Origin of the sequence: Helicobacter baculiformis (assembly GCF_900197685.1) — a bacterium.
In the GTDB taxonomy this organism is placed as follows: Bacteria; Campylobacterota; Campylobacteria; order Campylobacterales; family Helicobacteraceae; genus Helicobacter; species Helicobacter baculiformis.
In genome coordinates this window covers 1-55,140 of the sequence record NZ_FZMF01000028.1, presented here as the reverse complement: position 1 = coordinate 55,140, position 55,140 = coordinate 1, and the positions used below count along the sequence as shown (strand labels likewise).

Below are 55,140 nucleotides of genomic sequence, written 5' to 3'. Positions count from 1 at the left end.
ATATTATCTTAATATTATCTGGCAACAAGGGGTGGACCATGAGCTTCAAAACCAAGATTTCCCTCACATTTGCGGTGTTATTGTTAATCAGTTTTAGCATTACGGCAGGGATTATCAGCTACAGGCTTTATAACCGACTAACCATATCAGCTCAAAATAATCTTAAAGAGACTGCCTCTATGCTCTCATATTCGCTCAAAGGTTGGGACGATTCGATCAAAACTGCTTTGGTTAAAACCGCTAAACAGCTAGAAAGAATGGATTTGAACGATGTGGCTACAGTACGCAAGATTTTAAGTTATGTGCAATATGGCATGGATTCTACAGATATCCATGTGGGGTTTGAAGATGGGAGCATCATTAAGCTCGTGGGCAAGATTCCAGAAGGCTATGACCCGCGTAAGCGCGATTGGTATCAACAAGCTAAAACCAGTCGCAAACTCGTTATAAGCCATCCTTATATTGATCTTTTTACCAAACGCCTCGTGGTTTCTTGCAGCATTGCGCTTTGGCAAAAAGGGGTTTTAAAAGGTGTACTGGGTTCAGATATTCCTCTTAATTATGTACAAGATAGCGCTAAAGAATATTCTTCAAAGGGTATACGAATTCATTTTTTAGATCAAGATGGATTTATTTTAGGTTCAAGCAATTTAGAACAAGGAAAGCGTTTTGCAGGCGTATTTCCTGAGAAAAAAGCCATCTCTACACAGATTCTCTCTGCACATGATGGATTGATTGAAAGCAATGTTGATGGCATGGCTAAGTATTATGTATGGACCACAGTACCGGGCTTTTCTTGGAAAATTTTAGCCGTGAGCGACAAGGGATTTGTCTTAAAAGACTTAGATATTGTGCAACACACTTTATTGATCACTTCTGTTGTGTCTTTGGTTATTTCTGTCATCTTCATTTTAATTATCGTCAATATTCTCTTCAAACCTTTAAAGCACCTTACTCAACTTATCCAAGCTCTCGTTTCTAGAGAGGGCGATCTCACTGAACGCCTTGTAGTTCATGGGCGCGATGAAATTGCCACCATTTCTAAGAGTATTAATGCCTTTTTAGAAAAGACACATGGGGTGATTGCGACCATTAAGAGCAATAGCACGCAAAACGCCCAAATCGCCCGCACTTTGCAGGAGAGTTCAAATACGGTTTCTAAAAATGCTCAGGAAGAGCAAAAGCGTATCCAAGTCGTGGTGCGCAATGGGGAAAGCGTGATCGCCAATATTTTAAGTGGGGCGGACAACGCCGCAGTCAATAGTGATAATTTGGTCAACACAAGCCATACTTTAGAGGAGGTGCGCACGCGCATTGAAGAGTTTAGTAAAAATTTGGGCAATAATGCGCACTTGGGCGTGGAATGCTCCAATAAGCTTGAACAGGCTTCTCAGGATACCGAAGAAATTAAAAAGGTTTTAACTATCATTGCTGATATTGCCGATCAAACTAATTTGCTCGCATTGAACGCCGCGATTGAAGCTGCACGCGCGGGCGAACATGGGCGGGGTTTTGCGGTGGTGGCAGATGAGGTGCGCAAATTAGCCGAAAAAACTCAAAGTAGTTTAGGCGATATCCATAGCACCATCAATGGCGTGGTGCAAAGTGTTAATAATATTAGCAAAGACTTACATAGCAATGCTCAAGAGATTGTTAAGGTTTCTCAAGCTGCCCACGAATTACAAGGAGTAGTAGATAATAATGTGCAGGGTATGCAAACTATTATCAACACCACTATTGAAGATGTTCAAGCCTTTAAGAAGGTGGCGCAGTTGACTCAAGGGATTATAGAAGAGATTCAAAAGATCGGCGCATTGAGCACTTCCAACCAAGAGAGTGTGCAAGCTGTCGCACAAGCGAGCACATCGCTCAACAAAACTGCCGATATTTTTGACTATGAACTTGGTAGGTTTAAGGTATAACTGGCTATTTTAGAGATCAAATCTAAATCCTCAAAAGAGGGAGTTTTGTCAGCTAAGATTTTCTTTAAATTGCTAGTGGTTTTCGTGTTGGTCTGTCCGCTCCATGCGCGCTCCCTGCTAGAAACTCCGACAACGCTGGTCCCTTACAAGAAGCAGTATATCGAGCTCTTATCTGAGAACGATGCCTATGTTTATCCCGTTGATCGCTATTATACAGCGGGTAATCGTGTAGGTTATGTGAGTAAAGAATATAATTTTTGGGGCGCAGCTTACCATAAGTCTTGGATGGCTTGGAGTCGTTATGTGAGCTTGCTCTACAAATCCCCCAAGATGACGCGCTTTAGCATCTCTGTAACCCAAAGTATCTACACACCTCTATTAAAAAACCGCCTCTATAATGGTGTAGTGCCCCATGATCACTTATATGCGGGCTGGCTTAGAGCTGATGTAGGGATATTTCAGCGTAGTGCCCACACACTAGAGAGTATTTTTCTATCTTTTGGTACGGTAGGTCCTAACGCGTTTGCAGAACAAATACAAGATTGGGTGCACAACATGCGCGGGGATGCAAAGTTTTTAGGTTGGTCGCATCAAATCCGTAACGAATTTATTTTCGAATTTTCCTACCAATGGTTGCGCAAAGTCCCCCTGCTGACAACACGTTTTTTTTCTATAGACATGATTCCCGGGGCTGATATCACTTTGGGCAATGCTATCACGCATTTTAGATTAGGTTCGATGTTGCGTATGGGCTATAACCTCGATGCAGATTTTGGACCCAACAAGATCAACTCTAACTTTAGTGGTGGGTTTCCCTACAGCAATAAGCTGTCTATTTATGTGTTTGTAGGGGCAAGTGGCACTTACCAGCCCATCGATGTTTTTGTGCAGGGCAACAGTCCAGAAACACGCAATGTTACATATCTCCCCCCTGCTCTTTATGCGGTGGAGGGTGGGATTGCTCTGCTTTACAAAGGTTTTAGAGTTGCGTTCATCGCCACTAACCTTAGCAAAACTTTTCGCGATCAACCCCAAAGCCATAACATTGGCACAGCAGAAGTCAGTTTAGCGTTTTGAAACTCGCTATAATCGTGAGACTTTTTATTTTTATTCTCTTTAAGACTCAAAGCGCTATAATCCAGCTCTATAGCGATGCAAAATTAGAGGTGTCTCATTAAAAAGATTCTTACCATTGTCTTGGTGTGCGTGGGGCAGTTGTTCTGCCCTCTAGACGCTGAAGAGAATAGAATCACCAGCATAGAGTACAAAGACTTATCTTATATGTCCGACATGCTCGCTGGAGAAATTGTCAAGATTAAAAAAAATGAATCTTTAGATCCTAAAAAAATCGATGAAGCGATTTTAGCGCTTTATAGTCAGGGATATTTTGAAGATGTTTATGCCACTTTTAAGAAAGGTAAATTAGTTTTCCACTTCAAAGAAAAGCCACGTATTGCAGGGGTAGAGATTAAGGGCTATGGCACTGAAAAAGAAAAAGAAACTCTTTATACGCAAATGGGAATCAAAAAGGGGGATACCTACGACGAGACAAAACTAGAGAATGCCAAGTACATCTTAAAAGCTGCTTTGGAACAGCAAGGCTTTTATGGCAGTGTGGTAGAAGCGCGTACGGAAAGTTTGGCCAATGGGGGGGCCTATCGCATTATTTTTCAAGTTAATCGAGGTAATCATATTTACATCACCAAATCCACTTACGAGGGCAGAGAACAACTCAAGCCTAGAGTGGTCGAATCTTTAAGTGCTAATAAACAACGCGATTTCATGGGTTGGATGTGGGGTTTAAACTCCGGAAAATTACATCTCAACGAGCTAGAATACGACTCCATGCGTATCCAAGATGTGTATTTGCGTAACGGCTTTTTAGATGTAAATGTGTCTGCCCCTTTCTTGAATACCAATTTTGCAACGCACAAAGCAAAGCTTTATTACAAAGTTAAGGAAGGGATTCAATACCGCGTTTCCGGGATCGAAATCCAAATTGATAAACCCGTTGTTCCCATTCCTAAACTCTTAAAATCCCTCAAGATTCAAAAAGGTGCGATCTTCAATATCGAAAACATGCGCGCTGATTCCCAAACCTTAAAACGCGAAGTTGCCGATCAGGGGTATGCCTTTGCTGTGGTTAAGCCAGACCTAGATAAAGACGAAAAAAACGGTAAAGTTAAGGTCATTTACCGCATTGAAACCGGCAATTTGGTTTATATTAACGATATTATCATTTCAGGTAACCAACGCACCAGCGATCGCGTAATTCGCCGTGAAGTGTGGCTTAACCCCAAAGAACGCTATAGCTTAACCAAAGTTGCCAATTCTGAAAATGCTTTGCGCCGTTTGGGCTTTTTCTCTAAGGTTAAGATCGAAGAGCGTCGCGTCAATAGTGAACTGATGGATTTATTAGTTAATGTGGAAGAGGGGCGCACGGGGCAATTGCAATTTGGCTTGGGCTATGGAAGTTATGGCGGGTTGATGCTCAATGGAAGCGTGAGTGAGAAAAACTTATTTGGGACTGGGCAGAGCATGAGTCTTTATGCCAATATTGCTACGGGGGGTGGCTATAGTAGTAGCTATGGCATGAAAGGGAGTGGGCGTATGTTTTCGGGGAATTTGACTCTGACAAACCCTAGAATTTTTGATAGCCGCTACAGTTCTTCGCTTAGTCTTTTTGCGGAGTATATTATTAATTATAACTACATCCAGCAGGGGGGTGGGTTTAGCGCTACGGTAGGGCGCATGCTCACCAACACCTTTAGTATGAACTTTGGCTATAACTTTAGCGTTAATAAGATTGTTGGTTTTAGTAGTCCTCTTTATGAGATGTTTTATAGCAGCCAAAACACCGTGATCACGCTTCCAGATGGTCAGGTTGTGAAAGGTCCAGATGGTCAGCCTCTTCGTGGTTTATGGAATCGCGATTATCATACCCCTACGACTAGCTCCTTTACTCTGAGTACAAACTTTGACAATACAGATGATTACTATTTCCCCAAAAATGGCTTCACTTTCTCTAACTACACCACGATGGCGGGTTTACCTTCTGCAGGCGGACTCAATTCTTGGAATGGTTTGGGTGGGAATGTGCGCAACACTAAAATTTATGGCAAGTTTGCCGCTTACCACCACTTACAAAAATATCTTCTTATTGACTTGATCGCGCGTTTTAAAACTCAAGGGGGTTACATCTTCCGCTACAATACAGAAGATTATTTACCCTTGAACTCGGTTTTCTATTTAGGGGGGGTTACTACCATTCGTGGCTTTAGGAACCGCTCAATCACTCCTAGAACTCCTGAGGGCATGTGGGTTGGGGGCGACGGGCTTTATACCGGCTCTGTGGAGTTGAGTTATGGGTTACTCAAAGCGGCTAAAATGCGCGTGGCATGGTTTTTTGACTGGGGCTTTTTGACTTTTAAAACCGATAGCAAAGGCGGGGGATTTTGGCATAACGCTTATAGTAGTGATGTGAATTTTAAAGATTATGGCGTGGTGGGAGCGGGCTATGAACACGGCACTTGGCGCGCCTCTACAGGGATTCAAATTGAATGGATTTCGCCCATGGGTCCTTTGGTACTTATTTTCCCTATCGCGTTTTTTAATGATTGGAGCAGTAAGAGAGGACTTTATTTTAACCCTGATATGGGCGATCTCACCCAACGCTTTGAATTTTCTATGGGAACGCGTTTTTAAAGGAACACAATGGAACGCTTAGACAGAGCCACTATTTTAGAATGGATGCTACACAAGCCCCTAAAGGAGCTCGGGGCTCTAGCCTTAGCCAAGAAGCAGGCTCTACATCCGGATAACACCACGACTTTTATTGTAGATCGCAATATCAATTACACCAATATCTGCTTTGTGGACTGCAAATTTTGCGCTTTTAAACGCCGTCCCAAAGATGGGGATAGTTATTTGCTCAGCTTTGAAGAGATTGATAGTAAGATTGAAGAACTCTTAGCCATCGGGGGCACACAAATTTTATTTCAGGGGGGTGTGCATCCTCAACTTAAAATCGACTATTATGAGAATTTGGTTTCTCATATTGCGCAAAAATTTCCTACTATCACTATTCACGGCTTTTCAGCTGTAGAGATCGATTACATTGCTAAAATTTCTAAACTTTCCTTAGTAGAAGTTCTAGAGCGTTTAAAGGCGGCTGGCTTGAGCTCCATTCCGGGGGCAGGGGCGGAAATTTTAAGCGATCGGGTGCGTCGCGTAATTGCGCCCAAAAAGCTCAGTGCGGATCGTTGGATTGAAGTGCACAGGCAGGCGCACAAGTGTGGAATCAAGAGTACAGCAACTATGATGTTTGGTAGCGTAGATACAGAGGAAGATGTTGTAGAGCACTTAGAACGCGTACGCAACTTGCAAGATGAAACGGGAGGTTTCAGGGCGTTTATTCTATGGAGTTTTCAGCCCAACTTTACCCCATTGCAACAAGAAAGACCTGATATTAAAAAAGCGAGTAGTAACCGCTATTTGCGTTTATTAGCTTGTAGCCGCCTATTTTTAGATAATATTACAAATATCCAAAGTTCGTGGGTAACACAGGGAGCGATGATTGGGCAGTTAGCCTTGCTCTTTGGGGCAAACGATTTGGGAAGTGTGATGATGGAGGAAAATGTGGTTAAAGCGGCGGGTACGAGTTTTTGCATGAACAAGGAAGAGATGATCGCGTTAGTGGCGGATTTGGGTGGCAAAGCCGCTAAACGCAATACGGCATATGAGATTTTAGAGAGGTATTGATGAGCGCAAAACTCAAAAATGCGCGGTATGCGCTCTTATTGGTCGTGGCGGTAGTGGTATTGATTATCATAGGAGCATGGATGGAACAGACAAAACAAAATAGAGAAGGAAACACTTATAGCGTGATCAAGCGTGATCAGGTTGGAGAAGGCATTAAGTATTTTGGAGTCAGAGGCATTAAAATTCCGGTGATCTATGAAGAAAACCGTTTGCTTCCTATGGGGAAAATCCGTTTAATGTTTATCGGAGGGGGAAATTTGATGGACAAAGACAAGTATGGACTTTCAAGACTGAGTGCAGAAATGCTCAATGAGGGTACAAAAGAGCTAGGTAGTGTCAAATTTGCCGAGCAGTTAGAACAACTTGCCATCACTCTAGATACAGACATTAGATTAGAGTCTCTGCACATCGATCTAGGATTTTTAAAAGAATACCAAGAAAAGGCGATTGGCTATTTGCACGATCTACTTCTCTCACCCAATCTTACCCCTGGTGCCTTAGAGAAGGTACAAAAACACATGGTAGCTAGCGCTTTGACAAAGATGAGCAATTTTGACTACATCGCGCAACTTGAGCTCAATAAATTACTCTTTGCCAATACTCCTCTAGCGCACCCAGCTGTGGGCACGCCCAAGAGCATTCAAGGTATTTCTTTAGATGATGTGAAAAAACGACTAGAGGACGCGCTGGATATTGAACGACTTATCATTGTGATGGGTGGTGATATGGATACAGACAAAACTCTAGAACAACTCAAACCTTTGTTAGAGGCGTTACCTTCTAATAAACCCTTCTTCACTCCCCACTTTGGCACGGCGCAAAAAGCCCAAGAAAAAATCACCTATAAGGACACCCAACAGGCTTATGTCTACTTTGGCTCACCCTTCTACATGAAGGACCTAGAAAAAGAACTGCCCCTAGCTAAGGTGATGAGCTTCGTTTTGGGTTCTAGTGGCTTTGGTTCACGTTTGATGGATACCATTCGTGTTAAAGAGGGCTTAGCTTACAGCGCCTACATGCGTGTGCAACTCTCACGCATTATCAATTGCGCCACAGGCTATCTGCAAACCAAAGTAGAAAACCAAGATAAGAGTGTGGCGCTCGTCAAGCAGGTTGTGAAGGATTTTATAGAAAAGGGCATCACTCAGGAGGAGCTAGAGGGGGCTAAGAAATTCTTGCTAGGTTCTGAGCCTTTGGCAAATGAGACTTTAGGCAAACGCTTGACAACAAAATTTCATAATTTTTACTTAGGGTTGCCCCTAGATTACGACAAGATCATGCTAGAGCGCATTAAAAACCTCAAGCTGGAAGAGATCAACGCCTATATCAAATCCCACCCAGAGGTGGCGGATTTGAGTTTTAGCATTGTTACTATGGACCCCAAAATCCAAGCCAAAAAAGCAGCACAAAAGGAAAAAATGGCGCCTGTGGAGCACAAGTAACAATTCTTAGGGCGTTGTGATAGAACTTTTGATGGGACTCTTTATCGTTTGCCTACTCGGGCTGTTGCTTTTGGGTGGGCTTGTCAGTGTGTTTCCGGTGGTGTTTGACCTGCTCATCGAATCGGCGGTCTTTTTGATCATCGCCCTTGTGATCGCTTTTGCCATCGCCCTTGTGGTGGCGGTACTTGTCTTCTTTGCCAATATCGCAGTTGTCTTGCTTGGGCTAGCCCTTGTGGGCGCAGTTGTGGTGCTTGTCTTGAGAGCATTTGGCATTAAATTTCGGAGTTGACAATAGAAACTTTACTCTTGATACTTGGTGTCCTTATCTTATTTCCTCTCTGTGTTTATGTTGGCGTAATTATTGTGCTGTTCATCATAAGAGCGTTACCATTTATAATTTATTGTGCGCTAATGTGTGGTCTTGCCTATCTTGGATTTTGGGCTTTAGTTTTTATCGTTGGTTTACTTAGTAAGTTATTCTAAAGGATTTTCATGTTTGAAACCATTATCGGGCTAGAAGTGCATACCCAACTCAACACCCAGACTAAGATTTTTTGTAGTTGTCCGACCAGCTTTAAAGACACTCCTAATAGCAATACCTGCCCGGTATGCTTAGGTCTACCCGGGGCTCTGCCCGTGCTTAATGAGCAGGCGCTTAAAAAAGCAATTGCGTTTGGAACGGCGATTAACGCCACTATTAATCAAGACTCTGTTTTTGCGCGCAAGAATTATTTTTACCCTGACTTGCCTAAAGCTTACCAGATTTCCCAATTTGAAATCCCTATTGTGAGCGCAGGGTATTTGGATATTGATACGGATACAGGCGTTAAGCGTGTTGGTATTGAACGCGCCCACCTCGAAGAAGATGCAGGTAAAAATATTCACGAAGGGGAATTTTCTAAAGTGGATTTGAACCGCGCAGGTACACCACTTTTAGAGATTGTGAGTCGCCCAGATTTGCGTAGCGCACAAGAAGCTATTAGCTATTTAAAAAAATTGCATGCTTTAGTGCGTTTTCTAGGCATTTCAGATGCTAACATGCAAGAAGGTAATTTTCGTTGTGATGCCAATGTGTCCATTCGCCCTAAGGGTGAAGATAAACTTTATACCCGTGTGGAGATCAAAAATCTCAATAGTTTTAAATTCATTCAAAAAGCTATTGATTATGAGGTAGGGCGTCAGATTGAAGCTTTTGAACGAGGTACTTACGCTAAAGAAGTGGTGCAAGAAACTCGCCTTTTTGACACGATAAAAGGAATCACTCAAGCCATGCGCGATAAGGAGGGCTCGGCAGATTACCGCTACTTTCCCGATCCAGATCTTAGACGCGTATATATTCCAGAAGCGTTTTTGAAGCAAGCGCAAAATATTCCTGAGTTACCCGATGCTAAAAAAGTACGCTACATAGAGCTAGGGTTGAAACCAGAAGACGCATCTATGTTAGTGAGCGATGTGGCAATCGCGCGCTATTTTGAAGACATGGTAGAGATGGGCGCAAGCGTGAAAGGAAGTATGTCTTGGCTGTGTGTGGAGTTGTTAGGGCGACTTGGAGGGCAGGAATTAGAGCATTGTGTAGTGCAGGCACAAACTTTAGGCACTTTAGTGCAACGCATAGATAGCAAAAAAATCTCAGGCAAGGCAGGCAAAGAAATCTTAGACGCGCTTTTAAGCCAAAGCGCAAGCCAGCCTAGCGATGTAGATACCCTCATTGAAAAACTGGGCTTAGCCCAAGTGCAGGACACACAAGAGTTATCGCGTGCTATTGACACCCTACTAGCCCAACACCCCGATAAAGTGGCAGAATACAAAGGCGGTAAGGTCAAACTCTTGGGCTTTTTTGTAGGGCAGGTACTCAAAAACCTCAAGGGGGCAGACCCTAGCGCGCTCAACGCGCTGTTAAAAGAAAAGTTGGAGGGCTAGTCGCCCCCCCCTCTCGCGCACGCTCTAAGAGATCAAAACTTGAAAGGGGGGTGGGGCTTAAATCTTGCGCCCTTATTATCAATTCCTTGCTCTTTGTTGTTCTAAAAGATGCCTGTAATGTGCATAATGTTTCTCATCTTTGAGGGCTTTATAGGCATTGGCTAGGTTTTCTAATAAAATGGCTGTGTAGCTTGCCTGTTCTTTAATCGCTAGGCTTTGTTGATAAAATTTAATGGCTTCTTGGTAGTGTTTCTTTTTATAAGCACATTGCCCGGCCATGTAAGAACTAAAGGCAGGGCGGTATTTGATTTGGGCAAGCCAAATAAAACGCTCTTGGGCTTTTTTGTAGTTTTGCTGTGTGAAGAGATCCATCGCATCGTGAAAGGCTTGTTGCCGGTGGTTGTAATCTTTGCTAAAGGACACAGCTTTTTCTTGGTGTGGCTTAAGACTTGGAGAAAAAAGACCTGCTAGCAGAACACACCCAAAAAGAATAACAACAATCACTGATGTGATGCGGTAGTGCCGCAATGAGAAACGCAAAAGCCAAAAGAGACCATAGAATAAACCCAATACAAGAAAGATAAAACCTGCAAGCTCATTCCCAGATTGCGTCTCCTCCTTAACATTTCCATCCACCACATAGCCATACATATCAAGTTGGCAAACCCGATTGCCCCGCCTCACAAAGACGGCATCGCTCGTGTAGCGCACCAATTCCCCAGATTTACTAAAAAGCTCCTCGCCATTTTCATCGTAGGCACACACCTTGCCTCCCCTTTGCACGACATTATTAATCGCCATTTATAACTCTGTGGGGGCTTGTTGCAGGATCTCCATACTGATATAATTTTGCAATGCCGCTTTGTCTAGCACGCTATCAAAGGCTTGAAAGTTGGTTTGCTCACTCATGTGCGCCTTAATCGCCTCGTGATAGAGAGTCAAAGCGTTTAAGAAGTCTTTAAAATCGGGGCTATTTTGAGACAATTCGCCCAACATGGCGTGATCTAAATTTTCTTTAAATTTGGCGTTTAACAACACTTGGCTTTTTGCATGTCTTGCACATTGAGCAAGACAACCCCAATGCCAAAGCTGGTGTGCAAGCGTTTGAGCAAGTCCATTAAATTATTGTCTGCTGTGTTGATTTTCTCCACCACCAAGTAACCCTCGTGCGCCCAAGAGCTGTTGCTAATGGCTTGGAAGTAATATTCTCTGCAATGGCTTAAATCCATCTCCTTTTTGAGCTCAAAAGAAAAGAGTTCCAAGGGCAAATTGCCAAAGTTTTCTACAAATTGGCGCAAGGTGGGCTCAAAGTTTTGGTAGGTAAAGCTTGCCCCCACCATGTCCGGATAAAGCCAAGAGTTTTTACCCTTTGTGCCCTTTAAGGCTTTTTCGTGGTAAATGGTCTTGGTGTGTGCGCCCCATTTGGTGTAAGCAAAGTGGGCTAGCAAAGGGTGTAATAAGCGTTCGTGGTGGCGTTCTGTTTTGCTAGAAGTTTGGCTTGTTGCCTGCGCCTCTAGCGCATTGGGCGCGTATTCTTTTAGGGCAATAGTGATGGGGCGTTGTGAAACCTGCACAAAGGGCAGGGTTTCTTTGTTCTTTAAAGCCAACCACACGGGGTAATAAGTCCCATCTTCTGCTGTGCTAAACATCTGGCTAATCTTGCCTGCGCTGTAAAGTTCCTGTGCCCTGCTATAAAGCGCATGGATGGACACGGGGGCTTTTGCCTCTTTGAGCACGGCTAGGACAATGTCTAGGTAGTCTTTTTTCATCTCTTAGCCCCCGTTGTTCATTTGCTTAAAAGCGTGCAGGCTTGCTCATAGCCTAGATCGCAGGCTTTTTTGTAGTATGTTTGGGCTTTTTGTGCATCTTTAGGCACGCCTAAACCCCTTGCATAGAGCGAGCCTAGTCCGGCATAGCCAGCATCCCCTGCTTTTTTATAAAGTTCTAAGGCTTTGGCGAAGTTTTGGCGGAAGGCGTGCCCGCCCTCATAGAGTGAGCCCAAACCAGCGTAGCCTCTTGTATCGCCCGCGTTGATGGCACGCCTGTAGTATGTAATCGCACCCAAGTAGTCGCGCACCATCCCTAAACCTTGCTGAGAGGCAAGAGCCAAAGAATAATACCCTGCCTCTCCAGCCTTTTTGTAATACTTGATGGCTTTGCTATAATCTTGTTTCACCCCATAGCCATTTTTGTATAACTTGCCCATGCCCGCATAACCTGCAATGTCTCCTAACTTGGCAGCTTGTTGGTAAAACTCCATAGCCTTTGCATAATCTTGTTTCACCCCCCGCCCATTTTGATAGAAGTTAGCTAGACGCGCATAAGCCAAGGCGCTCCCCTTTTGGATAGCTTTTTGGTAGTATTGAATGGCTTTAGCATCATCTTGTTTGACCCCATGCCCCATCTCATACATTTGTCCGATATAAAACCAACCATCACCCTTCCCCAAAGAGGCCGCTTTTTGGTAATACTCGATCGCTTTTGTTGGGCTTTTAGGCACGCCTTTGCCCTCAAGGTATAAGGAGGCCATGCTATAGTAGCCCAAAGCATTGCCCGTTTGCATGCCTCTTTTATAGTAGTTGATCGCCTCTTGGTAGTCTTGGGCTACCCCCTTGCCATCTTTATACATGTTGCCCAGCTCCACATAACCCCAAGAACTGCCCTTATCTGTAGCCTTTTGAAAGTATTCTAGGGCTTGTTGGGCACTTTTTTCCCCTGCACCCCTATATACAACAACCCGATATGGACATAACCATCCGGATCGCCTGCATTAGCAACCTCTTGGTAAAGCTTAAGGGCGTTTTCATAATCTTGCCCATCTTGGTATTTCTTAGCCTCGGCGTTTAAGAGTCCAATGAGATCTTTTTTGGACTCTTGATCCCCCGCTTTAGCCCCCTCTTTGTAATAGAATTGGGCTTGGCTAATATCTTGCTCAACCCCATAGCCCCCCTTTTCAAAAATAGAGCCTAACATGCGGTTTGCTTCTCGAGCTACCTCTTTATTATCGCTTGTGCTTACTTGCTTCAAATAGTCCATAGCTTGGGCATAATCCTTTTTCACCCCCAAGCCCTCAAAATACAAATGTCCTATTTGCACATATGCCCCCAATGCCATATTCCCCTTGTTGTCTGTCTTGCCTTTTTGATAATACTCCATCGCCTTGGCATAATCCTTTTTCACCCCCAAGCCATATTCATACATAACTCCCAATTCCACAAGCCCTGCAACATTCCACTTTAGCGAGGCTTTTTCAAAGTATTTAAACGCCTTGTGGTAGTCTTTGGCAACCCCCAATCCACTGCTATACATAGTCCCCAACTGAATCATCGCAGCATCATCGCCCTTGTCTGCAGCCTTTTGGTAGGCTTCTAGGGCTTTTTTGTATTGTTTGGCTTGTTGATACAAGTTTCCCAAATCTGTATAAGCGGTGTAAATCCCCGCTTGCGCAGCCACTTTAAAACATGCGATAGCATCTTGTGTGCTCAATCCAAGATTAGACAATCCTGTAGATACGGCACCGCGCATTGTCCCATAAGCAAAATAACCCGCACCGGGCATTTTGACACCACATTCTTGCGGATCAAACTGCTTTGCCCCCAAAACACCCGCTCCCAACCCCAAAACACAAGCCGCAAACTTCATTTTTGTTTTCATCTATTCTCCTTTACCTTATTGACCGATGACATCCAAGACTTGGCAAGCCTGTTTGACATTGCCTTTGCATGCAATGTTTAAATGTTCCCGGGCTTTGTCGCCATTTTCGGGCACACCGATCCCATTGATATACATGATCGCTAAAGTCAAATGGGCGGGCATGTTTTGCCCTTGAATGGCTAAGTTAGCGTATTCTAAGGCTTTTTTAGTGTCTTGCTTTGTACCTGCGCCAAAGGCATACATATGCGCTAACCTAGCGTATGCGCCAACAACTTTTTTGCTAGCGGCTTGGGTGTAATAGTCAAAGGCTTTGGCATCATCTTGCGCCACGCCCTGAGCACTAAAGTACATATCTCCTAGTGCCACCAGCGCATCAGCATTACCCCCCTTGATGGCTTCTTGCAAGTCTGTTAGGGCCTTGTCATAGCTATAGTCTTCATAGCCCGCTTGGTTTGGATTTGCTAGGTATGATGCGGCGCGTTCGTAGGCTAATTGCGTTTGTATAGACTGCCTTTGTGCTTGTAAAGACTGCCTTGCCTGTTGCCGTTGTTTGGCCTCTTGGACTTTCCTTGATTGTTGCCACTCTTGGCGTTTTTTTTGCAAAATTTGATTGGGCGTTTCTTGGGGTTGTGAATTCCCCAACAACCCCCCCAAGCACCCACTTAGCATAGGGGCTAATAAACACCCACCCAGCACAACAGAACATGATTTAAAGATTTTCATAAGAGCCCCCCAAGCATGAGGGCTAAACAAGCAAGAGAATTAGAGAGAGTTACCCTCCCCTCGCACAAAACCAGCGAAGTTGGACATGGCGATCCTTTTTTATAGAAATAGAAAGGCTATTCTAGGGAGATAAAAATAAAGAGTGGCTTAAGGAGCGCGCAACTAGCCCCTTGATTGGGGGCTTGAAACCCTGCGCGCGGAGCTTAGCCCAAATTGTTAAGATTGGCGATCAAATTGTATAAAAACCAGCTATCTCCATTGTAGAACACTTGGGGCTTGGCGTTTGCGCCCTCTTTGTGCACGCTAATGCCATCCTCATAGGGGCTTATGGACACCAGTTTAGCAAAGGGGATGCGCACGCTTTTTGCCTTTCCGCCAAAGTAAAGATTCTTCGTGGTGATGGCAAGTACGCCTGTGTCCACATATTGTAATTGATCCTCTTGAATTCTGCGTCCCTTAAAGGCCCCCACGCGGTAATATACCCCCTTCATAATGCGTACACTCACTCCCTGAGAGCCCCCCACATAGCGGCTTGTAGTTTTGGTTTCATAATACGCCACGCCCTGTTCTACCCAAATGAGTTTTTCGCCCTTTTGAAACACAAAGGGCAGGGGGTCGCCCATCAAGTTAAGGCATTGGGGTAGTACCCCCTCCATCACTTGGCGCAAGATATAGGCTTGCATGAGGCGTGTATAATATCCCCATTTGTCTAATATTTCTTGTGAGAGTTGAAAAAAGGCAACGAGAGCTTTAATCCTCTCTTCTTCATCCACGCTTAAAAGACCATCTTCTAAGGCTGTTTCAATGGCACGCCCCACCCCTTTAGCGATCAAATCCTGTTGTAAAGAGGGATCGATAAACGCGCTTGTGGCGCGTTGGTTTAAAGAGTTACGCAGCGTTTCTAACTCTTGGGGGGCGGTTTTATGTTGTTGATAAGCCTCTTGGATAGCTAGTTGGATTTGCTCTTGTGCCTGTGTGTGCTTTTGCAAACATTCTTTATGTTGTTTGCGCAAAAAACCCGCTGGCTGGGCGCAAAATTCACAAATCCCCATGCGCCCCCCTTAACGCCGACTTTTTTGACGCACCAAAGAGACCAACTCGATCGCGTGCGCGCGGGGCAGGTCTGCAAGCATGCCATGCCCCAAGTTGAAAATAAAACCCGGGTCCTTGCCCATTGTGTTTAAAATGCGCGCCACCCCCTGAATCATCGCCTCTTGGTTATAAAGCCTTGCGGGTTCTAAATTGCCCTGCAAGACATAGCGATCGCCCAAAATCTCTTTAGCCATAGCTAAAGGTGTGCCCCAATCACAGCCAAAGACCTCAAATTCTCCGCTCAAATGCGCCAAATACGCCCCCACGCCCTTAGGGAAGACAATTAGGGGGATATTAGGGTGTTTGGCTTTGAGCGCATGGGTGATTTTTTGGATATAAGCCCAACCAAATGTTAAATACGCCTCTAACTCCAGCGCGCCCGCCCACGAATCAAAAATCATCAAGGCATTTGCCCCCGCTTCTATCTGTTTAGACAAATAGGCGATCAACTCGCTAGTGAGTTTTTCTAACAAAGCATGCACTATTTCAGGCTGACTATAGAGCATTTTTTTAGAGTGGTGGTAAGTCTTACTTCCCTGCCCCTCTATCATGTAAGTTGCCAAAGTCCAAGGTGCGCCACTAAAGCCAATCAAGGCTTTATCTTTATCTAGTCTAGCACGCACACTTGTGAGTGTGTCGTAGACATAAGTCAGTCGCTTATAAGCGTGGGAATACAAGGCTTTTACTTGCTCTAGAGTGCGTACCGTCTCGAGGAATCGAGGTCCTATTTGAGGCGCAAATTCTAGGGGTAGCCCCATTGCATGAGGCAATACAAGGATATCGCTAAAAAGAATGGCTGCATCCACATTGAGAATTTCTACCGGCTGCAAAGTGATCGCACTAGCTAAGTGCACGTCAGAGCAGAGCGCTAAGAAATCTTTAGCTTGTTTTCTAAGTTCTTGATATTCGCTAAGATAACGCCCCGCTTGGCGCATGAGCCAAATAGGGGTGTAGGGGGTTTGTTTTCTAAAGCACGCGTCAATAAAGATCATGATAGCCCTTCAAATGAGAATTAAGGTTAATTTTAGCACGCATGCACGCAACAATCTTGCCATGAAAGCGTGCGTAAATACTTGCTAGATCGAGCTGATGGTTATAGAGAGATAGAGTTTGATCCCGATCAGCTTCTATGCCATGCATGAAAAACTCTTGCAAAGACGAGTAATCGGGTAGGTCTAGTCCTAGAGATTTGAGCAATTGATAGGTGTATCTATCCACCACCATGACAGGTCTTAAACAGGCGTAATTTAAGATTGCATCGGCACTTTCAAACCCTATTCCCTTTTGGACTAATAGCCAAGTACGGCTCACTTCTTTTTGAAAGATTTCGAACGTGTTAAAATCTTGCAAGATATGCTGGCTTAAAAGTGTTATATAACGCGCCTTTTGGCGATGAAATCCGCTGGGTTTGATGCAAGACTCTAAAATATCCAGATCAATATGAGCTAGGGAATGCAAGTTTAGTGCACTGGCTGATTTGAGATTTTCTAGAGACTTATGTGCCTGTTCAAAGCGGGTATTTTGGGTTAAAATCGCCCCTACAACTACCTCAAAGCTTCCTGCTCCTGGCCACCACAAAGGTGGGGCATTTTTAAGTAAATTAAGAGTTTTAAGTGCGCGCAAAATCTCTAAACTAGTTAACATCTAATAAGATACCAACACCATGCTCATCGAAGACATCGCCCTTATAAGTTTTATTGCGGTGAACCACCCCCCTAAAGAGAGGAGCTTCTCAACTAACAGAAACTAGCGTTTCTGAACTCGAAAGGCTTTGCTATTTATAGTCCGCAAAACTAGTTTCTAACCCAAAAGACTTACAGACCCACTGATGGGTGAAGATTAGTCGCTAACCCGTCATCGTGCTTAATTTTAGTGGCTAGAATGAGCGCACCCAAACCACTCAGGTTTGCACTAATTTCGTTTACCTATTGCGAGGGTAGCCTTTCTTTTCTTAGTGTGCGCTTTAATACAACTTAAGTTGTCATTATACATGGATATTCATGTTACATGGGAATAAAAAATGCTTGTCTTGAGTATCTTGTTACAAGGATAGGTCATGAGAGAGAACATGCTAGAGGTCTTTAAAAAGCACTTAGGGGATATTGACCCGGCCGATCTAGGTATCTTGGATACCCAGCAAAAAGCGCGTAAGATACAACATTTTAACCGCGAGATCAAGGGCTTGAATGAGAGTATTGGGGCGTTGCAAACATTGCAGGTTGCTTGTCAAAAGTTACTCAAATTTGAATCGGGCGCGCATGAAGGAATACAAGATATAGTGCTCAAGGCACGTTTTAAAGAACAGGAACTTTTTGGAGGGTGTTTGCATATTCTCTTGGATTCTCAAGAACCTTTGCGCGTGGAAGTGCCCAATCCCTTAGAAGTTCTGAAGTCTGAAGGGCTAGAAAAAATGCGTGCTGTATTAGAAGAAGGTTTAACTAGTATCAAGAGCGCGCTTTTAAGTATCCAAGAGAGCGTAGCTAGCAAGCAAGTGTTCCAAAAACCTCCCACGCTCAACACACCCCACTTTGATAAAGGCGCGCTTTTAGCCATGAAGAAAACCTCTTGACATACTCCCCATAACTAAAGCTAGTGAATTCTAACTTTAGCGGAGATCGCGGCTTCAAACGGGATAGCCCCGTTTGGAGTCTTAGTTCCCTATCCCAGAGGGTAATGGGGAGTGCGTCAAAAAAAATCAGCAGGGGATTTTTAGTACTTTTCTAAAATATGGAGGTATTCTGTTGTTTTTTTTTGAGTTTGAGGGCGTTTGGTATCGGCTTTAAAGCGTTTGTATTGTTGACTCGCAAGGGAATATTTGCCATGCCGGTTAAAGATTTTTTGGATTTGCTCTAAGGGCAATAACCCTTCATTGTTATAGCTCAAAAAGATGAAACGGGCTTTTGCACTTTTGAGTATATCCTCTAATGCGCCAGCCACCATTTTTCTTTGACACCATACGGATTTTTCATAAGGTCTCAGACCTGTTTTACCTTGAGGTATAAAGTCATCATAGAGAGCAATAGAATTTAATAAATGGTAATTCGCACCATATTCTCTAGCATTATAGGGAGGGTCTAAGTAAAGAATATCGCTAGAAACATGTCTAAGCAAAGTTTGCGCATCGCTTTGAAAAGCGTGATGAGCGTGGGGGCTTAGAAGCAAAGAAACGGGATGTAAGATAAAATCCTGTTGCGCGCTTTTTTTAAGTTTTTTTAAAAACGCTCCATAAAGTGAGGCGGTGTTAGCAACTTTATCGCTAGATTCTAACAGAGAAGCTAGTAAAAAATAAAACTCCTGCTCGCTAATTCTCTTCTGTGCTTGCCATTGGTTAAGCTGTAAACGAATCGCATCGATTTTCATAGCATTCGTATCGCTGAAGTATTGTCGCCCCGCCCCGCCCCCAAGTGCATAGTGCGTGTAAATCTTACCTTTAAAGGGAGGTATTGTGTTTAAAATTTCTATCAACTGAGGCACGCGTGGCAATGGGTTAGAGTTTTCTATATAGTGCTTGGCAAGTACGAAACTATAAAATTCTCTATCATTGCTCAATACTTGTTGTACTTTGTCTTTAAAGAGTTTGCCTACTGCACAAGTACCTGCAAAGAGATCCAAAAAACGACATTCTTGAAGTGCAACCCCTCTACTCCGCACAACTTTTTCGATATGGTTAAATAAAAAAGAGGACAAACGCACCTTAGAACCGATGTAATTCATATACCGATAACTGCACTTTATGATTCTTTCTTGTCTTTTATACTTACAATTATAATAAAGCGCGCTTATTTCTTGCCATGCCACTTCTTATATGTCTATTTTATATTTTATGTTCAAGGCATATAAGTGAGATAGAATAGAGGCTTCTGACTTTCAGGGTCTTGATTCAAAATTATGTATTCTAGGAGCTTTAGATGGTAAAACTATTGGTAGCTTGGAGGTATCTTTTGCCCCTAGGCATGGTATTGGGACTTTATATTTTGCCGACACCCGCTGGATTATCTGATTTGGCTTGGCTCTATTTTAGTGTCTTTATGGGCATGGTTTTGGGTATGATTCTTGAGCCGATCCCTGCAAGTTTAGTAGCTGTTATTAGCATTGTCGTTTGTGTAGTTTTACGCATTGGACCTAGCACTCAGCATGTAAGTGCAGGAGCTGCTATCACTTGGGGTTTAAGTGGTTTTGCTAATAAAACGGTGTGGCTTGTCTTTATTGCCTTCATGTTAGGTTTAGGTTATGAAAAAAGCGGTTTAGGTAGGCGCATAGCCCTATGGCTTATTCGTCTACTAGGTAAAACGACTTTAGGTCTGGGTTATGCTGTGGCATTAGCAGATTTGGTATTAGCTCCTTTTATTCCTTCCAATTCAGCGCGAAGCGGTGGAATTCTATACCCAATTGTATCTAACATTCCGCCCTTAGTGGGCAGTTTTCCTGACAAAGAACCGCATAAAATTGGCACTTATCTAATTTGGACAGGTTTAGCCACTACTTGCATTACTTCTTCTATGTTTTTCACTGCTCTAGCCCCCAATCTTTTAGCAATGGAAAGCGCCTTTAAAAGTCATGGTATCGAAATTTCATGGGTAGGTTGGTTTTTGGCATTTTTGCCTGCAGGCATTACGCTCTTTTTGCTCACACCCTATCTTGCCTACAAAGTTTGTAAACCTACACTCAAAGGCTCTAAAGATGCTTGCATTTGGGCTAAACAAGAACTTAACAAAATGGGCACAATGGGACAGAAAGAATACTTGATGCTAGGCTTGAGCGTCTTTACATTGATACTTTGGATAGGAGGCAAACACTTAAATATACAAGCCACCACCACCGCCTTACTCTCTATGGTGCTCATGGTGCTTTTTGGCATCATTAAGTGGAAAGATGTCGTTTCTAACCATGCAGCGTTTAATATTTTTTTCCTTTTTGGGGGACTCATTACATTGGCTAGTGGTCTTAAAAGTGTGGGCTTTTTGGAATATATAGGTCATCTCGCCCAATCCTCCATGACACATCTTGGACTCTCAGGTACAACGATGGTATGCGTGCTCATTGCTGGATTTTACCTTTCGCATTATTTATTTGCTAGTGTTACCGCGCATGTAAGTGCACTTTTGGTGCTTTTCATGAGTATGGGTGCGGGTGTGATGGGCGTAGAACTTAAAGAGCTCGCGCTGCTCTTAATGCTTACTTTGGGAATTATGGGGATTCTTACCCCCTATGGCACAGGTCCATCTTTAGTATGGTATGGGAGCAATTATATTAAAAGTGCGGAATTTTGGAAATATGGGTTGCTTTTTGGATTGCTCAACTTGAGCCTCTTTTTATCTCTATGTGTGCCATGGATAAAATTTATTGCTTTCCGATGGTTAGGTTAATCTAAATCCTTGATTTGCGCAGCAACATTCTTAACCTACTCATAGGCATAAAGGCACTCGTTAGTGTTTTGCGCTATAATTACACTTGGTGTCAGCGCTTGGTTTTGCTTAAGAGTGTACTTCTCGTAAGTGCTCGATTCTGCAAGTGCTTCTGTTTCTCCGCACATATATTTAACTCCTGAAGGAATGACTCCGTGCTAGCCCGTTTAGAATGTTTTTTTGGATTTCACACGCGTCAAACTAATTGGCGCACCGAGTTCATCGCTGGACTTACAACGTTTATCACCATGTCCTATATTATTATCGTTAACCCTGCTATTTTGCAAAAAGCGGGTATGGACTTTGATGGGGTTTTCATGGCAACTATTTTGGCATCAGTGCTAGGCACTCTTATCATGGGTGTTATGGCAAACTATCCTATCGCTATTGCCCCCGGCATGGGTATGAACGCATATTTTAGTTTTGTAATTGTACTTGGAATGGGTATTTCTTGGCAAAGCGCTTTGGGCAGTGTCTTTTTAGCTTCACTCATCTTTTTACTCCTGTCATTGACTGGTTTTAGAGAATCTTTGATCAATGCTATTCCACAATCTTTAAAGGCAGGAATCACAGCAGGCATTGGGCTTTTTATCGCTTTTATTGGCATGCAAAATGCCCATTTGATTGTGGCATCTCCAGCCACTCTAGTTACTCTAGGTAATTTTGCCCATCCTATCGCCTACATGTCCTTATTGGGTTTGTTTATCACTTTAATATTGATGGTCAATCGCATCAAGGCAGCAATCTTTCTAGGACTTGTGATCACTACCCTACTCTCCATTGCCTTAGGGCATGTCCAGCTTCCCGATCATCTCTTTGAGCTTCCTCACCATATCGACAGCACTTTTTTTAAGCTAGAGATCCTGAGTGCTTTTAAGCCAAACTTAGGTGCAGTGGTTTTTACTTTCTTTTTGGTGATGCTCTTCGACACTACGGCAACCATGATTGGCATTGCTGAACAGGCGGGGTTACTCCAAGATGGGCGCTTTCCTAACGCCAAAAGTGCGCTTTGCGCAGACGCGATAGCCAGTACTTTAGGCGTGCTTGCAGGCACTTCACCTACCTCCGCCTATATTGAATCTGGAGCGGGTGTGAGCGTGGGGGGACGCACAGGGGCTACATGTCTTGTGGTCGCTTTCTTGCTCGCTAGCATGCTCTTTTTAGCGCCTTTAGCCAAAGTGCTAGCTAGTGTGCCTGCTATTACCGCTCCCGCTCTTATTGTGGTAGGCTTTTTGATGATGGGTAATTTAAACCAAATTGACTGGCGCGACCTAGAGGAAGCTTTGCCTGCTTTTTTTGTGCTTTTTTGGATTCCGCTTTCTTATAGCATTACTAATGGTGTAGGTGCGGGACTTATCACCTACCCATTAATCAAAATCTGTTGTGGGAAATTTAGAGAAGTCCACCCGCTTCTCTATCTCTTTATGGTGCTTTTCATCGTGCAATTTATTCTAGATGCTAAGCTTTAATACGATTTTGGCAGAAATCCCACGCAGCAAATGCGATGCGTTTGTTTTAACCGATGAAATGAACGCTGTTAATTTGTAGCATAATGCCCATATACATTCGTATCTAGCGCAAGAAGTGCGCGAAGTTACGCCTTTGTGTCAGATTGATGTGTGAGACAAGCTGGCAAGGGCAGAATGCCCGTAACCGTTCGCAGTAACTGGCGCAACGGGGATAAGCATACTGCTTACCCTGGCTTGTCTGTGAAATCCCTACTTGCTATAGAGACACAGAGCGAGAACCAACAAACGCGGTGCGCTTATTCCCTACGGGCAACATCGGTCTAGGAAGCCCGAATATCTTTAGCATTTGGGCACTTTACCGACCGCGCCGTAAAGTTTAGCTATGGGGATATAAGGCTAGCATTGGCATGGCTCTAACACCTAGGTCGCAATCAAGGGGTAATACCCTTGGAGTTGGGGCATCAACCTTTGGAACAGGGAACATAAGACTCCCAACGGAGCTGTCCTGTTTGGAGCCACGATCTCCGCTGAAGTTAGAATCCCCTAACTTTAGTTATGGGAGAGTATGTCAAGCGATAATCTTACCTAGCAAAATATCGTTCTCGTAAGTGTGGCAGATGGCGCGGTAGTGTCCGTGTTGCACCTTGTCTAGCGCGCTCTCATTGATGAGAATCTCCCCATCAATTTCTAAACCCCATCGCCTATCGCGCGCGCGCAAAAAGAGCCCATCCTCACTCAAGCCCTCTACAATGACTTCAATGGGTTGGTGCAAGAGTTTTTGCATGGACGCTTGGACCTGCTTTTGCACGCAGGCGTTGATGGTGTCTAGGCGTTGGTTGATCAGCCTATCAGGCAAAGAGGGCATGTGATAGGCGCGCGTGTTCTCTTCTGGGCTAAAGGCAAAGAGATTGATGCGATCAAAACTAAAGCTTTCTAAAAACTCTTGCAAGATCGCCATGTCCTCTTCGCTCTCACCTGGATGCCCTAGCAATAGCGTGGTGCGCAAAAAGCTCTCCGGGACGCTTTTCATGTGGGTCAAGAGTTTTAGATGGGCTTGGGTATTGGAGTTGCGGCGCATGGTTTTGAGCATGGCGTTGGAGATATGCTGGATGGGCATGTCAAAGTAATTGGCAAAAATGCGCGAATGTGCGATGGTGTCTATGAGGGCTAGAGTGGTGGTGCTAGGATAGAGATAGAAGATGCGCGCGCTCTCTATGGCTTGCTGGGCATCAATGGCTTTAATGAGAGAAATGAGCCCGTCTTTAACCCCCTGATCGCGCAGATAGGAGCTCGAATCCTGGGCGATAAAGCTAATATCGCTAAAGCCCTGTTTGGCAAGATCTTCTACTTCTTTCAAAATCTGGGCAATTTGCTTGCTTTGCAAAGCTCCCTTGAAGCTAGGGATCGCACAAAAACTGCATTGTTGGTTACACCCCTCTGAGAGCTTGACATAGGCATGCACCTTAGAGCCCGTGATGACGCGCGCATTTTGCGCGCCTGCCAAAAACACGCTAGAAGAAAACGCGCTCTGCTTGGCTTTGATGAGTTGATCGATGCGATCATAATCCCCCACGCCCGTAAAAATGTCTATTTCGGGCAATTGCGCTTGCAACTCTTCTTGATAGCGTTGAGTCAAACACCCACTAGCCACCACCAACGCGCCTTCTTTGCGCGCGCTAATGGCTTCTAACAAAACCTGTATGCTCTCCTGTTTGGCAGAAGTGATAAACCCACAGGTGTTCACGATGATCACATCGGCTTGGCTAATCTCTTGGGTGAGCTCATAATGGGCTAGTTTGCCCAACATCACCTCACTATCCACCAAATTTTTAGAACAGCCCAAAGAGATCAAATAGAGTTTAGGGCGCAAGAGAACCTCCTTGTAAATCCACTTCCCAAAAAAAATCAATCCAAGAGCGCGCTTCTTTGAGCACAAAATCGGCTTGAAAACGCGCGCTTTTTTGGGCAAAGAGCACCGCGCTTTTAAAGCACACCTGCGGGTATTGTGCTTGCAAGACCTCCATCACGCCCTTAAAACTCTTCCCGCTGTCCACGATCTCATCTACAATGAGCACCTGTTGGTGCTGGGGTTTCAAGCAGGGTACATGCGCGATCTCTAGTGCGCTCTGTGTGCGCTCTGTGCTATAAGAACTCGCGTTGATCCCATAGACCGCCTTAATATCCCAGTACAGCCCTAGAAAGTGCGCCAAAGTCATGCCCCCTCTTAAAATCGCGATGATGGCTTGGGGCTTGAATTGCTCTTCTACTTGTTTGGCTAGGGCTAGCACATCTTGCTTAAAATCGCTATAGCCATAATACTGAGTCATGATCCTCCCTAGTAGTAATGCTGCATAAAGGCGCGCATTGCTTCGCCCTCAAAACGCGCCCGCAAGCCCAAATCCACCAAACTCTGTTCTAGGGCGTTGAGCACCCATGCGATCTCGTGTACGGCAATGATCCCCATATGGTTAATGCGCAAGAGCAGGTCTTTGAGATGATCCTGCCCCCCTGCCACCACCACGCCATAGGTTTTCAAGCGCTTTCTGATCTCTAGGGCGCGTTCATGGTAAATCGTGCTCATGCTCAATGCCGGATTCTTGGGGTAAATTGACAAGCCTAACGCCTTGAGCGCGTGCGCGCTAGCTAGCGCGCGCTGGGCGGTGTTGGCAAAGAGGGCTTTAAAGCCCCCCAATTCAGCAACGCATGTAAAGTAAGTTTGCAAAGCCATCACATGCGAAATGCCTGCGGTAAAAGCGGTGGTGTTGTGTTGCTGTTTTTGCAATTCTAAGGCTAGGTTGAAATAATACCCATGGGGGCGCAGTTGGCAAAGAGCATGCGCGCTCAGACCCATAAAGCTCAAACCCACCGGCAACATAAACGCCTTTTGACTCCCCCCAATCAACACATCTACATGGGAGACTTCTAAGGGTTCTACGCCTAAGGCGGTGATCGCATCCACAATCACTAGAAAATTAGGATCATGCCCCTTGAGAGCCGCGCTAATCCCCTCAAAATCCAAACGCAAACCCCCAGAAGATTCGCACACCTGCAAGGCGATCGCCTCTAAACTGGGGTGCGCTTGCACGAAAGCCAACACCTCTTGGGCGCTAATGGGGGTGTCCCAAGGGCTTTTGATCTCTAGGTAGTTGATGTGGTGCGCCTGAGCGATTTTAACAAAGCGTTCTCCAAATTTGCCATTGTTGAGCACTAAGAGCTTGGGTTCATGGCTATGGGCGCTCACAAAGGTACACAAACTCGCCTCCATCGCGCCCGTCCCGCTGCTCACCAAACTAACCACCTCTTGCATGCCCATCATCTCTTTGAGTTGCGCGCGCACTTGCCCAAAGGCTTGTTCAAATTCCTGAGTGCGGTGGTGTGGGGCGGGCTGGCTTAGAGTACGCGCAATTTGGGGCGCAATGGGGGTAGGGCCGGGGGTGAATAGTAGGGGTTGCAAAATGTCCTCTCGTGTCAAAATAAACCAAATTATACTACAAAAGGGTGTATAATGCGCCAAAAAGGCATGCCATGCGCGCTCTGTTTGCCCTTTTAGTGCTATTACCTCTGTATGCTCAGCCCCTCATCTCGGATATTAAGAACACAATTCACGAAATGGCAATCCAGCAAGCTAGCGTGCACCAAAACATCAGCATTCTTAACGATCGTCTCAGTAATCTAGTTTTAGACATCCGTGCCCACAAAGTGCAAGTAAGTAGCGCTGTGCGCGCACGCACTCTAGAAGTCTTCAAAGGGAGCGCGACGCTCTTTAGAGTACTGCAAGATTATTATGTGCACAACGACGCACTATTTGACTATTTGGGGGGTATTTTGCAGGGTTACCAATCCATCGCCAAGGACATGCAGCGTACGCCCCCCTTACATGACCTCATGCCCTTGATGCGCGAAATCTTAAAACAGCTGCAAATGATTGTTGCCTTAGAGAGGCAAATTAACATCTTATTGGAGCAATAGCTAAGACTTGCTCCCCTGCTGCAGGACATGCAAGAAATTGGACACGCCACTTTTGGAAGTGAGTTTTTTGGCAATTTGACTCACTTGCTCAAAACGCTTTAAAATACGATTCACTTCAGCCACTTCCAAGCCCGCCCCCTGTGCGATGCGTTTTTTACGGCTACCATTGAGCAAATTAGGATCCTCGCGCTCTTTAGCAGTCATAGAAGAAAGCATGGCTTTAATCTTCTTAAGTTCGATAGAGCTTTCTAAATCCGTCCCTTTAAGCGCGCTCGCAATCCCATTAAGTCCGGGCAACATGGAAACAAGGGAGCTGATCGATCCTAGTTTTTTAAGTTTTTCAATTTGGGCAACAAAATCGTTCAGAGTAAACTGCCCCTTCTTAAGTTTTTTAGACAAATCCTTAGCTTCTTTGGGGTCTATCACACTGGTTGTTTTTTCTACCAAAGTGATAATATCCCCCGCTCCCATCAATCTATTGGTGATGCGCTCGGGCACAAAGACATCTAAATCCGGGATTTTCTCTCCATGCCCGATAAAGCGCAAGGGGAGTTTGAGCTGGTAGGCGATGCCTAAGGCGACCCCACCCTTGCTATCGCTATCAAATTTGCTCAAAATCACCCCGCTAATGCCTATCTGCTCATGAAAAGTGCTTGCAGATCGCACTCCATCCTGCCCACTGAGCGCATCTGCGACATAAAAGACCTCATGGGGCTGGAGTAATTCTTTTAAGGCTTTGAGCTCCTCCATCAAGGGCTTATCAATGGCTAAACGCCCCGCGCTATCTACAATCATCACATCAAATTGTCCCTCTAGCGCGCGCGCTAAGGCCCCCTTGGCAATGTGCAACACCCCCCCCTCTTGGTGAAACACTTCTACCTCCACCTGCGCGCCCAACACCTGTAATTGCTCCACAGCGGCTAGGCGTTCTAGATCGCATGCCACTAACAAGACCTTCTTTTGGCGGGTCTTGAGATAGTGGGCGAGTTTGCCACAGGTGGTGGTTTTACCCCCCCCTTGCAAGCCACACATCAGCACGATCGTAGGGGGTTTAGAAGCATAAACAAACCCGCTACCACTCCCAGGCACGCTCAAAATTTCTAGCAAACTCTCTTGCAGGGAGTCTAAAAATTGCTGTTTGCCAATGCCCTTGTTTAGAGTTTTCTCTTTGATCTGGGCGATGAGTTCTTTAACGACCTTGTGGTGTACATCGTTGCGCAAGAGCGATTTTTTCAGTGCGTCTAGGGCTTTTTCTAGTGCCTGTTGATCGTCTCGAAAACGGATTTTATTGAGGGCATTTTTAAACGATTCGCTTAACGCTTCAAACATGATCATCCTTTGCGCTCTCTAAAAGTGTGAGCTCGTTTTGTATTTGGGATTCTTTTTGGGCGATCTCTTGGGCGCGCGCGCGCAAATTCTCTAGCAACGCCTGAGGGGCTTTGGCTAAAAATTGTGGGTTGTCCAAATTGAGTTTGGCTTTTTCTTTCTCTAATTTGCCTAATTGCGCTTTGAGGCGCTCTTGCAACGCGCGCACATCCACTCCCTTTAAGCTCACATGCACGCTCACCCATTGCCCCACATCGCTTAGAGCCCCCTGGGGTTTGTTTTGCACCATTGCCACACAATCGATCTTAGTGAGTTTGGCGATGAAGCCTAGGGCTTGCGAGTCTAAAGAGAGCGGGCTTTGTATAAAGCCCTTTGGCAGGCGCGCGATGCCCAACAAGACTTTCAAACGCCTAAAAGCCGTACAGCCCTCTTTGATGGCTTCAAACACCTTTTCTAACTCCAAATCGCGTTCTGTATTCTTAGGATAGGGGGCTAGCATGATGGAGGGGGCGTTTTCTAAAGAAGTGCCCTCTAGGTGGTGGTAAAGGTATTCGCTCACAAAGGGCATGAAAGGGTGTAGGAGCTTGAGCGCGTCCTTAAAGACAGCGATGAGTGCGTGGATGGTAGCGCTTTGCTGATCTGCTTTGAGAAACTCTAACATCCAATCGCAGAACTCCCCCCATAAAAAGCGATACAGCAGGCGGGCTGCATCGTTGAAACGATAACTCTCTAGGGCTTGGCGCACTTCTTTGGTGGTGGCATGTAATCTAGAGCGCGCATAAGCCCCTAACATGCTCTCCCCGGCTTGTGTGCCCAATTCTTGGGCGCGCTTGGAGAGTAGGAGCGTGGCGTTGTAGAGTTTGTGGGTGAAGTGGCGCGCTTGCTCAATGCTTTCTTTAGAAAGGAGCAGATCGCGCCCCTGCACACTGAGCATGGCTAGGGCAAAGCGCAAACTATCCACCCCATCTTTAGCGATGATCTCTAGGGGGTCGAGCACATTTCCCTTACTCTTGCTCATCTTCTCACCCTTTTCATCGCGCACTAAGGCGTGCAGATAAATATCTTTAAAGGGCAAAGCCCCCAACAAGCTCTCCCCGGCTAAGAGCATGCGCGCCACCCAGAAAAATAAGATGTCAAACCCGGTAACCAACACGCTATTAGGGTAAAAATCTTGCAAATCGCGCGCGCTAAAGAGTTCTTCGGGCATGCCCTCTTGCCCCCAACCCAGAGTGCTAAAGGGCCACAACGCCGAGCTAAACCAAGTGTCTAGCACATCGGGGTCTTGGCTCAAGTGCAAATTGCCACATTGGGGGCAGTGGGTGGGATCGTCAATGCTGACAAATTGATGGTGGTTAGCGCAAGTAAAAACGGGGATGCGATGCCCCCACCAAAGTTGGCGGCTAATACACCAATCGCGCAACTGCTCCATCCACGCGTTGTAATTATTGCGCCAAGTGGAGGGGAAAAACTGCGCTAAACCCGCCTTGACTTTCTCAATCGCACCCTGCGCTACCTCTTTTTTGACAAACCATTGTTTGGAGATATAGGGTTCGATGGTGTTGTTACAACGATAACACTTGCCCACTTGGTGGGTGTGCGCTTCAATTTTTTCTATAAAGCCTTGCGCCTGCAGCACCTCTACAATAGCTGGGCGCGCTTTTAAGCGTTCTTGCCCGGCAAACTCTAGCGCATGCGTGTTCAAAATGCCATGGGTATCAAAGATCACCAAGGGTTCTAAATGGTGGCGTTTGCCCACTTCATAGTCATTAAAATCATGTGCGGAGGTTACTTTAACACAGCCTGTCCCAAAGTTAGGATCCACATAGGCATCGCCAATAATGGGGATAGAACGCCCGCTCAAGGGCAAAATTGCGCGCTGCCCGATGAGGTGCTGGTAGCGCGAATCTTCTGGATGCACCATCAAGGCGACGTCTCCAAAAAAGGTTTCTGGGCGCGTGGTCGCCACCACCACCACCCCACCCCGCTCTAAGCCATAGCGCAGATAATAGAGTTTGCCCTCTTCTTGGGCGTATTCTACTTCAATATCTGCTAGCGCGCCATCTTTGGTACACCAGTTGACCATGTAGAAATCCTGTACAATCAAGCCGCGTTCATACCATTCTTTAAACGCCACGCGTACAGCCCTTTGCAAGCCCGTGTCCATGGTGAAGCGCAAGCGACTCCATGCACAGCTCAAACCTAGCTCTTGCATTTGCGCGCCGATTTGGTGCGCGCAAGCTTGCTTCCACTCCCAAACCTTTTGCACAAATGCCTCACGCCCGATCTGCTCTTTGCGCACACCCTGAGCCAAGAGCTGTTTTTCTACGACATTTTGGGTGGCGATCCCGGCGTGATCTAAGCCGGGTTGGTATAGTACGCGATAGCCATCCATGCGCTTATAACGCGCTAAGATGTCTTGTAAACTCAAGGTGAGGGCATGCCCGATGTGCAAACGCCCGGTGATATTGGGCGGGGGCATCATCAGCGCAAAGGGCTGCCCCTGTGCGCCCACTTCAAAATAACCCCGCTCTTTACACAGCTGGTAATAACGCTTCTCTAAGCGCAGATCAAAGGGAGGGAAGTCCATTAGGATCCTTGTTGGTAAATCTCTTGGAGTTGCCACAACACGCTGAGGCGATGGGGCAGATAGCTTTTATGCCAACTCTTAGCGTCTAAAAAATTGAGATAATGTTGGGCAACCTGCGCTTGGAAGGCAGACGAATTAGGCATTTTGGCTAGGATCACATGGTAGGGCTTGTGCGCGCCTAGCGATTCAAAGCCCTCATAGAGCGCGTTAAAATCGGCGTTCTCCAAGCGCAAAAACGCGCCCACATCCAATAACATTTCTTTGCTTTGGGCTTCTAAAGAGCCCTGGGCGTAGGCGAGCACAAAGAGAAATTCTACTAATTTTAGGCGTTTCTTATACTCCCCATGCGCGGCCTCTAAGAATTGCGTACATAGGTTTTCTAGATCGGGCTTATTAGGGGTGTTGTAGAACTCTTGTAATTTCTCCAAAGCGATCCCGCTATTTTGGCTTAAATCCGTTAAAAACAGGGCGATCAAGGCTTCTTTGAGAGGACTACTAGGCATGTTGGCTGTGGCACGCCCTAGCAGGAGTGTTACCACCCCCGATTCGCTCTCTTTTAAGCTCTCCTCAGGGTTGGGCAAGGGATAAAGGTCCAAAGTCTCTGCCGATTCAGCATTGGGTGCGGGGGCGTGTAGGGGGTTTTTTAGATACTCTTGCAAGGTGTAGTACAAGTAGAGCAAAATCACCGCCACCGCCACTACTAAAATCACTTCTATCATCGCTTCACTTTAAAAGAATTTATGATCTGGTCGCTTGTGTTTTTCGCGTTGTTCTTTATAATCGCGCTCGGTCGCTGCTTGAGAGATGCGTTTTTTTTCTGCTCGTTCCTTATTCTTCAAATCACGCTTACGCTCGTAATTGCGTTGCAATTGCTGGATATAATCCTCGCGCTTTTCTGGAGATTGGAAGGTGATAGGCTTGAGCAACAAGAGCACTAACACAAAAACAAAGATGAGCAAGGAGAGCTCTGCAGATTCCTCACCATTAATCGCATACCAGCCCATGCTGAGTGCTATGGCGAAGAGAATCTTGAGCCCTAATTGCAACGCGCCCCCTTATAAAAAATTAAAGGGTTGTTGGTGCCCATGCAAGCCTAAAACTTGTGCATTGTCTTCACCCATACCTAGCAAAATTAATTGGGGCAGATAGAGCACGCTGGTGTTGTCGTGATCTCGGCTATACGCCTTAGAAGCCCTCTTGGCCATGGTGTCTAGCATGTGGAACTGACTGACTGAAGTGGTGAGCAAAAAGTCTACACCCAAGTCAATGGCTTCATAGCGCAATGCACCAAAGCGCTCTAGGGCTAGGGGAGCGTTGGTGTCTAATAGGTGAGTGATACTTTGTTTGGCAAATAAAGGAGTGTGGCAAGCCAAGCCCAAAGATTGGAAGAGCGCGTGGTAATTGCAATCTTCACAAGCAAAGAGCACGCTAGAAAAGCCGCTAAAAACACTACTGAGCGTGGGGATATTCTCCAACAAATAGGCGTTTAAATAGACTAAAGAGGCTTGTTGGTACTCTAAATGATAGGGGGCTAGGTGTTGGTTGACCTTTTCTCTGAGCGTCTCCTCTGTCAAGAGCTCTTGAGCATAGAGCGCGTTGGCATAGGCATCTTGATCGCATAAGAGCAAGGGCACGCCCATTTTTTGCGCCAAAGCCATGTTGTAGGCGTTCGCGCTTAAAAATTTCTCCAAATCTCCCAAACGCCCCCAATACCCTCCATCAAAACAACATTCTGCCTCCAATACACGCAAATTCAAGCGCGCTAACAACGCCTTAGCGCTCTGCAATAGGGGCGCGCTATTGTAGGTTTTTTCATAGCCATTGAAGAGCAAAAAATCCCCTTGAACTTGAGAGGTTTGAGGGGTTTTGAGCTGGTACTTGCTCTCTAAATTCTTGCCAATATGCGCCCATACATTGTTGGCAATGGGGCAATTAGAAGCCTGAATGAGCCATTTTTGCAAGTCATAAATTTCTTGCTCAATGCGATCGCTGGGCGGGTAGAGGTAGGGTTTGGGGCTGACAAAGTTCATCACGCCGTATTTGCTATCAGCAATGCTTTGCAAGAGGTCTTTAGAGCGGTGGGGGTAACGCCCCATCAACCACTTGACATACAAAAAGAAACCATCGCCATAATAGCCCTCATAGTAGCTAGGTTGGACAAAATTAATATTGGTGTATCTGGCTAATTCATGGCGTTCTTCTTGGGTGAGAAAGGGCGCGCTGTGTAAAAAGCGTTGGTAATCTTTCAAGATCGCCTCCTCGTCCATACACAAGTCATGGCGGGCGTATTTCAAGCTCAAGGGCTCGAGCACCCACTCCTTGCCAAATTGTGCGATCAAGTCTAGCACTCTAGCGTCTTCAAAAACCGCCACTTGGTTAAGGCGCACGCCCAAGTGCATGCGATCGTAGCTAAAATCTTGCAAAGGGATATGTGCCAGCACATCGCTTAGATGCCAATCTAGGGCGTATTCCACTTGGGCTAGCTGGTAAGAAGGATTATAATCCTTGCGCGCATCAAATCTAAAAACCTTGATCTGCAGCTTTAAAACACTCATTCTTTACCTTGTAAGGCGCGTAGGGCTTTTTGATTTCTAGGATCGGCTAGAAAAGCATCTTTAGAATCTTGGAGCTGTGCCTGTCCATCATCGCCAAAAATGCTTGTCGCGTCCGAGCGGTTGAAGAGCACCACATTGGAGTCGTTTTTATCTTTCACGATGATCTGTACAATGCCCTCTAGGGCAATGCTCACCGTGGTTTCAATATTGTCCCCCAAGCCCGCTTCAAAGCTAATTTCCTGACTCAAGCGGTGAATCTTCAAACTCTCAAAGGTGTAGCCCGCCAACACAAAGAGCACGAAATTTCCAAAACTCTCGAACAAATCGGGGGGCAAAAGGGGTTCAAAGCGCACCTTAGAGAGATCGCAAAACACGCTGAAATTCACGCGGTGGCTGTGCAGAAAGTGGAGATGTTCTAGGCAATGTTGGTTTGCCATAGCGTTATAACGCGCGGCTAAATTTCTCAAAGCAACGCCTCAAATTCAGATAACATTTTTTCCACCTCGCCCATGCCAATTTTCCAAAACTCTTTGTCTTGAATGTCTAGCCCAAACATGCCCACCAGCTCTTCAGGGCTTTGGCTACCCCCCTTGCTCAAAAAATTCGTGTAGGTTTCTACAAATGCCTTGCGCTCGGCTGGGGTGTTTTGCTGGCGGTAGAGCCCAAACAACGCCAACACCAGCAATTGCCCATAGCTATAGGCGTAACAATAAAAGGGGGAGTGGATGAAATGGGGGATATAGCTCCACCAGCGCGCGTAATTCTTGGTGAGCTTCAAACTCTTGCCAAACATCTTGGCGTTTTCTTCCTGCCAAATGGTGTCAAAATCCTGCGCCTTGAGCTCCTCTTGCGTGGCGTGGATGCGGCGCTCAAAATTGGTCATCACCACCTGCCTAAACATGGTCGAAAACATGTCCTCTAGTTTGCCCGCGTAAATGCCCCTTAACTCTTTTTTGTCCAAGTTCTTTTTCAAGCTCTCAAACAACAGCATTTCCCCAAAGACAGAGGCGGTTTCAGAAGTGGTCAGGGGGGTGTTGGTGTTAAGATAGCCCACGCTTTTACTGAGCTCTTGGTGAATCATGTGCCCAAATTCATGCGCAATTGTGAAGACAGAACGGCGGTTGTTGGTGAAATTGAGCAACACAAAGGGGTGCGCGCTGGGCACGGTGCTATCGCTGAATGCTCCGCCTCTCTTGCCCGCCCTAGGGTGCGAATCCACCCATCCGTGCGCAATGGCGTGTTCTACAATTTGGGCAAACTTGGGTGAGAAATCTCTATAGGCTTTCAACACCAAATCCAGCGCCTCTGAGTAACTCACAGGGCTTTCTTTAGTCTCTAAGGGGGCGTAGCGATCGTAGTCCTTGAGTTTGTAGCCTAAAATCTTGGATTTGATTTTGTAGTAGCGGTGCACTAAGGCGTAATTGTCATTGACAATCTCTAGCATGCTATCTACACTCGCTTGAGAAATTTGGTTAGAAAGGTGGCGGAAACTCTCCGGGCTTTCATAATGGCGCAATTTCGTATTGATGTGTAGGTCTTTGCGCACCATATTGAGCACATAGGTGAGCACCAACTCATTTTTCTTAAGAGCTTTGGTCAAAGCTTTTTGGGCTTTTTTGCGCAATTTGCGATCCGGATTGTGCAGTTCTGAAAGAATTTCTTCCTCACTGATGAGTTTGTCTTGAAAGGGAATTTTTAACGCGGTGAGGGTTTTATCAAAGAGTTTAGAGAAAGCCTCCACACCCACGCTAGAAGTGGCTAGCAACACCTTCTCTTCGGGCAAGCTCAACAGGTGGGACTTCTGTTTTAAGAGCACACGCAGGCTGTAGGCGTATTTGGGCGTGGCTTGGATCAATTCCTCTTGTTTTTGGCTTTCTAGGGCACAAAATTCGTTCTCGACAAACAAGAGATGTTGTGCCATGTCGCTACAAAGAAGCTGGTACTTAGAATACAGATCGCTTTTTTCCACATCGCAGGCAAAGATCAAAAACACATAAACCATCGCCCTAGAAATGCCCTCGCTCAACTCTTCGTAATCTTCCATCGCCTTTTTAAAACCGCCCGCTTCTAGCTGACTGAAGGCGTTGGCGTACTTTTTCTCATAGGCCTTGATTCGCTTGTCCAGATTGGCGATATGCTTATCGAGCTCTTCGACATCTTTGAACAGGGCACTCAAATCCCAGCGGTGTTCTAGGACCTCACTGACCTTAGGGGCTTGGGTGGGGGGTTTTTTGCTCACTTTAGCAGGACTCATGCTCACTCCTTATTGGGTATTTTGGGGCATATTCTAGCATGATTTGCTAGTCTTGGGCTAATTTTTGCTTTCTTTATGGATGATGAAATGTGCCAATGAATCTAGATATTTGAGCATAAAAGGGGTAACCAACATCGAAAAAATAATCATAAGCACTAAAAATTGCTGGATATCTTGAGGTACAACATGGATGATGCCCTTCTCATTTAAAAGGGCTAGCAGACCTTGGTGCTTTTTCAGGTTCAATACATGCTGCTTACTAGCCGTCAAGAACACCACTAAAGCAAATTCTCCAATCTGGGACAAAGATAACGCAGTTTTGATAGAACTCTTAGCATCTCTAAAGAATCGCAATAGGAGGTATAAAATAGCGATTTTTAACGCCATTGCGATACTGAGCAGGAGCACTACCGCAAAGAAATTTTCAAACAAGAATTTCAGATTAATTTGCATCCCTACAGTGACAAAGAACAGCCCTAAAAAGATATTTTTCAAGGGCGCAAATTCGTCTTGCACCTTGATCCGATAGCGCGATTTAGAGATTGCCATGCCCGCCACAAAGGCCCCCAAAGACATAGAAAAGCCAAAAAAATGGCTCAAACTCGCTGCGCCAAAGACAATGAGCAAGATTGTTGCCATGAATAATTCAGGTAAGCGACTTTCTGCAGCCAAACTTAATACTTTAGTCGCCACCTGTTTGCCCGGTAAAAGTAAAATAGAAAGAATGATGGTGGCAGAGATCGCAGTCTTCAGTAAGAGATTGACGAAGTTTGCGCTTGCATCCCCCATAAGCATTAGAATCAAAAGCATAGGAATAGCCGCAATATCCTGAAAGATCAAGACCCCTACCACAATTTTGCCTACGGGGGTACTGAGCTGTTTGCTTTCTTCAAAGAATTTGAGCACGATGGCGGTTGACGAGAGAGAAAAACCCATGCTTACCACCAAAGAAAATTCCCATGAAGAACCCATAACATAATAGCCAAATACCATGAAGAATAAGGAGGTAACCACCACCTGCAACCCCCCAAACACCAGCACTTCCTGCTTCATAGTTTTGAGTTTGTCAAAATTGAACTCCAGCCCAATCATGAACATCAAAAAGACGATCCCAAAGTCGGCAATTTCAGAGAGAGATTCGAAATCTTCAATGCGGAAAATCGCCACAATAATAAGCCCTGTGAGGATATAACCAATGATGATGGGCATGTCTATGCGTTTGAGCAAAAGACCACTGATCACACTCAAGCCAAGTCCTGCGACAATCACATAGAGGGCATGTATTTCCATAGTTGTCCATTAAAGCGATGCTTAAAAGCTAGCATTGTATAATAAACAGACAAACAGGGAGTGTGCGCGTGGAAAAAACAATCGCCTTAGGCAGTATCTATGAGCTACAAGGTCTCAAGCCCCAAGCGCTGAAAATCTATAAGAGTGTTTTGGAAAAAGATCCCAATAATAAAGAAGCTTTGCTGGGGTGCAAACGTCTAAGCGATTCCACCTCTAAGCCTAAGATACCACCCAAAGCCCCTGCACAACTCCAGCGATATGCGCCTTTGCAACGCTTTGAGATTCAAAAGATGCAAAACTTGTTCGTTCAAGCGGATAAACCCGCGGAGTTAAGAACGATTGAAGAATGGTTGATGCAATGGAACTAAAAAATATTATCTCACAGACTCTAGATGAAATTGGGCAAAAAGACCCTAAACCCCAAACTGCCCCCCGCCCCCAAGCTCCTGCCTGTGCGCCTCAACAAGAAGAACAAGCGTTTTTAAGAGATTTAGAGCAGAAAACTTTGCTCTTGTTTGAAGGACTTAGAGCGCATCAAATTAAAGATCTGCCTACAAAGTTGGACTTGGTGCTCAATTACTTGCAATACCAGCTTTATGTGGTGCAAGAACGGCTTAAAACCTACCAACAGGACTGACGCGCGCTGTTGCTACGATCCTCGTGGACGGAGTCTAAGTGTTTGTATGCTACAATTTTCTAGGTCATTTTGAATAGACCTTATGGACTTTAACACACTAAAGGTAAAATCGTGATCAAAGTCTTAATGATAGAAGATGATGTGGAATTGGCAGAAATCTTAAGCGAGTTTTTTATCCAGCATGGTATTGAAGTTGTGAATTATGATGAGCCCTATACGGGTATCAGTGCGGCCACCACACAACCCTACGATCTCTTGCTCTTGGATTTGACTTTGCCCAATTTAGATGGCTTGGAAGTGTGCAAGAAGATTTCCAAACAAAAGGACATCCCCATTATCATCTCGTCTGCGCGCAACGACATTGACGACAAAATCAAGGCATTGGAGTATGGGGCAGACGATTATATCCCAAAACCCTACGACCCCAAGGAGCTCTTGGCACGTATCCAATCTCTCTTGCGACGCTACAACAAAAAAATAGCCCACGAAAGCATGGATTCCACTCCAAAAAGTACGCTTTTTAAGATCGATAAAGATGCGCGAGAAGTTTACATGCATAACAAAAAGTTAGAGCTCACGCGCGCAGAGTATGAAATTCTGACCCTTCTTATCAGTAAAAAAGGCTATGTTTTTTCTAGAGAGTCTATTGCTATCGAGTCGGAGTCGATTAATCCAGAGAGCTCTAATAAAAGTATTGATGTGATCATCGGGCGTTTGCGTGCCAAAATCGAAAAAGATCCCAAGAAGCCCCAACACATCATTTCCGTACGGGGGGTGGGCTACAAATTAGAATACTAGCCCATAATGCCCTTGTCAATTTTTAGTAAAATTGTTTCTCTTTTTGCGATCTCAATGGCAAGCTTTGGGGCATTTTCTTATTATTTCATCCGTTCCCAAATCGATCATGAGAATTTCCAAACCCAAATCCGCCACCAGCAATTTGTTACCACTATTAACCAGGTTTTAGCTGACAAACATAACCGCTACTCGGCTGAGGTGTATTTACACGAGTTGGGATTTCAAGAAATCGGCACTGAAGAACTCCGCGAGGTACTCTCGCAACAGCGCGAAGAAGTTGAACGCAATGAAAACCCTTTGGCCAGCATTCTTAAAGTAGGGAACAAGATTTTTATCTCCCTAAAGAGCAATGGTAACACGGTGCTTTATAAAGAGATTCAAAAGACTTCTTATCATAATTATTACTTGGCGATTTTTATAGGTGGGTTTTTGATCGTGATGATTTTTATCTTCATGATTCGCGGTTTTATCCCCATTAACGAACTGCGCAAAAAGGTTCATCTCTTTTCTAAAGGTGAAATGGATATAGAATGCAAGATCGATCAGCAAGATGAAATTGGTGATCTTGCTATGGCGTTTGATTCCGCCATCAAAAAAATCAGAGGATTGAACGAATCGCGTATTTTGTTCTTACGCGCTATCATGCACGAATTGCGTACGCCCATCACTAAAGGTATTCTTGTTGCAGAGATGGTAGAAAACCCTCTTCAAAAAGAACGCTTGTTGCGCACTTTCCAAAGACTTAACACTCTTATTGAACAATTTGCACGCATTGAGCAACTTTCCTCTAAGAACTATAAAATCACTAAAGAGATGTTCATGATTGACAAACTCTTAGAATGCGTCAAGAATATGCTTTTATTAGAGCATAACAGCACTTCCATCCATGCTGATGTGCCTAATTGTGTTTTTGAAACAGATTTTGACCTTTTTGCCCTAGTGTTAAAAAATCTTTTAGACAATGCGCTCAAGTACAGCACGAACAAGCAGGCTTACATCGCCATTGTTGGAAAAAATCTTGTTGTTTCTAATCAGGGGCAGCCTTTAAAAGAAGATTTAGCGCATTATTTCAAACCCTATTTCCAACACGAACACCAAAGCGACGCACATGGTTTTGGTTTAGGTATGTACATTATCAAAAACGCTTTAGATACTTTAGGCTTCCCTCTCACTTATGTGCACAACAACGGAATCAATTCATTTAGTATTGAGCGTTGTGTTTTGCGTGAATTTTGCCCTATATTCTCCACCAAAGACAGCTAAAGGATTTGCATGTTTAAACGCTTTAGACGCTTGCGCTCCCATGACATCTTGCGGGATCTCGTGCGCGAAACGCGCCTACACCCTCAAGATTTCATCGCCCCCCTCTTTGTGCGCGAAGGTGTAGGGATTGAGCGCCCCATTGCCTCCATGCCCGGGGTGGCACAAATGAGTGTAGATGTACTCTTAAGAGAGTGCCAAACCCTGCAAAATTTGGGCTTGTCAGCCGTGCTATTATTTGGGATTCCTGGCCAAAAGGACGCGCAGGGGAGTGCAGCCTTAGATGATAACCACCTCATCGCCCAGGCCACGCGCGCGATCAAGGACAAATTCCCGCACATGTGCGTGATCGCCGATCTGTGTTGCTGTGAATACACCGACCATGGGCATTGTGGGGTGCTCAAAGAGGGGGGCGTGGATAACGATGCCACGCTAGAATTGCTCGGGCAACAAGCCCTTATCTTAGCCCAAAGCGGGGTGGATATGCTCGCCCCTAGTGCGATGATGGATGGGATGGTAGCCAGTTTGAGATACACCCTGGATACGCATGGCTTTAGCATGTTGCCCATCATGAGCTATTCAAGCAAGTTTGCTAGCCATTATTATGCCCCCTTTAGAGACGCAGCGGCTAGCGCGCCCAGCTTTGGAGATCGCAGGGGGTATCAGATGGATTATGCCAACCGCAGAGAGGCAATTTTAGAGAGTTTAAACGACGCTTCTGAGGGGGCGGATATTCTCATGGTTAAACCCGCTTTAGCCTACCTAGACATCGTGCGCGCGATCAAAGAGCGCACCCTCTTACCCCTTGCTCTGTACAATGTGAGCGGAGAATACGCCATGTTCAAGCTCGCTCAAGCCCACCGCTTGATGGATTACGAACGCCTACTTTTAGAAACCATGACAGGCTTTAAACGCGCGGGCGCAGATATTATTATCAGCTACCACGCCAAAGAAGTCGCACAACTCTTACGCACATAAAGGAGACATATGGGACGCGCTTTTGAATACCGCCGTGCCGCTAAAGAAAAACGCTGGGATAAAATGAGCAAGATTTTCCCCAAACTCGCCAAAGCCATCACACTGGCAGCTAAAGCCGGGAGCGATCCAGCCAGCAATGCTAAATTGCGCACCGCTATTTTGAACGCCAAAGCCCAAAACATGCCCAAGGACAATATTGATGCAGCCATCAAGCGCGCCAGCAGCAAAGAGGGGCAACTGGTAGAAGTGAGCTATGAGGGCAAGGCAAACCATGGGGTGTTGCTCTTTATGGAGTGCATGACTGACAACCCCACGCGCACCATCGCCAACTTGAAAAGCTATTTCAACAAGAGCCCGGGGGCTAGCATCGTACAAAATGGCTCGCTAGAGTTTATGTTTGCGCGCAAAAGTGTGCTAGAGGGTGCATTAGAGGATTTGCAAGCTTTAGGACTCAGCGTAGAGGATGTAGAACTGAATCTGATTGATTATGGCTTGGAGAGTCTAGAGGTGGACACAGAACGCTTTTTTGCCATCGGGGACTATCAAGATTTCAAGCAACTCAGCGATGGATTTGAAGCCCTGCAACTACCCATTCACAAGGCTTCTTTGCAACGCCTGCCCACCACCCCCATCAGCTTGAGCCCAGAAGCCCTAGCAGAGACAGAAAAACTCCTCGATCGCATCGAAGAAGATGACGATGTGATCGCACTCTATAGCAATATCGGGGATTAAGACAGCTTTGCTATAGTCTAGCATTCTAAATTGAGGAGCTAGCATGGAAGGATTGGCAGGTGTTGTGGCGGGGTCTTCAGCCATTTGTAGCGTGGGCACGGGGGCGGGGTTGCTGTATCGGGGCTATCCCATTGAAGAACTCGCGCGCAGGGCAGAGTTTGAAGAAGTGGCGCATTTGTTGCTTGTAGGACATCTGCCCACAGAGCATGAACTCAAGGACTTCAAACAAACTTTACAAGAACACAGAGAATTGCCCCTAGTGGTCAAAGAGGTGTTGCAAGCCCTGCCCATCAGCACGCACCCGATGGATGTGATGAAAGCGGGTGTGGTGGCTCTAGGGTGTGCGCGCCCGGAGGCGTTGGATTTTGCTAATCAAGAGGGGTGCGCGTTGCAAATTTTGGGCGCATTGCCTGCCATGCTCATTTACTGGCATCACTACCACAAACATGGCAAACAAATCCCCCTAAGCTCAAAGCAGAGCATGGCGCATTATCTCTTAGAGCGTTTGCGTGAAGAAGAACCCCTAGAAGTAGAAGTAAAGGCGATGGACGCGATGCTAACCCTCTATGCCGAGCATGAATTCAACGCCTCCACCTATGCCAACCGCATCACCGCTAGCACGCTCTCCGATCTGTATTCTTGCGTGTCTACGGGCATTGGCACGCTCAAGGGGCGTTTGCATGGGGGGGCTAATGAGCTAGCGATCGCCTTTATCCTGCGCTTTGATAGCGTGTCCCAAGCCCTACAAGAGGTCGATGCGCTGTTTGCCAAAAAAGAGAAGATCATGGGCTTTGGACACCGCATTTACAAGCATGCCGATCCTAGAAGCGCGGTGGGCTTTGAGCTTGCCAAACAACTCAAACATTTAGGCGATCCCAAACTCTTTGAAATCGCCCTAGCGATTCGCGATAAAGTCAAGCAAGAGAAGGGTTTGCCCGATAATATTGATTTCTTTGGCGGGTTGATTTATCATTACATGCGCCTTGAGCGGCTTTACTACACGCCTTTTTTTGTGATGTCTAGGGCGGTGGGCTGGATGGCGCATGTCTTTGAGCAACGCGCCCATAACCGCATTATCCGCCCCACATCTACCTACACCGGTGCGCCCAAACGCCCCTTTCTCCCACTTCAAGATCGCTCTTAGTTTTTTGGTTTTCATACAGCCATGTTTTTTTGCTATAATCTCGCGCGGAGAGCGAGCATGGCTGGTGTGCGTCTTGGGTTTCAAAGCTAAGGTTGTTAGTGTCCCAAGTGTCCGAAGTTCGATCCTTTAGCTCTCTTGCCACTTATGAAGGGTTGATATGCAAGAGATTTTTCTATGTTCTATTTCTAATGTGAGCAGTGGAGATTGTAGTGAAGATTGTGCTTATTGTACGCAAAGCGCGCACCATCAAGGGCAGATCAAGCGCTATAAGTTTAAAAAAACGCAAGATGTCGTGCAGGAAGCCAAGCACTGGCGTAGTTTTGGTGCGTTAGGCTTTTGCTTAGTAACTTCAGGGAGAGGTTTAGATGATAAAAAATGCGATTATATCTCTACGCTTGCGCGTGCTATCAAAGAAGAAGAGCCGGAGTTACACTTGATTGCTTGCTGTGGCAGGGCGGATAAAGAATCCTTGAGCTTCTTAAAAGAAAATGGTATTGACAGCTATAACCATAATCTAGAAACCGCACAAAGTTTTTTCCCTCAAATCTGCTCTACCCATCCATGGCAGGAACGCTTTGAAACCTGTGAAAATGTCTTAAAAGTAGGGTTGGGCTTATGCACAGGGGGTATTTTTGGTTTGGGTGAGACTTATGCGCAGCGCATTGAAATGCTCCGCGCCTTACAATCTCTAACTCCAGCTACAACACCCATCAATTTCTTTATTCCTAACCCAGCCTTACCAATAAAACAACCTATTCTGGACGCTCAAGAGGCTCTAGAGTGCTTGGTTTTAGCAAAGGAATTTCTACCCAAAACGCGCCTGATGATCGCAGGAGGGCGTGAAGTTGTTTTTAAAGATACGCAAAAAGAAATCTTTGATTGTGGTGTCGATGCGATCGTCTTGGGTGATTACTTGACCACTAAGGGCGACGCACCCACTAAAGATATTGACATGTTAAAGGGTTATGGTTTAAAGATTGCCACTGCCTGCCATTAATGTGGGCTAGGTTTTGGGTTTTAGTAGCGCAGGCATGCCAAAGCTTACAAGGCATGGTTTATGCTTGTAACCATCTGCTTCCCACAGAATTTAAACGCCATTTTGATGAAGTGGCGCGGATTTTCTACTACGCTTCTTCGCTGAGCTTTTACACGATTTTATCCTTATCACCAGTTTTGCTTTTTATAGCTCTAATCTTTGTGAGTCCTTTTTCTAAAGCTTTTGAAATTGAGACGCTGTTTTTCCCCAACAGTCCTGATTTTATCCAAATGAGTCAGTTCTTTTTAAAATCCTTCATGCGCAATAATCGTACTCTAGGGATTGTTGAGATGAGTTTCATCGCCTTAGCCTTCTTCTTGTTTTGCGAAAACTATCGCTACATTGCCTCTCAAATCCTCAATGCGCCTCCTAGAGATTATATTACCATCAAAGGGAAAAGATTTTTTATTTTTTGGGGTTTTGGAACGGGTATTGTATTTGTGATTGTCTTGCCTGCAATTGTGTTTATCAATATCCAAATGCATCATCTCACGCAAAATACCTACTGGCTCGCTTTCTTGCGCTGGCTAGTTGTTTATGGCTTCTTTGTACTTTTGTTTCTTATCCCTACAAATAAAGTTTTTAGGCACACCTTTTATCCTCTGTTTTGGAGCTTTATCACAAGCGTATGTTGGTCTATCATGAAATGGGGTTTTGTTTATTATATTCTTTACAACCGCACTTATCATGAGCTTTATGGATCGGTATCCATCTTGTGGTTTTTAATGTCTTACATTTATATCTCATGGTTGCTTCTTTTGCTAGGGCTTTATGGTTGTGAGGTGTGTGAACAGAAGGGATAAAAAAGGGATAAATACATCATATTTATTCTAGTGCGCTATCATGAAACTCTATTTTAAGTGAGGAGTTTTTCTATGGTTAAAGGTTTCGCGATGCTTAAAATCGGCGAGGTGGGCATTATTGAAAAAGAGTATTTAGAAGAAGTTGTGCCAGAGCGCAAAAAACTAGAATGTGGTCCTCTAGACGCGCTCGTGCGTCCTATTGCGGTTGCGCCTTGCACCTCCGATTTACACACCTGTTATGAGGGTGGGATTGGGGAGCGCCATAACATGTTTTTAGGGCATGAGTGTGTGGGTGAGGTGTTAGAGGTGGGGCATTTAGTCAAAGATTTTAAGGAGGGCGATAGGGTAATTGTTCCCGCTATCACGCCTAATTGGAGCTCGTTAGGGGCACAAAGGGGCTATCATCAACATGAAAATGCCCCGCTTTCAGGATGGAAATTTTCTAATTTTAAAGATGGTGTGTTTGCTGAAAAAATCCATATCAACGATGCCGATGGGAATTTAGGGCGTTTACCTGAAGGGGTAGAAGCAAGCGATGCTGTGATGCTTAGCGATATGATCACGACAGGATTTCATTGTGCCGAATCTGCTGAGATCAAGCCCGGGGATAGGGTGGCTGTCATTGGGCTAGGACCCGTGGGACTAATGGCGCTAGCGGGGGCTAATCTGATGGGTGCAAGTGAGATTTATGCGGTGGATTGCGTACCTTTTCGCTATGAAGTAGCTCATAAGTATTATGGTGCGACACATTATATTGACTTCAAGAAGGCCCCCTTACAAGAGCAAATTTTAGAGATCACTAAGGGCGTGGGGGCGGATAAAATTTTAATTGCAGGAGGAGGAACGGATATTCTAAGCGATGCGTGTGCATGTCTTATTAATGGGGGGATAGTATCCAATGTTAATTACTTTGGAAGTGGAGATTACTTGCGTGTCGCGCGCTTAGATTGGAATGTGGGGATGGGACATAAAACTCTTAGAGGAGGGCTTACCCCGGGTGGGCGTTATCGCATGGAAAAGCTTGCCCGTTTACTCCAAACTAAAAAGCTTGATGTTAAGCCTATCATCACGCACAGATTGGAAGGCAAATTTGAAGAAATTGCCCAAGCTTTAGCATGGATGAAGGATAAGCCCAAAAACTTTATTAAACCTGTTGTTACAATCCAGTGGTGAAGCAAGTTCTTATCTTAGGGGCGGGCTACGGGTCCCTTTCCTTTCTGAAGGCTCTGCCTGCACGGGTACGCAAGGAGTGCGCTATCCGTTTGATTTCAGAGTCGTCCCTGCATTATTTTAGTGTGCTCTTACACGATGTGTTGGCAGGAGTCGAGGGACAACATACCTTAGAGCTTAGCACTATTCTTCCCCCTGAAGTAGAATTTATCCAAGATCGCGTCTTGGAAGTTCAAGAGGGAAGGGTGGTTGGGCAGGAGGGCGTTTATCCCTATGATAATCTCATTGTAGGATTAGGATTTAATAGCGATAGTTTTGGGGTGCAAGGAGTGGAAGCGCACACCCATAGCCTAGTAAATTTCACGAGTGCGCAAGCTACACATGAAGCTTTGTGCAACGCGATTGATGCCTTTCAAGAATTACGCCCTTTCCATGTGGTGGTGTGTGGAGGAGGATTTAGCGGTGTAGAACTTTTAGGCGCGCTTAGCGATACGCTCCCTAGTCTATGTACCTCTAAAGATTTCAAGTTCACTTGCATAGAAGCTCTGCCTAACATTTTGCCCATGTTTGAGTCCAAGTTAGTTCAAAAGGGAGTGGCTTATTTGCAACATTTGGGTGTATCATTGGAAGTGGAGACTAAGATTTTAGAATGCCAACATGATCGCGTTGTTGTCATGCAAAACCAAGAGAGAAAAGAAATTTTAGCAGATTTTATTCTGTGGACTTGTGGTGTGCGGGGAAATGCAGTGATTGAAAGCTCTCCTTTTTTTAAAAGCGTGCGTAGTAGAGTGGAGGTTAATAGCTATTTAGAGCCAGTAGACATGCCTCAGCGTGGAATCTTTATCCTAGGCGATTGCGCGGCTCTTAAAAATTCTGAGGGTAGGCTTTACCCACCAACAGCCCAATTAGCAAGCCAAATGGGGACTTATCTAGGGAGACAATGGGCACATGTCTTAGCTAACAAGAGTCCTAGCACTCCTTTTAGATTTCAAGAAAAAGGTATAATCTGCTCTTTAGGTACGCGCTATGCAATTGGACATGTTGGTATTTTCCATGTATCTGGGAAGCTAGGAATTTGGCTTAAGAAGTATATAGAGTGGCGTTGGAAAAGGTCTTTGCTGGTCTAAAAAATATTATAAGATACTAAACATCTAATGTATTCCGTTTACCAAAGTAAACGGAATAAATGTTAGACTCCCGCTATGGAAATTGATAGTTTCCAAATATACGAAAGGAGCAGACTATGAGTAGCAACAGCAATAACAGCAGTAGCAACAGGAGCAACAGCAACAATAGCAACAATAGTAGCAGTAGCAACCGCAACAATAGCAACAATAGCAACAACAACAGCAACAATAGCAACAACCAAGACTAAGTTGCGCACGAACCCCCCTTGTGGGGGTTTAGGGTCTCATTTTAGCATAATATTGCTCTTCTTGTCAAGGCTTTTTCACCGCATTCTGTAGTGCCCACTGCATGGGGATCCCCTTTTCTTCTAAAAATTCTTGCGCTCTTAGAAAAACTCCGCTGCCCAAGAAAAAAGGCGCCCTGTGTTGTGCTAGAGGACTTGGATGTGGTGCTGACAAGATCAAGTGTTGAGTATTGGGGGTAAGTAACTTAATTTTTTCTTGTGCCACCCTACCCAAGAAAATAAAGACTAATGGGCGCTCCAATGTTGAGAGTTGTATTAGCACGCTGTTAGTAAAATGTTCCCATCCCAAATGCCCGTGTGATTTAGCCTTGTTTTTTTCTACACTTAAAATCGCGTTTAGAAGTAACACCCCCTGTTGTGCCCAGCTTTCCAAGTTGCCATGGGTAGGCTTAGGAATGTGTAAGCTTTGATGTAATTCTTGATAAATATTACGTAAACTTTGGGGGATGGGTGCGCGATTGGGCACACTAAAGCTAAGTCCCATAGCAAGCGGATATTCTTGACTGCATTCTATAAAAGTACTATGGTAGGGGTCTTGTCCAAGTAAAATTGTGTGCAAGCGTTCTAAAGGCGTGGCTTCAAAAGCTTTAAAAAGAGCAGAAGGAAAGGGGAAAACGCGTGTATGTCGTTTTTGAGCATCAGTGAGTGCTTGCATGTAATTTTTATTGAGAGCCTCAAAATGAGGGCTTTGAATTATGGGTTTTAACAATGCACCCCATGCGTGTGGCACACGCTCTAAGGCATGGAAAAGCATAGGCATCCTTTACGAGTATATTCACATGCCATCATGCCATATTTATCCAGTGTGCAACCCTATAGGTGAACCACCCCCCTAAAAGAGGAGCTTCCTAACTAACAGAAACTAGCGTTTCTGAACTTAAAAAAGGCTTTACTATTTGTAGTCCGTAAGACTAGTCGCTAACCCGTCATCGTGCTTAATTTTAGTGGCTAGAATGAGCGTATCCAAACCTTACCACTCAGGTTTGCACTAATTTTGTTTACCTATTGCGAGGGTAGCCCTTCTTTTCGTTAGTGTGCGCTTACATCTTAGGTCCCTGAAGGACGAAGTTTTACATACAATCTAGGTAAATCATGTAGATCCCTATAAATCATACAGATTTTTTATAGGTTTATTTTACCACAAAAGTCCCAATTTTTGCTAAAATAGGTATCGCCTTTAGTAGGTAGAGTTCCTGCCGAATTAACGCTTGCGGACATGCAAAAAGCTAAGCATCTAAAAACAAAGGGTGTAGGGTGGGCATGGATGAAACAAGAATACAGCAGAAATCCTAGCCTTGTAGAATCGCAGGGTCAAAGCAAAATGCTTTGTTGTAGGGTTTTGCGGATCTGTAAGAACGATTTTTTGTACAAAACACGATAAGGGGATTTATGCCGTACATCAATATTCGTATCTCCAAAGAGCATGGAGGGGCTACAGCAGAGCAAAAGCGGGCACTTATCAGTGGTGTAACCGATTTAGTGGTTGACACATTGGGTAAAAAGAGGGAAGCAACTATAGTGATTATCGATGAAATCCATACGGACAATTGCGGTCTAGGAGGCGAAAGCATTACCCGACTAAGGCATACTCCTCCCGAGCAAAAGCAAGATTAATTGTATAGGGAGGTACAGAATATGGCAGAAGAGAAGGGTAAAGAACCTTGCAAGAATCTCCATGTCAGTCAAGAAAGTTTTAGCCCGCTTCCGTCACTAAAACCAAAATCAAGCCCTGCAACAGCAGATCGTCCTTCGAGCCCACAAGAAACAGGAGAATCCAAAGAGTGAGCACAAGTTTAGTAGGTGGTTGAGTTTTCCTTTCTTGTCGGACTTTTTACACTTCTTGTTGGGTGTAGGACGCTTTCCGTTGCATGGGAGACACTATCCGCTACACAGGAGAGTATCCGGAGGGCTGAGGAGTCCTCTAAGCAAGGTACTACCCTTCAACTTGAGATGTTCTTTCTGAATACATACAAAGACTGCATAAGAGCCAAGTATAGCCGCGCATCGAAAGAAAGCAATGCGGGGGGATATTTCGACGAAATACTAACACTCTTTCTTGTAACACTAGATCTATATTGTAAGTACACCAACAGAGGGCTTTTAGACGCAACACTCTCCAATGATAATAGCGACTTTTTCAGAAGATGCATTGTGGATTTTAAGGACGATATCCAGAAGAATCTAGATGGTTATAATAACATTAGAGAATATGCCAAAAGGCATCATATATCCCTTAACTAGGATTGTCTAGCGAAAGTTATATAGAAATTATTGTTATCTATCTCGATAGACAACAATAAGGTCGGTCTTGGAGTGGTACTTAGAATTCAAAGATGCATTTGAATATCTTCTCAAGAGGGGGGTATGTAAATCATGTGTCCCTACTATTTCGTCTAGATATCTAGGTTCGATCTGTTTTTGTGCTATACTCGAACCTCTATGTGGATTTGCAATAAGACGGGTGATAGGTCAAAGGAGTGTGTTGTGGAGTTTCTAGGTTTTATGGCAATTTTGATTGTAGTGTGCCTGCTCTTTTTCAAGCCTACCTATGAGAAATTAGCCTTTAGGATTTTTGTAGTGGCGTGGCTAGTGGAGCTTGTGATGTTTGTCGCCCACACCTCCAACTTTTTCCCGAATGTGAATTTATAGGTGAGTTGATGGAACAATCAAGAACTTTTTATTTCCTTTTTTCATTGGCTATTATTGGGATTGTTTCTTTACCTGTGGGTATTGGCAATCTTGTCTTGGGTTTTATCTACCATGACTCTCCTTGTATTCAATGCTGGGCAGAACGCCAAAGCATGGTTTATATAGGTTTAGCTGGGCTTTTTATTTTACGCTATGGTTTGAAACCCAAATATCTAGCCATCATGCTCTTAGTCGTGGCCGGGGGTTTATACCAAAGCTTCTACCACTATGGTAACCATGGTTTAGAAGATGTGGGGCAGGGTTTTGCGCTCACGATTTGGGGACTGCATACACAATTTTGGGCACATGTTGTTTTTTGGTCTGTGGTGCTGGTTTTAGGAGGGCTTTTGCTCTTTGCGCCTAGTTTTCAGGTTTTGGCACATGAGGGGGGAGTTTATGCGCATGGGGCGAGGCGTACTTATCGCGACTTAAGCAAAGCAAATAATTGGGCGTTTTTCATTGTGGGGGTGATCGCTATCACAAACATGGTACAAGCGTTTATCTCTACAGGACCTTTTCCCTATCTAGGGCAGGGAGATCCGATCCGTTTTTCGTGGAATCTTAAAGAAAATGTTTGGAGTACGGAAAATTGGAAACACATGGGTTTTCCCAGACATTTAGGGAAAAGAATTGTAGACACCCCACTTTTGGCTGACAGCAAATACACATGGGATTACGATTACCACCACGCGCCCTTAGAAATCCACAAAGAACTACCTCTTCGCTCTCAAAAAATTAACACTCTAGCCCTCAACGCCCCGATTAGCGATCTCTTGTTCTTGGGGGCTCCCACTACTTCTACAACACCCCCTAGTAATCCTTTAGCCATGCCTGCTTCTTCTCAAGGTTGCGCTCCAGTCCACAAATCTACAAATTATTATTTTTCCCCCGACACTTTTGCCGGAGATAATGCGTTACTCAAAGATACCTTTTTAATTGGTACGCAAGAAGAGGGCTTTTATGTGGCTAACAAAGGTTTAGATAAAATCCTCACACATTTTGTGCTAGATAAATATTATGCGGCTACGGTAGAAAATTTTGTCGGGGTAAATATGGTGGGCAATCTTATCCGCGTGATGGGGCAGAACAAAAGTAGCGCCGATGTGCACTACAATCCCAAAGCGACAAATAACTTTGCTAACTTCTTACAAGGGGCAAATAACTTTGAAGAATTGGGGCGTAACCGCCTACGCACTAGCCGTGCCTCTACCTACTATGTGCTGAGCGCAAGGAGTGATGGCACATATACCTATATGCTCACCGTGCCCAATGCCCGCTACAAGAATCTGATTTTAGTGAGCATGCTTGATCAAGATTTGGGCTTGAATGCTGAACATGTGGTGCAAGTCACTAAAAACAACCCTTTGAAACCTAAGCGTAATCTAAGCGAATTTTACATCACCGGACTCACCCTTTATCAGGGTAAACTTTTAGCCTTAAGCAAAGCTTTCAACACGCTTTTAGTGATCGACCCCATGAGCGCACAGATACTAGATGCCTATGGATTGCCTAGTCAAATCCACAACGCCAGCGCGCTAGCCATAGTGGATGATGCGCTTGTGGTAGTGGGCTATGAAAAAGGGCAGAACATCTTCTACACCCTCGATCTTGCTGCCTTTACCCCCAACTTGACACCCATTATCAATCAATCCTCACAAGCTCCTGAACTACATTCTCAAGGGTGCTAGAGCAAACTTTTTAAAAGAGTTATAAAAGATGTGCTAATGGGTGCGGGAGTGTGTGTATCCTGAGAAATAAAGCCTAACTTGATCTGCATAGAAAAGAGGCGAGCGTTTTGGGGCGCAACTTTAACCACCTCTTGCTCCAAGATCACGCTGATTTTTTTAAGCTCTTTAAGTTTGGTGATAACCTCCAAAGTGTCGCCTAATTTACCCGGGGCTAAAAATTGCGCCTGGAGAGATTTAACCACAAAGTAACCATGTTGGTCTTGGGGAATAAGGTTATTTGCAAAGAAAATTTCACTTCTAGCCCGTTCGCAGTATTTAAAATAGTTGGCATGGTAAATGATCCCGCCACAATCCGTATCTTCATAATAAATTCGATAGCGCATGAATTCCTAACACAAGGAGATTTTGAGAACAAGCAAAGCACACTTTTGTGTCCCATAACATGGTGAATTATAACATAAACCGCCAGCGTAACACCAGTTATCTTCATAACCTCAATCTTGCAGTTCAAGGTATGGATATAACAAAATAATGTGAAGAAATGAAACCACCTATCAAAAAAAACAAATACAAAACAAATAAAATAGGATGTTTAAGGAATAAATAAAATTATTGTACTAGTGTCCTAGATGTTAAAAAAATTATTTTTTTAATATCCGTGTTTATTGGGAATGTAGGATTAAGTATAAAGGATGTGAAGGATATGGATAAGAAGTTGTTGCTGGCTTTAGGTGTCGGTTTGGTTTGCCATGAGGGCTTGTTAGCTAAGGACAAGACCTATACCTTAGGTAAAGTTTCTACTGCGGGGCAGAAAGATAGAAACGACTATTCCGGTCAGGTTAATCTAGGTTATAGCGGCTTAACCGCCCCTAGAAGTTGGCAAGACGAAGAGGTTAAGAAATACACCGGTAGTCGCACGGTGATCTCTAACAAGCAACTCACCAAGACAGCTAACCAAAGCATCGAGGAAGCCCTGCAGAATGTTCCCGGACTGCAAATTAGAAACGCCACCGGTGTAGGGGCAATGCCTACGATCCAAGTACGCGGTTTTGGGGCTGGGGGTTCAGGGCATAGTAACGCTACCCAGATTTTGGTCAATGGCATCCCTTTATATATGGCACCTTATTCCCACATTGAACTAGATATCTTCCCCGTTACTTTTCAGTCCATCGATCGCATCGATGTGATCAAAGGTGGGGGGAGTGTGCAATACGGTCCTAACACCTATGGGGGGATTGTCAACATTATCACAAAGGCTATCCCTACAAAGTGGGAAAGCCAGGCAGCAGAAAGAACCACCTTTTGGGCTAAAGCCAACAACGCAGGTTTTGCTAGCCCTAGCACGGGCGATTCGTCCTTCCTGAAGTCATTGGGTAATAATATGCTTTTTAATACCTATGTCAAGACAGGGGGCATGATAGGTAAACATTTTGGGGTGCAGGCACAGGCTAACTGGGTCAATGGGCAAGGCTTTAGGGATAACAGCCCCTCGAATATCCAAAACTATTGGCTGGATGCGCTTTATGACATCAACGAGAGCAATAGCATCAAAGCTTACTACCAGTATTATAAATTTGATGTCGCACAACCCGGATCGCTCAGCGAGCAGGATTACAAAACAAACCGCTTTGAAAACCAACGCCCTTTCAACGCTAAAGGCGGGCGTGCTCAACGCTTTGGTATGGTATATGAAAATCATTTTGGTGATTTGGATAAAGTAGGTGGCACTTTTAGCTTCACTTACTATGGACAATTCATGACTAGGGATTTTCAGGTTAGCTCTAGCTACAATAGTGCCAGTACATACGCCTGTGGTAGTGGGGTTTTATTGCCCAATGGGCAACCTGCCCCAAGTACATGCCCTACCTTAAATGGGCAGAAGTACACGCTCATGCAACCTTATTACGCGAGCAATTACAATGGCTACATTGAAATTGAAAACCCCGTGCGCGCTATCAATAACGCCTTTGAACCCAAAGTTAGTTTGGTGGTCAATACCGGCAATGTCAAGCAAACTTTCATCATGGGTTTGCGCTTCATGACCACCACTTTCCTCCAGCGCCAATATTTTAACACTAATAATTGTATCACTAGCACCAATGGCAACAACAAATATGAGGCGGGGCATACATGCGTTGGTCCTACAGCAATGTCAGGTTGGCAACCCCATATCAAGCACGGAGTGTACAAAAACTGGAACGATTGGCGCAATAACTATACGGCAGTGTACTTGAGCGATCGCATCGAAACTTGGGGGGGGCGCTTTTTCATCGTGCCCGGGTTGCGCTATGCTTTGGTGCAATACAACAACGATAATGCCTCTGATTGGGCGCAAGTAGCACCCAATAATCTAGCCAAGATCAAACACATGAATAATTGGATGCCCTCCACCAACATTGGTTTTATCCCCCTGCAGAATGATAACCATTCTTTGCTCACTTACTTTAACTACCAACGCTCCTATGTTCCCCCTCAATTAGATGTGTTGAGCTATGGTGGGGCGGAATACTTCACCCAACATTTCGACTCTGTGGAGGTGGGCGCGCGCTACACTTATAAAAATAAGCTCAGTTTCAACGCCGATTTTTTCAGAATTTGGGCGCGCAATTTTGCGACTGGGCAGTACTCTGTTTATGTTAAAGGACCCAATGCGGGCAATGTAAGACCGGTGGATGGCTACTCTCAGGGTGTGGAGCTAGAAATTTATTATAGACCTATTCAAGATTTGCAATTCCATGTCGCCTTTAACTACATCGACACCCGCGTAACTAGCCATGACCCTTTGACAGACCTCAATGGAGACGTGTTGCCCGGAAGTAGCTATAACAAGCATTTCCCCTTTGTGAGCCCCTTTCAGTTTATTTTTGATGCGCGCTACACTTACGCCAAAACCACTTTCGGGCTTTCTAGCTACTATTATAGCCGTGCCTACAGCGGGATTAGTAACAGCACAGCAGGGGGCTACTATGGAACACAATACTATAGCAATGCAAATAATGGAGGGCAGTGTGCAGCATGGTGTATGACCCAACATGAAGGAATGTTACCTTGGTACTGGGTATGGAATGTGCAGGTGTCCCAAATTTTTTGGCAGAGCGGACGGCATAAAATCGTGGGTAGTTTACAGGTCAATAATATTTTTGACATGAAGTATTATTTTACGGGCATCGGTTCTAGTCCTGCAGGTTATCAATCTGCTCCCGGACGCTCCGTTACAGCCTACTTGAGCTATGAGTTTTAAGCCTCTTGGGCAGAAATCCTATATAGCAAATGTGATGCGTTTGTTTCCTATGGGTAAATCAGCCCAGGAAGCCCAAAGTCTTAACGCGTTCAGGCGCTTCACACTATGCGCGGATTAAAAGAGATAGGGTATAATGCCCCTATCTTCAATTAAAGGCTAACCATGTTGCGATCTCTTTACAGTGCGACGACCGGAATGCTCGGGCAACAAACCCATATTGACACCACTTCTAACAATATCGCCAATGTCAACACCGTGGGTTTTAAGAAGCAACGTGCCGATTTTAACGATCTCTTTTACCAAGCGTTGCAGTATGCGGGGACTTCTACCTCAGACACCACTAAATCCCCTAATGGCATTGAAGTGGGCTTAGGAGTGCGTACCTCTAGTGTTACTAAAATGTTTTCTCAGGGTAGTCCTAAAGAAACTGAAAACAATCTAGACATTGCCATCACCGGCAAGGGCTTTTTTCAAATCCAACTCCCCGATGGCTCTACTGCCTACACCCGTGCGGGCAATTTTAAGATCGACGATCAGGGCAATATGGTTACTACTGAAGGCTACTTGCTCATCCCTCAGATCACCTTCCCTCAAGACACCACCCAAATTAGCATCGGGGTAGATGGCACGGTGAGCGTAACTCAGGGCAATGCGAGCACTTCTAATGTGGTTGGGCAGATCACTTTGGCTAATTTCATTAACCCGGCCGGTTTGCATGCCTTAGGGGATAATCTGCTAGCTGTCACTTCAGCCAGCGGTCCGGCCATTGTAGGCAATCCAAATGGCGATGGTTATGGGCAATTACGCCAAGGTTTTTTAGAGTTGAGCAATGTGCGCCTGGTAGAAGAAATGACTGATCTCATCACCGCGCAACGTGCCTATGAAGCCAATTCTAAAACGATCCAAACGGCAGATAACATGCTCCAAACGGTCAATAGTCTAAAACGCTAGAGTTAGCCCAGTAGCGACGCTGGCTCTAGGGGCTTGGGCGTGGCAGGCGCGCCCCGTCGCCTGTGCCCCTCTGCTTCTCTCATATAGCTCTCAGCGCGGCTCTCACAGCCCTTTTTAGTAACCAACTCACAATCCCTGGGCGTGACTCAAAGCACTGGCACCATATCCCGCGCAGAGGACCCCCGCCACAGACAGCTACAAAACCAACCCATA

52 protein-coding genes are annotated in these 55,140 nt (G+C 45.1%); 27 read left to right on the top strand and 25 right to left on the bottom strand.

The annotated features are described in order from the left end of the window. The 7 genes from C6G87_RS05390 to gatB all read left to right on the top strand — a co-directional run. A partial coding sequence (locus C6G87_RS05390; protein WP_233709027.1) for a methyl-accepting chemotaxis protein occupies positions 1 to 1,922 on the top strand: 1,922 nt, incomplete at its 5' end. 45 nt (positions 1,923 to 1,967) lie between these two features. Beyond that, positions 1,968 to 2,999 (top strand): lipid A deacylase LpxR family protein, encoded by a 1,032-nt coding sequence (locus C6G87_RS05385; RefSeq protein ID WP_233709026.1) that lies wholly within the window; start codon positions 1,968 to 1,970, stop codon positions 2,997 to 2,999. Between the two features lie 204 nt (positions 3,000 to 3,203). After that, on the top strand, positions 3,204 to 5,627 hold the full coding sequence (gene bamA / locus C6G87_RS05380) for an outer membrane protein assembly factor BamA (RefSeq protein ID WP_233709029.1): 2,424 nt from the start codon (positions 3,204 to 3,206) through the stop codon (positions 5,625 to 5,627). Between the two features lie 9 nt (positions 5,628 to 5,636). Continuing rightward, the gene (locus tag C6G87_RS05375; protein WP_104752498.1) at positions 5,637 to 6,683 is read left to right on the top strand and encodes a dehypoxanthine futalosine cyclase; all 1,047 of its coding nucleotides are present in this window, start codon (positions 5,637 to 5,639) and stop codon (positions 6,681 to 6,683) included. A 218-nt stretch (positions 6,684 to 6,901) separates the two neighbouring features. Then, positions 6,902 to 8,125, top strand: coding sequence for a M16 family metallopeptidase (locus C6G87_RS05370; RefSeq protein ID WP_104752504.1), 1,224 nt, complete (start codon positions 6,902 to 6,904; stop codon positions 8,123 to 8,125). A gap of 31 nt (positions 8,126 to 8,156) precedes the next feature. Beyond that, positions 8,157 to 8,414 (top strand): hypothetical protein, encoded by a 258-nt coding sequence (locus tag C6G87_RS05365; protein WP_104752497.1) that lies wholly within the window; start codon positions 8,157 to 8,159, stop codon positions 8,412 to 8,414. A gap of 203 nt (positions 8,415 to 8,617) precedes the next feature. Then, positions 8,618 to 10,045: an Asp-tRNA(Asn)/Glu-tRNA(Gln) amidotransferase subunit GatB gene (gene gatB / locus C6G87_RS05360; protein WP_104752496.1), complete on the top strand. Its 1,428-nt coding sequence runs from the start codon at positions 8,618 to 8,620 to the stop codon at positions 10,043 to 10,045. Positions 10,046 to 10,123: 78 nt separating this feature from the next. Here gatB and C6G87_RS08835 read toward each other — a convergent pair whose 3' ends face one another. The 9 genes from C6G87_RS08835 to C6G87_RS05315 all read right to left on the bottom strand — a co-directional run bounded on the left by C6G87_RS08835 (position 10,124) and on the right by C6G87_RS05315 (position 17,158). Continuing rightward, the gene (locus tag C6G87_RS08835; RefSeq protein ID WP_104752495.1) at positions 10,124 to 10,846 is read right to left on the bottom strand and encodes a tetratricopeptide repeat protein; all 723 of its coding nucleotides are present in this window, start codon (positions 10,844 to 10,846) and stop codon (positions 10,124 to 10,126) included. Then, a complete protein-coding gene (locus C6G87_RS05350) occupies positions 10,847 to 11,080 on the bottom strand; it encodes a hypothetical protein (protein ID WP_104752494.1) in 234 nt (77 codons plus the stop codon). It abuts the gene before it with no gap. Further along, the gene (locus C6G87_RS05345) at positions 11,074 to 11,814 is read right to left on the bottom strand and encodes an HrgA protein (RefSeq protein WP_104752493.1); all 741 of its coding nucleotides are present in this window, start codon (positions 11,812 to 11,814) and stop codon (positions 11,074 to 11,076) included. The genes C6G87_RS05350 and C6G87_RS05345 overlap by 7 nt, the downstream gene beginning before the upstream one ends. Before the next feature lie 17 nt (positions 11,815 to 11,831). Further along, a complete protein-coding gene (locus tag C6G87_RS05340; RefSeq protein ID WP_104752492.1) occupies positions 11,832 to 12,689 on the bottom strand; it encodes an SEL1-like repeat protein in 858 nt (285 codons plus the stop codon). A gap of 44 nt (positions 12,690 to 12,733) precedes the next feature. Next, positions 12,734 to 13,699 (bottom strand): tetratricopeptide repeat protein, encoded by a 966-nt coding sequence (locus tag C6G87_RS05335; RefSeq protein ID WP_104752491.1) that lies wholly within the window; start codon positions 13,697 to 13,699, stop codon positions 12,734 to 12,736. Between the two features lie 15 nt (positions 13,700 to 13,714). After that, on the bottom strand, positions 13,715 to 14,422 hold the full coding sequence (locus C6G87_RS05330) for a tetratricopeptide repeat protein (RefSeq protein ID WP_104752490.1): 708 nt from the start codon (positions 14,420 to 14,422) through the stop codon (positions 13,715 to 13,717). Positions 14,423 to 14,625: 203 nt separating this feature from the next. Then, positions 14,626 to 15,474 (bottom strand): hypothetical protein, encoded by an 849-nt coding sequence (locus C6G87_RS05325; protein WP_104752489.1) that lies wholly within the window; start codon positions 15,472 to 15,474, stop codon positions 14,626 to 14,628. A gap of 9 nt (positions 15,475 to 15,483) precedes the next feature. Further along, positions 15,484 to 16,506 (bottom strand): uroporphyrinogen decarboxylase, encoded by a 1,023-nt coding sequence (hemE, locus tag C6G87_RS05320; protein ID WP_104752488.1) that lies wholly within the window; start codon positions 16,504 to 16,506, stop codon positions 15,484 to 15,486. Further along, positions 16,493 to 17,158: a 3-methyladenine DNA glycosylase gene (locus tag C6G87_RS05315; protein ID WP_104752487.1), complete on the bottom strand. Its 666-nt coding sequence runs from the start codon at positions 17,156 to 17,158 to the stop codon at positions 16,493 to 16,495. The genes hemE and C6G87_RS05315 overlap by 14 nt, the downstream gene beginning before the upstream one ends. Before the next feature lie 412 nt (positions 17,159 to 17,570). Between C6G87_RS05315 and C6G87_RS05310 the strand changes: the two genes are divergently transcribed. Continuing rightward, entirely contained in the window at positions 17,571 to 18,083 is a 513-nt protein-coding gene (locus C6G87_RS05310; protein ID WP_104752486.1) for a flagellar FLiS export co-chaperone, read from the top strand. A 140-nt stretch (positions 18,084 to 18,223) separates the two neighbouring features. On the opposite strand, the gene C6G87_RS05305 is transcribed toward C6G87_RS05310, so the two are convergent. Continuing rightward, positions 18,224 to 19,228 (bottom strand): DNA adenine methylase, encoded by a 1,005-nt coding sequence (locus C6G87_RS05305; RefSeq protein WP_104752485.1) that lies wholly within the window; start codon positions 19,226 to 19,228, stop codon positions 18,224 to 18,226. A gap of 194 nt (positions 19,229 to 19,422) precedes the next feature. Between C6G87_RS05305 and C6G87_RS05300 the strand changes: the two genes are divergently transcribed. Then, positions 19,423 to 20,880 (top strand): DASS family sodium-coupled anion symporter, encoded by a 1,458-nt coding sequence (locus C6G87_RS05300; RefSeq protein ID WP_104752484.1) that lies wholly within the window; start codon positions 19,423 to 19,425, stop codon positions 20,878 to 20,880. Positions 20,881 to 21,074: 194 nt separating this feature from the next. Further along, positions 21,075 to 22,388 (top strand): NCS2 family permease, encoded by a 1,314-nt coding sequence (locus C6G87_RS05295; protein WP_104752483.1) that lies wholly within the window; start codon positions 21,075 to 21,077, stop codon positions 22,386 to 22,388. Positions 22,389 to 22,956: 568 nt separating this feature from the next. On the opposite strand, the gene rimO is transcribed toward C6G87_RS05295, so the two are convergent. Genes rimO through C6G87_RS05280 form a run of 3 tightly spaced genes read right to left on the bottom strand, consistent with a single transcriptional unit; the run spans position 22,957 to position 25,842 of the window. After that, complete coding sequence (gene rimO, locus C6G87_RS05290; protein WP_104752482.1) at positions 22,957 to 24,258, bottom strand: 30S ribosomal protein S12 methylthiotransferase RimO; 1,302 nt, start codon at positions 24,256 to 24,258, stop codon at positions 22,957 to 22,959. Continuing rightward, positions 24,248 to 24,715 (bottom strand): phosphoribosyltransferase, encoded by a 468-nt coding sequence (locus C6G87_RS05285; RefSeq protein WP_104752481.1) that lies wholly within the window; start codon positions 24,713 to 24,715, stop codon positions 24,248 to 24,250. The genes rimO and C6G87_RS05285 overlap by 11 nt, the downstream gene beginning before the upstream one ends. Positions 24,716 to 24,723: 8 nt before the next feature. Further along, positions 24,724 to 25,842 carry a pyridoxal-phosphate-dependent aminotransferase family protein gene (locus tag C6G87_RS05280; RefSeq protein ID WP_104752503.1) on the bottom strand — a complete coding sequence of 373 codons (1,119 nt, stop codon included), beginning with the start codon at positions 25,840 to 25,842 and terminating at the stop codon, positions 24,724 to 24,726. 71 nt (positions 25,843 to 25,913) lie between these two features. On the opposite strand from C6G87_RS05280, the gene C6G87_RS05275 reads away from it, so the two are divergent. Beyond that, on the top strand, positions 25,914 to 26,357 hold the full coding sequence (locus tag C6G87_RS05275) for a hypothetical protein (protein ID WP_104752480.1): 444 nt from the start codon (positions 25,914 to 25,916) through the stop codon (positions 26,355 to 26,357). Here C6G87_RS05275 and ffh read toward each other — a convergent pair whose 3' ends face one another. From ffh to C6G87_RS05235, 8 genes are read right to left on the bottom strand one after another with little or no spacing between them, the layout of a single operon-like run. Further along, on the bottom strand, positions 26,358 to 27,686 hold the full coding sequence (gene ffh / locus C6G87_RS05270) for a signal recognition particle protein (protein WP_104752479.1): 1,329 nt from the start codon (positions 27,684 to 27,686) through the stop codon (positions 26,358 to 26,360). It abuts the gene before it with no gap. Beyond that, positions 27,679 to 30,270, bottom strand: a complete 2,592-nt coding sequence (locus tag C6G87_RS05265) for a valine--tRNA ligase (RefSeq protein WP_104752478.1) — start codon at positions 30,268 to 30,270, stop codon at positions 27,679 to 27,681. Before C6G87_RS05265 ends, ffh begins: the two co-directional genes overlap by 8 nt. After that, positions 30,270 to 30,989 carry a TerB family tellurite resistance protein gene (locus tag C6G87_RS05260; protein WP_104752477.1) on the bottom strand — a complete coding sequence of 240 codons (720 nt, stop codon included), beginning with the start codon at positions 30,987 to 30,989 and terminating at the stop codon, positions 30,270 to 30,272. The genes C6G87_RS05265 and C6G87_RS05260 overlap by 1 nt, the downstream gene beginning before the upstream one ends. A 9-nt stretch (positions 30,990 to 30,998) precedes the next feature. Beyond that, on the bottom strand, positions 30,999 to 31,316 hold the full coding sequence (locus tag C6G87_RS05255; RefSeq protein ID WP_104752476.1) for a hypothetical protein: 318 nt from the start codon (positions 31,314 to 31,316) through the stop codon (positions 30,999 to 31,001). Positions 31,317 to 31,325: 9 nt separating this feature from the next. Then, entirely contained in the window at positions 31,326 to 32,825 is a 1,500-nt protein-coding gene (locus C6G87_RS05250; RefSeq protein ID WP_104752475.1) for a DUF5644 domain-containing protein, read from the bottom strand. Further along, positions 32,822 to 33,292, bottom strand: coding sequence for a hypothetical protein (locus C6G87_RS05245; protein WP_233709025.1), 471 nt, complete (start codon positions 33,290 to 33,292; stop codon positions 32,822 to 32,824). The genes C6G87_RS05250 and C6G87_RS05245 overlap by 4 nt, the downstream gene beginning before the upstream one ends. Continuing rightward, positions 33,289 to 35,079, bottom strand: a complete 1,791-nt coding sequence (locus C6G87_RS05240; protein WP_104752474.1) for a M3 family oligoendopeptidase — start codon at positions 35,077 to 35,079, stop codon at positions 33,289 to 33,291. Before C6G87_RS05240 ends, C6G87_RS05245 begins: the two co-directional genes overlap by 4 nt. Positions 35,080 to 35,136: 57 nt before the next feature. Then, positions 35,137 to 36,369: a cation:proton antiporter domain-containing protein gene (locus C6G87_RS05235; protein ID WP_104752473.1), complete on the bottom strand. Its 1,233-nt coding sequence runs from the start codon at positions 36,367 to 36,369 to the stop codon at positions 35,137 to 35,139. 68 nt (positions 36,370 to 36,437) lie between these two features. Here C6G87_RS05235 and C6G87_RS05230 point away from each other — a divergent pair, with 68 nt between their 5' ends. From C6G87_RS05230 to C6G87_RS05180, 11 genes are all read left to right on the top strand, one after another. Next, positions 36,438 to 36,737: a tetratricopeptide repeat protein gene (locus C6G87_RS05230; protein WP_104752501.1), complete on the top strand. Its 300-nt coding sequence runs from the start codon at positions 36,438 to 36,440 to the stop codon at positions 36,735 to 36,737. Then, on the top strand, positions 36,728 to 37,006 hold the full coding sequence (locus tag C6G87_RS05225; RefSeq protein ID WP_104752472.1) for a CiaD-like domain-containing protein: 279 nt from the start codon (positions 36,728 to 36,730) through the stop codon (positions 37,004 to 37,006). Before C6G87_RS05230 ends, C6G87_RS05225 begins: the two co-directional genes overlap by 10 nt. A gap of 111 nt (positions 37,007 to 37,117) precedes the next feature. Continuing rightward, a complete protein-coding gene (gene arsR / locus C6G87_RS05220; RefSeq protein WP_104752471.1) occupies positions 37,118 to 37,804 on the top strand; it encodes an acid response regulator transcription factor ArsR in 687 nt (228 codons plus the stop codon). A gap of 6 nt (positions 37,805 to 37,810) precedes the next feature. Next, positions 37,811 to 39,067 carry an ArsS family sensor histidine kinase gene (locus tag C6G87_RS05215; protein ID WP_104752470.1) on the top strand — a complete coding sequence of 419 codons (1,257 nt, stop codon included), beginning with the start codon at positions 37,811 to 37,813 and terminating at the stop codon, positions 39,065 to 39,067. Between the two features lie 9 nt (positions 39,068 to 39,076). After that, complete coding sequence (gene hemB / locus C6G87_RS05210) at positions 39,077 to 40,042, top strand: porphobilinogen synthase (protein ID WP_104752469.1); 966 nt, start codon at positions 39,077 to 39,079, stop codon at positions 40,040 to 40,042. Between the two features lie 9 nt (positions 40,043 to 40,051). Beyond that, complete coding sequence (locus C6G87_RS05205) at positions 40,052 to 40,774, top strand: YebC/PmpR family DNA-binding transcriptional regulator (protein ID WP_104752468.1); 723 nt, start codon at positions 40,052 to 40,054, stop codon at positions 40,772 to 40,774. Positions 40,775 to 40,817: 43 nt separating this feature from the next. Next, positions 40,818 to 41,918 (top strand): citrate/2-methylcitrate synthase, encoded by a 1,101-nt coding sequence (locus C6G87_RS05200; RefSeq protein WP_104752467.1) that lies wholly within the window; start codon positions 40,818 to 40,820, stop codon positions 41,916 to 41,918. A gap of 157 nt (positions 41,919 to 42,075) precedes the next feature. Beyond that, positions 42,076 to 42,915: a biotin synthase gene (locus tag C6G87_RS05195; protein WP_104752466.1), complete on the top strand. Its 840-nt coding sequence runs from the start codon at positions 42,076 to 42,078 to the stop codon at positions 42,913 to 42,915. Then, positions 42,915 to 43,757 carry a YihY family inner membrane protein gene (locus C6G87_RS05190; RefSeq protein WP_104752465.1) on the top strand — a complete coding sequence of 281 codons (843 nt, stop codon included), beginning with the start codon at positions 42,915 to 42,917 and terminating at the stop codon, positions 43,755 to 43,757. Before C6G87_RS05195 ends, C6G87_RS05190 begins: the two co-directional genes overlap by 1 nt. 90 nt (positions 43,758 to 43,847) lie before the next feature. Then, positions 43,848 to 44,930 carry an NAD(P)-dependent alcohol dehydrogenase gene (locus C6G87_RS05185; protein WP_324761400.1) on the top strand — a complete coding sequence of 361 codons (1,083 nt, stop codon included), beginning with the start codon at positions 43,848 to 43,850 and terminating at the stop codon, positions 44,928 to 44,930. Further along, on the top strand, positions 44,924 to 46,054 hold the full coding sequence (locus C6G87_RS05180) for an NAD(P)/FAD-dependent oxidoreductase (RefSeq protein WP_324761399.1): 1,131 nt from the start codon (positions 44,924 to 44,926) through the stop codon (positions 46,052 to 46,054). Before C6G87_RS05185 ends, C6G87_RS05180 begins: the two co-directional genes overlap by 7 nt. A 62-nt stretch (positions 46,055 to 46,116) precedes the next feature. On the opposite strand, the gene C6G87_RS08500 is transcribed toward C6G87_RS05180, so the two are convergent. Next, the gene (locus C6G87_RS08500) at positions 46,117 to 46,311 is read right to left on the bottom strand and encodes a hypothetical protein (RefSeq protein WP_158653103.1); all 195 of its coding nucleotides are present in this window, start codon (positions 46,309 to 46,311) and stop codon (positions 46,117 to 46,119) included. Between the two features lie 55 nt (positions 46,312 to 46,366). Then, entirely contained in the window at positions 46,367 to 47,113 is a 747-nt protein-coding gene (gene ung / locus C6G87_RS05175; RefSeq protein ID WP_104752463.1) for a uracil-DNA glycosylase, read from the bottom strand. Between the two features lie 635 nt (positions 47,114 to 47,748). On the opposite strand from ung, the gene C6G87_RS05170 reads away from it, so the two are divergent. From C6G87_RS05170 to C6G87_RS05160, 3 genes are all read left to right on the top strand, one after another. Then, positions 47,749 to 47,973, top strand: a complete 225-nt coding sequence (locus tag C6G87_RS05170; protein ID WP_104752462.1) for a 2-hydroxymuconate tautomerase family protein — start codon at positions 47,749 to 47,751, stop codon at positions 47,971 to 47,973. A gap of 870 nt (positions 47,974 to 48,843) precedes the next feature. Next, on the top strand, positions 48,844 to 49,008 hold the full coding sequence (locus C6G87_RS08630; protein WP_199767644.1) for a hypothetical protein: 165 nt from the start codon (positions 48,844 to 48,846) through the stop codon (positions 49,006 to 49,008). 8 nt (positions 49,009 to 49,016) lie between these two features. Beyond that, positions 49,017 to 50,735: a disulfide bond formation protein B gene (locus C6G87_RS05160; protein ID WP_104752460.1), complete on the top strand. Its 1,719-nt coding sequence runs from the start codon at positions 49,017 to 49,019 to the stop codon at positions 50,733 to 50,735. On the opposite strand, the gene C6G87_RS05155 is transcribed toward C6G87_RS05160, so the two are convergent. Next, positions 50,732 to 51,118 carry a YbgC/FadM family acyl-CoA thioesterase gene (locus tag C6G87_RS05155; protein WP_104752459.1) on the bottom strand — a complete coding sequence of 129 codons (387 nt, stop codon included), beginning with the start codon at positions 51,116 to 51,118 and terminating at the stop codon, positions 50,732 to 50,734. The two genes, C6G87_RS05160 and C6G87_RS05155, sit on opposite strands and share 4 nt — an antisense overlap. Before the next feature lie 320 nt (positions 51,119 to 51,438). On the opposite strand from C6G87_RS05155, the gene C6G87_RS05150 reads away from it, so the two are divergent. Continuing rightward, a complete protein-coding gene (locus C6G87_RS05150) occupies positions 51,439 to 53,976 on the top strand; it encodes a TonB-dependent receptor family protein (RefSeq protein WP_104752458.1) in 2,538 nt (845 codons plus the stop codon). A 162-nt stretch (positions 53,977 to 54,138) separates the two neighbouring features. Next, positions 54,139 to 54,927: a flagellar basal-body rod protein FlgG gene (flgG, locus tag C6G87_RS05145; protein WP_104752457.1), complete on the top strand. Its 789-nt coding sequence runs from the start codon at positions 54,139 to 54,141 to the stop codon at positions 54,925 to 54,927. 2 nt (positions 54,928 to 54,929) lie between these two features. Here flgG and C6G87_RS08980 read toward each other — a convergent pair whose 3' ends face one another. Further along, positions 54,930 to 55,052, bottom strand: coding sequence for a hypothetical protein (locus tag C6G87_RS08980; protein ID WP_267892695.1), 123 nt, complete (start codon positions 55,050 to 55,052; stop codon positions 54,930 to 54,932). Between the last annotated feature and the right edge of the window lie 88 nt (positions 55,053 to 55,140).

Excerpts from the sequence above, each read along its gene's own strand:
- bamA (WP_233709029.1), top strand. The coding sequence starts at position 3,204 with ATGTCCGACATGCTCGCTGGAGAAATTGTCAAGATTAAAAAAAATGAA.
- C6G87_RS05375 (WP_104752498.1), top strand. The coding sequence starts at position 5,637 with ATGGAACGCTTAGACAGAGCCACTATTTTAGAATGGATGCTACACAAG.
- C6G87_RS05370 (WP_104752504.1), top strand. The coding sequence starts at position 6,902 with ATGGGGAAAATCCGTTTAATGTTTATCGGAGGGGGAAATTTGATGGAC.
- C6G87_RS05365 (WP_104752497.1), top strand. The coding sequence starts at position 8,157 with ATGGGACTCTTTATCGTTTGCCTACTCGGGCTGTTGCTTTTGGGTGGG.
- gatB (WP_104752496.1), top strand. The coding sequence starts at position 8,618 with ATGTTTGAAACCATTATCGGGCTAGAAGTGCATACCCAACTCAACACC.
- C6G87_RS08835 (WP_104752495.1), bottom strand. The coding sequence starts at position 10,846 with ATGGCGATTAATAATGTCGTGCAAAGGGGAGGCAAGGTGTGTGCCTAC.
- C6G87_RS05345 (WP_104752493.1), bottom strand. The coding sequence starts at position 11,814 with ATGAAAAAAGACTACCTAGACATTGTCCTAGCCGTGCTCAAAGAGGCA.
- C6G87_RS05335 (WP_104752491.1), bottom strand. The coding sequence starts at position 13,699 with ATGAAAACAAAAATGAAGTTTGCGGCTTGTGTTTTGGGGTTGGGAGCG.
- C6G87_RS05330 (WP_104752490.1), bottom strand. The coding sequence starts at position 14,422 with ATGAAAATCTTTAAATCATGTTCTGTTGTGCTGGGTGGGTGTTTATTA.
- C6G87_RS05325 (WP_104752489.1), bottom strand. The coding sequence starts at position 15,474 with ATGGGGATTTGTGAATTTTGCGCCCAGCCAGCGGGTTTTTTGCGCAAA.
- hemE (WP_104752488.1), bottom strand. The coding sequence starts at position 16,506 with ATGATCTTTATTGACGCGTGCTTTAGAAAACAAACCCCCTACACCCCT.
- C6G87_RS05315 (WP_104752487.1), bottom strand. The coding sequence starts at position 17,158 with ATGTTAACTAGTTTAGAGATTTTGCGCGCACTTAAAACTCTTAATTTA.
- C6G87_RS05310 (WP_104752486.1), top strand. The coding sequence starts at position 17,571 with ATGAGAGAGAACATGCTAGAGGTCTTTAAAAAGCACTTAGGGGATATT.
- C6G87_RS05305 (WP_104752485.1), bottom strand. The coding sequence starts at position 19,228 with ATGAATTACATCGGTTCTAAGGTGCGTTTGTCCTCTTTTTTATTTAAC.
- C6G87_RS05300 (WP_104752484.1), top strand. The coding sequence starts at position 19,423 with ATGGTAAAACTATTGGTAGCTTGGAGGTATCTTTTGCCCCTAGGCATG.
- C6G87_RS05285 (WP_104752481.1), bottom strand. The coding sequence starts at position 24,715 with ATGACTCAGTATTATGGCTATAGCGATTTTAAGCAAGATGTGCTAGCC.
- C6G87_RS05275 (WP_104752480.1), top strand. The coding sequence starts at position 25,914 with ATGCGCGCTCTGTTTGCCCTTTTAGTGCTATTACCTCTGTATGCTCAG.
- ffh (WP_104752479.1), bottom strand. The coding sequence starts at position 27,686 with ATGTTTGAAGCGTTAAGCGAATCGTTTAAAAATGCCCTCAATAAAATC.
- C6G87_RS05265 (WP_104752478.1), bottom strand. The coding sequence starts at position 30,270 with ATGGACTTCCCTCCCTTTGATCTGCGCTTAGAGAAGCGTTATTACCAG.
- C6G87_RS05260 (WP_104752477.1), bottom strand. The coding sequence starts at position 30,989 with ATGATAGAAGTGATTTTAGTAGTGGCGGTGGCGGTGATTTTGCTCTAC.
- C6G87_RS05250 (WP_104752475.1), bottom strand. The coding sequence starts at position 32,825 with ATGAGTGTTTTAAAGCTGCAGATCAAGGTTTTTAGATTTGATGCGCGC.
- C6G87_RS05240 (WP_104752474.1), bottom strand. The coding sequence starts at position 35,079 with ATGAGTCCTGCTAAAGTGAGCAAAAAACCCCCCACCCAAGCCCCTAAG.
- C6G87_RS05235 (WP_104752473.1), bottom strand. The coding sequence starts at position 36,369 with ATGGAAATACATGCCCTCTATGTGATTGTCGCAGGACTTGGCTTGAGT.
- C6G87_RS05225 (WP_104752472.1), top strand. The coding sequence starts at position 36,728 with ATGGAACTAAAAAATATTATCTCACAGACTCTAGATGAAATTGGGCAA.
- C6G87_RS05215 (WP_104752470.1), top strand. The coding sequence starts at position 37,811 with ATGCCCTTGTCAATTTTTAGTAAAATTGTTTCTCTTTTTGCGATCTCA.
- hemB (WP_104752469.1), top strand. The coding sequence starts at position 39,077 with ATGTTTAAACGCTTTAGACGCTTGCGCTCCCATGACATCTTGCGGGAT.
- C6G87_RS05205 (WP_104752468.1), top strand. The coding sequence starts at position 40,052 with ATGGGACGCGCTTTTGAATACCGCCGTGCCGCTAAAGAAAAACGCTGG.
- C6G87_RS05200 (WP_104752467.1), top strand. The coding sequence starts at position 40,818 with ATGGAAGGATTGGCAGGTGTTGTGGCGGGGTCTTCAGCCATTTGTAGC.
- C6G87_RS05195 (WP_104752466.1), top strand. The coding sequence starts at position 42,076 with ATGCAAGAGATTTTTCTATGTTCTATTTCTAATGTGAGCAGTGGAGAT.
- C6G87_RS05190 (WP_104752465.1), top strand. The coding sequence starts at position 42,915 with ATGTGGGCTAGGTTTTGGGTTTTAGTAGCGCAGGCATGCCAAAGCTTA.
- C6G87_RS05185 (WP_324761400.1), top strand. The coding sequence starts at position 43,848 with ATGCTTAAAATCGGCGAGGTGGGCATTATTGAAAAAGAGTATTTAGAA.
- ung (WP_104752463.1), bottom strand. The coding sequence starts at position 47,113 with ATGCTTTTCCATGCCTTAGAGCGTGTGCCACACGCATGGGGTGCATTG.
- C6G87_RS05170 (WP_104752462.1), top strand. The coding sequence starts at position 47,749 with ATGCCGTACATCAATATTCGTATCTCCAAAGAGCATGGAGGGGCTACA.
- C6G87_RS05160 (WP_104752460.1), top strand. The coding sequence starts at position 49,017 with ATGGAACAATCAAGAACTTTTTATTTCCTTTTTTCATTGGCTATTATT.
- C6G87_RS05155 (WP_104752459.1), bottom strand. The coding sequence starts at position 51,118 with ATGCGCTATCGAATTTATTATGAAGATACGGATTGTGGCGGGATCATT.
- C6G87_RS05150 (WP_104752458.1), top strand. The coding sequence starts at position 51,439 with ATGGATAAGAAGTTGTTGCTGGCTTTAGGTGTCGGTTTGGTTTGCCAT.
- flgG (WP_104752457.1), top strand. The coding sequence starts at position 54,139 with ATGTTGCGATCTCTTTACAGTGCGACGACCGGAATGCTCGGGCAACAA.